Here is a 55,280-nt window from a genome sequence, read left to right as displayed (position 1 = left end):
CTGCACTACCAGTGGGTGACTGAATCCACCAATGGTGATGCTCTGGCGGTGAGCGGACCGGTGCGCAGACCGCAGGTATTTGTCACCGAATGTCAGACTGCTGGCCGTGGTCGGCGGGGAAGGCAGTGGCAGTCTCCCTTTGCAGCAAACCTGTATCTTTCCATTCGTTTTCCGGTCAGTGGCGGATTTGCCGCTCTCGGTGGGCTGAGTCTGGCGGTAGGTGTAGCTGTGGCCCAGGCGTTGCAAGAGCTGGATTCTGAGTTGCCGGTAACCTTGAAGTGGCCCAACGATCTTCTGGTCAATGGTGCCAAGGTGGGTGGTGTGCTGATTGAGCTTGCCGGCGAGATGGATGGCCAGGTGGATGTTGTCATCGGTGTGGGGGTGAATGGCCGCATGACGGGTCATCAGGCTCGGGATATTGATCAGGTCTGGACAGACCTGGCCAGCGAGCTTAGCCAGATGCCATCGCGGACAACGCTGGCTGCCTGTGTGTTATCTCATCTGCTGGATATGCTGCCGCGATTTTCTCAGCAGGGTTTTGCTGCTTTTCTGGATGCCTTTGACCGCTATGATGGGGTTCGAGGAAAGGCGGTGCAGGTTCAGTCCGGTGATCAGATGATTCTGGGCCAGGCTGCGGGTGTTCTGGCGGATGGAGCGCTGCGTGTGGAAACCCCGGACGGTGTGCGTGAAGTCTATGGCGGTGAAGTGAGTTTGAGAGTTCGATGAAACTGTTTGTTGATGTGGGTAATACCGCCCTGAAATGGCGGTTTCGCCAGGGTGAGAAGGTTGAGCAGGGAGGCTGTCGTCATGGCAGAGAGTGGTCTGTGGTCATCGACACCCTCCTCAAAGATGCCGGACACATCGAGTCAATCTGGATAGCGTCGGTGGCAGGGCCGTCGGCAGATGCCGAGATTGCTGGCCTGCTGGCTGACCGCACCGGGGTGTCTCCGTGTTTTTATTATTCATGCGAGGAAGATTTCGGGGTTCGTAGCTGTTACCCGGAGCCCCGCAAGCTGGGTGTAGACCGCTGGGTGGCGATGATAGAGGGATTTCAGCTTTGCGGGCCCTGTATCATTATCGACTGCGGCAGTGCGCTGACCATTGACGCGGTAGACGGCAAGGGCCAGTTCCTGGGGGGGTATATTGTGCCAGGGCTGGGGATGCTGCGGACGGCGTTGTTGCGTGATACCTCTGATGTTCATATTGAGCCGGCCGCTGCCCGGCCTGCCCTGGGCAGGTCAACCGGGGAGTGTGTACATAATGGTTTGTTGCGCATGTCTGTGGCCTTCGTCACGGAGGTGGTGGTTGAACTACGCCAAGTGCTTGAAGATACTTGTAAAGTGCTGGTGACTGGCGGTGATGCCCCGAAATTGACAGGTGCTTTCCAGTTCGAGTTTCTGCATATGCCCGACCTGGTCCTTGATGGCCTTGAGCGCGTGGCAGCCCGACAACAATAATGGTGGGGGAACACCGGTGCGGTGGATATTTTACAGCTTGCTGGTCGTGAATCTGGTCTACCTGGGGGTGCAGCTCACAAAGAGTCTCGCGCCCCGGGAGGCGGCGGTATCGCTGCGAGTGCCGGCTCAGTCAGTGGGAGGGGAGCAGCTGGTGCTGCTTTCAGAACGCTCTCAGCCAACCAGGGAAGGTGCTCGCAGGCCGGAAACGGGATCCCTGTGTGCAGTGGTAGGGCCGTGGGAGTCTCGTGATGCGGCCCATGCCGGTGCGGTGCAACTCAAGGCGGCCGGTCTGCCCGGCCGGGTGCGCGCGCTGACTATCCAGAAGGATCGCCTTAATTGGGTTTATCTGCCGCCCTATACCGACAGGGAGCGTGCGCTGAGGGTGTTGCACGAGCTGCAAGACCATGGCGTCGACAGCTTCGTCGTCAAGGACGGTGAAGATGCCAATGCCATCTCGTTGGGCTATTTCTCCAGCGCAGAATCGGCGGAAGGCTTGCGCGTAAAGATGCGCAACGCCGGTTATCCGGCCTTTGTTCGCGAAACATCGCGAGCTGTGACCGAATATTGGGTTTATCTGGCCGATCAGAAGCCGGAAGAGAAACCGGAGCTCAATATCTTTCTTCAGGCAAATCAGTCTCTTAAATTGGATTGGGTGGCCTGCTCCTGAATTGCTGGGTAATTATTAGGCGTTTGATCTCCAAGTGGATTGCGCCGCCATGGTCCTTTCTATAGAATTCGCAACCCTTGTGAGCTGGCGTAGCTCAGTTGGTAGAGCAGCTGATTTGTAATCAGCCGGTCGGGGGTTCGACTCCTCTCGCCAGCTCCAGCTTTTAAACGTGTCTAACTACTTGAAAACAGGTTGACAAGTGGTTGGGCCGTAAAGAGAATGTAGGCCCTTTTCTGGAGGGGTTCCCGAGTGGCCAAAGGGATCAGACTGTAAATCTGACGCGAAAGCTTCGGAGGTTCGAATCCTCCCCCCTCCACCAGATTAAAAGCAGGTCATTCATTGGATGGCCTGAGTGGCCGGAAGGCTGGCAGGCATCGGAAAGTGTGCGGGTATAGTTCAACGGTAGAACCTCAGCCTTCCAAGCTGATGATGCGGGTTCGATTCCCGCTACCCGCTCCAGCTCCGGTAGGGTTTGGTCACCGCAAGGTGGCATGAAGGTTATGCTCTTGTAGCTCAGTAGGTAGAGCACACCCTTGGTAAGGGTGAGGTCACCGGTTCAAATCCGGTCAAGAGCTCCAATTTCCGGGCCCAGGTATATCCTGGGTCCGGCTTCATGTGTCTTGATGGTGCCAAGGTGGTCTGTGTTTATCAATACAGTCCTTAAATGTGTCTTTATCGGGTGTATGCGCGCCATATGGCGAGGAAGCACAGCCAAGTTAAGAGGTGAAGAGTCGTGGCAAAGGAAAAGTTCGAACGTAATAAACCGCACGTAAACGTAGGCACCATTGGTCACGTTGACCATGGTAAAACCACTCTGACCGCCGCGCTGACCCGCGTGTGCGCAGAAGTTTGGGGCGGTAGCGCCATCGCTTTCGACGGCATTGATAATGCCCCGGAAGAGCGTGAGCGTGGTATCACCATTGCAACTTCTCACGTGGAATACGATTCCCCGACTCGTCACTACGCCCACGTAGACTGCCCCGGTCACGCTGATTATGTGAAAAACATGATCACCGGTGCCGCGCAGATGGACGGTGCGATCCTGGTATGTTCCGCAGCTGACGGCCCGATGCCGCAGACTCGCGAGCACATCCTGCTGTCCCGTCAGGTTGGCGTGCCCTACATCGTTGTGTTCCTGAACAAAGCGGACATGGTTGACGATGAAGAGCTGCTTGAGCTGGTGGAAATGGAAGTTCGCGAACTGCTGAGCGACTATGACTTCCCGGGCGACGACACACCGATCATCAAGGGTTCTGCCCTGAAAGCACTGGAAGGCGATACCAGCGACATCGGCATGCCTGCCGTGCAGAAACTGGTTGAGTGCCTGGACGAGTACATCCCGGAGCCGGAGCGTGCCGTTGATCAGCCGTTCCTGATGCCGATCGAAGACGTATTCTCCATCTCTGGTCGCGGTACCGTAGTAACCGGCCGTGTAGAGCGTGGCATCATCAAGGTGGGCGAGGAAATCGAGATCGTCGGTATCCACGACACCACCAAGACCACCTGTACCGGTGTGGAAATGTTCCGCAAGCTGCTCGACGAAGGTCGTGCAGGCGAGAACGTTGGTGTTCTGCTGCGTGGTACCAAGCGTGATGACGTTGAGCGTGGTCAGGTTCTGGCCAAGCCGGGCTCCATCAAGCCGCACACCAAGTTTATCGCTGAGGTGTACGTGCTGAGCAAGGACGAAGGTGGTCGTCATACTCCGTTCTTCAACGGCTACCGTCCGCAGTTCTACTTCCGTACCACCGACGTAACGGGTGCTTGTACCCTGCCGGAAGGTACCGAAATGGTAATGCCGGGCGACAACGTGCAAATGGACGTTGAGCTGATCGCTCCGATCGCCATGGAAGATGGCCTGCGCTTCGCGATTCGCGAAGGCGGCCGTACCGTTGGCGCCGGTGTGGTTGCCAAAATCACCGAGTAATTATCGCGGTGAGAAAGGGTGGCGGGCTAGCCTGCCACCCTGTTTTGTTTAAAGGTTTCAGAGTTACAGGCCAGTAGTTCAATTGGTAGAGCACCGGTCTCCAAAACCGGCTGTTGGGGGTTCGAGTCCCTCCTGGCCTGCCAATTTTCCCAAGGCTGCCGCTTGGGTGGTGGGGTGCATCGTAAGATGAGCGAGAAAACAGAAGCACGTTCCGGCTCTGCCGCCTTCGAGGCGGTAAAGTGGTTGCTGGTAGTTGGTCTGGTGGCCGCTGCTGTTGTCGGTAATGGCTACTTCTCCGAGCAGCCCACTCTTTACCGAGTGGTCGGTGTAGTTGCTGTTGCCCTGGTCGCAGTGTTTTTTGCTCTGCAGACCGAGCAGGGCAAGGCGTTCAATCAGCTGCGCAAGGATTCCATGGTTGAGCTGCGCAAAGTGGTGTGGCCGACGCGTCAGGAAACCCTGCAAACCACGCTGATTGTTCTTGTCTTTGTTGTGATTGTGGCCCTGTTGCTGTTTGTGCTCGACTGGATCCTCGGTGGGCTCATGTCCTGGGTTATTGGCTAAGGGGTAAACATGGCAAAGCGCTGGTATGTGGTACATGCCTATTCCGGTTTCGAGAAGCACGTAAAACGCGCCTTGGAAGAGCGCGTTAAACTGCGTTCTATGGAAGAGCTTTTCGGCGAGATTCTGGTTCCTACCGAAGAAGTGGTGGAAATCAAGGGCGGTCAAAAGCGCAAGTCCGAGCGTAAGTTCTTTCCAGGGTATGTGCTGGTGCAGATGGAGATGTGTGATGACTCCTGGCATCTGGTGAAAGAAACCCCGAAAGTGATGGGCTTTATTGGTGAAGACCCGAAGAATCCGGGTCGTGTTTCACCGATTACCCAGAAAGAGGCGGATGCCATTCTGCGTCGCATGGATGACGCAGTAGAGAAGCCGAAGCCGAAGACATTGTTTGAGGCTGGCGAAGTCGTGCGTGTCAACGACGGTCCCTTTGCTGACTTCAATGGCGTGATTGAAGAAGTGAATTACGAAAAGAGCCGCTTGCAGGTGGCTGTAATGATCTTCGGTCGCTCCACGCCGGTAGAGCTGGAGTTCGGTCAGGTCGAAAAAACCTGATCTTGTTCCGGCGGTATTAATTTAGGTGCCCTGGTCGCTGAAAAGTGGCCGGGGTGTTTTGACAACCTGAGGGGAGCCCGCATCTGGCGCGGCGTTTGCACCCAAGGAGTCTTACGATGGCGAAGAAAGTCCAAGCCTACATCAAGCTGCAGGTTGCAGCTGCTCAGGCTAACCCGTCCCCACCGGTTGGTCCCGCTCTGGGTCAGCACGGTGTGAACATCATGGAGTTCTGTAAGGCGTTTAACGCCCAGACCCAGCAGCTGGACGCCGGTGCACCGGTACCTGTTGTGATCACCGTTTATAGCGATCGCTCCTTTACCTTCACCATGAAGACGCCGCCGGCGTCTTACCTGCTGAAGAAAGCGGCCGGTATCAAGAGCGGCTCCGGTGAGCCGAACACCAAGAAAGTGGGCAAGGTAACCCGTGCGCAGCTGGAAGAGATCGCCAAGGCTAAAGAGCCTGATCTGACCGCTGCGGATCTGGATGCTGCCGTGCGCACTATCGCGGGCTCTGCCCGTTCCATGGGTCTGGATGTGGAGGGTTAACCAATGGCTAAGTTGTCCAAGCGTACCCGTGCCATCCGGGAAAAAGTAGAAGCTGGCAAGCTCTATCAAGTGGAAGAAGCGGTAGCCCTGTTGGCTGAGCTGTCCACGGTGAAATTCAAGGAATCGCTGGATGTGGCGGTCAACCTGGGTGTTGATCCGCGTAAATCTGACCAGAACGTTCGTGGCGCTTCTGTGCTGCCTCATGGTACTGGCAAAACCGTTCGTGTAGCGGTGTTTGCTCAGGGCGCCAAGGCAGAAGAAGCCAAAGAAGCCGGCGCTGATGTTGTCGGCTTTGACGACCTGGCCGAGCAGGTTCAGGGCGGCGAAATCAACTTCGACGTGGTGATCGCGTCCCCGGATGCCATGCGTGTTGTTGGCAAGCTGGGCACGATCCTGGGTCCCCGTGGTCTGATGCCTAACCCCAAGGTGGGTACTGTGACTCCTGATGTTGCCCAGGCAGTGAAAAACGCCAAGGGTGGCCAGGTTCGTTACCGCACCGACAAGGGTGGCATTGTGCACTGCACCGTGGGTCAGGTTGGTTTCGACTCCAATGCGATCAAGGAAAACGTGGAATCACTGCTGGCTGACCTCAAGAAAGCCAAGCCGTCTTCTGCCAAGGGCACTTACTTCAAGAAAGTAACCCTGTCCACCACCATGGGCCCCGGTCTGAATATCGATCCGGCGTCTCTGGCGATGTAAGTGATTTGAGCCTGGAGCAGTTGGCCAGGCTCGCAAGGGCTTTGATCCCGATGACTCGCTCTTTATGAGTGTCTTGTCGGGGCGTCAAAGACCGCAGGTTTCCGGTTCTGTTTGGAGTCTGCCTTTATGAGGCAAGTAACAAGCCGGGATTAAGGGGTAACCGCCTGCGCAGGCGCGGTAGTTGTTTCCTGATCTGTTCAGGTTGTGGCTCCGCGATAATGGTCGGGAAACCGACCCTGGCGACCGCCTCGAAATCAGATTGCAGTCGATTTTGACGGTTAATGTTTGTGAATCCAGGAGGTAAACATGCCTTTGAATCTGGAGGACAAACGGGCGATTGTTGCTTCGGTTAATGCTGTAGCTACTGAAGCGCTGTCTGCTGTGGTTGCTGACTATCGTGGTCTCACTGTTTCTCAGATGACTGAGTTGCGTAGTAAGGCCCGTGAAACCGGCGTGTACCTGAAAGTGGTACGTAATACGCTGGCGAAGTTCGCCGTGAAAGACACTGATTATGAGTGTCTAAACGACGTACTGGTTGGCCCCACTGTTTTAGCTTTTTCCCAGGATGATCCGGGCGCAGCTGCTCGTCTCATCAAGGATTTTGCTAAAGACAATGACGCGCTGGAAGTTAAGGCTCTGGCTGTGGGTGGTATAGCGTATGGTCCTCAGGACATTGATGTCCTGGCCAAGCTGCCGACTCGCGACGAAGCACTTTCTCAGCTCATGTCCGTTATGCAGGCCCCGGTGGCCAAATTTGTACGTACCCTCAACGAGGTGCCCGGCAAGTTTGTTCGTACGGTTGCTGCAGTCAAGGACCAGAAACAGAGTGCCGCCTGATTTGTCAGGCTGCGTAACTACCCGATCCAATCGGATCGCCCGTGTGGTGATTTAGGAGATTGAAAATGGCCGTTTCCAAAGAAGATATCCTCGGCGCTATCGCCGATATGAGCGTTATGGACCTCGTTGAACTGATCGAGGCCATGGAAGAGAAATTCGGCGTTACTGCCGCTGCTGCTGTTGCCGCTGCTCCTGCAGCTGCTGGTGGCGAAGCTGCTGCCGCTGAAGAACAAACCGAGTTTGACGTTGTTCTGACCGGTTTCGGTGACAAGAAAGTTGGCGTGATCAAGGCTGTCCGTGAAGTAACTGGCCTGGGTCTGAAAGAAGCCAAAGAGCTGGTAGAAGGTGCTCCTGCGCCGGTTAAAGAAGCCGCGTCCAAGGACGAAGCCGAAGAGATCAAGAAAAAGATCGAAGAGGCTGGCGGTACTGCCGAGCTCAAGTAAGCGCATTTGCGCAATGTCTTTCCACAATAATGCGGAAAGGCACCGGCTGGCAGCTTGAGGGCTGCCAGCCTTTTGTCGTTTCTGTGTGAGAGGTTTCATACAGGAATATCACCCAAGGGTGATAGATCAACAGCTGAGGAACGCAGATGGCATACTCATTCACTGAGAAAAAGCGGATCCGCAAAGATTTCGGCAAGCTTCCGAAGGTTATGGAGGTTCCGTACCTTCTGGCCATACAGCTCGATTCTTACCGTAAATTTCTGCAGCAAGATAAAAGTGCAGAAGAGCGTCTGGACCAGGGTCTGGAAGCCGCTTTCCGGTCAGTATTTCCGATTTCAAGTTATTCCGGGAATGCAGCGCTGGAGTATGCCGGCTATGAGTTCGGCAAGCCTGTTTTTGATGTAAAAGAATGTACTGTTCGTGGTACCACCTACGCTGCGCCGCTGCGCGTTCGGATTCGTCTGGTCATTTATGACAAGGAATCCAGTGGGGCCATCAAGGATATCCGTGAACAGCAGGTCTACATGGGCGAAATGCCCCTGATGACCGAAAACGGTACCTTTGTGATCAATGGTACTGAGCGTGTCATCGTGTCCCAGCTGCACCGTTCCCCTGGTGTGTTTTTCGACCACGATAAAGGCAAGACTCACTCTTCCGGCAAGCTGCTGTATTCCGCGCGGGTGATTCCTTACCGTGGTTCCTGGCTGGACTTTGAATTCGATCCCAAGGACCAGGTGTTCGTACGGATCGACCGTCGCCGCAAGTTGCCGGCGACGATCCTGCTGCGTGCGTTGGGCTATACCTCCGACGAAGTGTTGGAGATGTTCTTCGAGACCAACGAAATCGCAGTGGAAGACGGCATTTACCGTATGAAGCTGGTGCCGGAGCGTCTGCGTGGTGAAACCGCGACCTTCGATATCCTGGCTGACGGTGAAGTCGTGGTGGAGCGTGGCCGTCGTATTACTGCGCGTCATATCCGCCAGCTGGAAAAGGCCAATATCGAGTACCTGGAGATTCCTGCTGAATACCTGCAGGGCAAGTACCTGGCCAAATCCATCATCGACCAGGACACTGGTGAGATCCTGGTAGAGTGTAATACCGAGCTGACTGCGGAAACGCTGGACAAGCTCGAGCAGGGCGGAATCGACTATTTCGAAACCCTGTATACCAACGATCTGGACAACGGCCCGTTCATGGCCGACACCCTGCGTGCTGACCCGACCCGGACTCCGCTTGAGGCCCTGGTCGAGATCTATCGCATGATGCGTCCGGGTGAGCCGCCGACCAAGGAAGCGGCAGAGAACCTGTTCAAGAACCTGTTCTTTACCGATGAGCGTTACGACCTGTCTGGCGTTGGCCGGATGAAGTTCAACCGTCGTCTCGGTCGCGAAGATGAAACCGGTCCTGGCATCCTCTATGACGGTCGTTACTTCAGCGCCCGTAGCGACGAGGAAGGAAAGCAGTACTTTGCGCAGATGGGCGAAGAGACCTCTGACATCATCGAAGTGCTGCGCACCCTGGTGGATATCCGCAACGGTAACGGTGTGGTGGATGATATCGATCACCTGGGTAACCGTCGTGTGCGTTCCGTGGGTGAAATGGCTGAAAACCAGTTCCGTGTGGGTCTGGTGCGTGTTGAGCGCGCAGTCAAGGAGCGTCTGAGCCTGGCGGAATCCGAAGGCCTGATGCCGCAGGATCTGATCAACTCCAAGCCGGTGGCGGCTGCTGTTAAAGAGTTCTTTGGCTCTTCCCAGCTGTCCCAGTTCATGGATCAGAACAACCCGCTGTCCGAGATCACTCACAAGCGTCGTGTTTCCGCGTTGGGCCCAGGCGGTCTGACCCGTGAGCGTGCCGGCTTTGAGGTGCGCGACGTTCACCCGACTCACTATGGTCGTGTGTGTCCGATCGAGACCCCTGAAGGTCCCAACATCGGTCTGATCAACTCCCTGGCCACCTACGCTCGCGCTAACGAGTACGGTTTCCTGGAGTCGCCTTACCTGAAAGTGATTGATGGTAAGGTCAGCGAAGAAATTGAATACCTGTCAGCTATCGAAGAAGCCGAGTGTGTGATTGCACAGGTGGACGCGAAGATGACGGAAGAGGGCGGTTTCGAAGAAGACTTCGTGACTGTGCGTCACCGTTATGAATTTACCGTGATGGAGCGCGACACCATTACTCATATGGATGTCTCGCCTCGCCAGGTGGTGTCTGTGGCGGCGTCTCTGATTCCGTTCCTGGAACACGATGATGCTAACCGTGCCTTGATGGGTTCCAACATGCAGCGTCAGGCTGTGCCCACCCTGCGTGCCGACAAGCCGCTGGTAGGTACAGGCTTCGAGCGTCATGTGGCGCGCGATTCCGGTGTCTGCGTGGTTGCCGAGCGTGGCGGTGTCGTAGATAAGGTGGATGCCTCGCGGATCATCGTTCGTGTTAACGACGATGAAGTCACCGAAGGCGAAGCCGGCGTTGATATCTATAACCTGACCAAGTACACCCGCTCCAACCAGAACACCTGCATCAACCAGCGTCCGCTGGTGAAGGTGGGTGACAAGGTTGCAGCGCGTGACATCATGGCTGACGGCCCGTCCGTGGACATGGGTGAGCTGGCTCTGGGTCAGAACATGCGCGTCGCGTTCATGCCCTGGAATGGCTACAACTTCGAGGATTCCATCCTGATTTCCGAGCGGGTGGTGAAGGAAGATCGCTTCACCTCCATCCATATTCAGGAACTGACCGCGATTGCCCGTGATACCAAGTTGGGTCCGGAAGAGATTACTGCCGATATTCCCAATGTGGGCGAGGCTGCGCTGTCTAAACTGGACGAGTCCGGCATCGTTTACATCGGTGCGGAAGTGGGCGCCGGCGATATCCTGGTAGGCAAGGTAACACCGAAAGGTGAAACCCAGCTGACCCCGGAAGAGAAGCTGTTGCGTGCCATTTTCGGTGAGAAAGCCTCTGACGTGAAAGATACCTCCCTGCGAGTGTCTTCCGGCGTCAAGGGCACCGTGATTGACGTGCAGGTCTTCACCCGTGATGGCGTGGAAAAAGACGAGCGCGCCAAGCAGATCGAGCAGGACTCCCTGGACCAGTTCCGCAAGGACTTGAAAGACGAGTTCCGTATTGTTCAGCAAGATATCATGGAGCGTCTGCGCACCGTGCTGGTGGGCAAGAAGGTCAACGGTGGTGCCGGCTTCAAGCGCGGTACCGAACTGACCGCCGACGCCCTGAATAATCTGGACGCGGAAAAATGGTTCGAACTGCGCCCGGCCGACGATGACGTGGCCGAACAGCTTGAGCGTGCCCAGCAGTATCTGGAACTGCACAAGAAAGAGCAGGACGAGCGCTACCGCGACAAGCAGGCCAAGATCTCCGGTGGTGATGATCTGGCTCACGGCGTGCTGAAAGTGGTCAAGGTTTACCTGGCGATCAAGCGTCGCATCCAGCCTGGTGACAAGATGGCTGGCCGTCACGGTAACAAGGGTGTGATTTCCGTAATCATGCCGGAAGAAGATATGCCGTACGACGAGCACGGCGTGCCGGTAGATGTGGTGTTGAACCCGCTGGGTGTACCGTCCCGTATGAACGTGGGGCAGATCCTGGAAACCCATTTGGGTTGGGCTGCGAAGGGCCTGGGCGAGCGCATCGGTGAAATGCTGGCCGAAGAGAAGAAAGTGGCGGAAGTCCGCAGCTTCCTCGACAAGATCTACAACAAGGCAGGTGCCGGTGGTTCACCGGAAGATCTGGACAGCTTCAATGATGATGAAATCATCGAGCTGGCCCAGAACCTGGTTGGTGGCGTTCCCATGGCAACCGCGGTATTTGACGGTGCCAAGGAATTCGAGATCAAGGAACTGCTGGAGCTTGCCGGCTACGACCGTTCCGGTCAGATGCAACTCTGGGATGGCCGTACCGGTGAGAAGTTCGATCGCAAGGTCACCGTTGGCTACATGTACATGCTGAAGTTGAACCACCTGGTGGACGACAAGATGCATGCCCGTTCCACCGGTTCCTACAGCCTGGTAACCCAGCAACCGCTGGGTGGTAAGGCACAGTTCGGTGGTCAGCGTTTCGGTGAGATGGAAGTGTGGGCGCTGGAAGCCTATGGCGCCGCCTACACCTTGCAGGAAATGCTTACCGTGAAGTCCGATGATGTGAATGGCCGTACTCGTATGTACAAGAACATCGTGGATGGTGATCACCGTATGGACCCGGGTATGCCGGAATCCTTCAATGTGTTGCTGAAGGAAATCCGCTCTCTCGGTATCAATATCGAGCTGGAAAACGACTGAAGCAATGTGCGCCGCTCTCCCGTGAGGAGGGCGGCTCGTGTTGTTACCCGGGTTTAGGAAAGAATTGAGAGCGTAAAGCTCGCTACGGAGGACTGGCCTTGAAAGACCTGCTGAATCTGCTTAAAAGTCAGGGACAAGTCACGGAGTTTGATAAACTCAAGATCTCTCTGGCACCGCCGGATCTGATCCGCTCCTGGTCTTTCGGCGAAGTGAAAAAGCCGGAAACCATTAATTACCGTACCTTCAAGCCGGAACGGGATGGCCTGTTCTGTGCGCGTATCTTTGGTCCGATCAAGGACTATGAGTGTCTGTGCGGCAAGTACAAGCGTCTCAAGCATCGTGGTGTTATCTGTGAGAAGTGTGGCGTTGAAGTCACCCTCTCCAAGGTTCGCCGTGAGCGCATGGGTCACATTGAGCTGGCTAGCCCCACCGCGCACATCTGGTTTTTGAAGTCGCTGCCGTCCCGTATCGGCCTGATGCTGGACATGACCCTGCGCGATATCGAGCGGGTGTTGTACTTCGAATCCTTTGTGGTCACCGAGCCGGGCATGACGACGCTGGAGCGTGGCCAGCTGTTGACCGACGAAGAATACTTCGACTCCCTGGAAGAATTCGGCGACGAATTCGAAGCCAAAATGGGTGCCGAAGCGGTGCAACAGTTGCTCATGGAGCTGGACCTGGTCGAAGAGATCAAGATCCTCCGTGAGGAAGTGGAATCCACCAATTCCGATACCAAGCTGAAGAAGCTGTCCAAGCGTCTCAAGCTGATGGAAGCCTTCAAGGATTCCGGTAACAAGCCGGAGTGGATGATTCTTACCGTGCTGCCGGTTCTGCCGCCGGATCTGCGTCCGCTGGTACCGCTGGATGGTGGTCGTTTTGCCACCTCCGACCTGAACGATCTGTACCGTCGGGTGATCAACCGGAACAACCGTCTCAAGCGTCTGCTGGACCTGAGCGCCCCGGACATCATCGTGCGCAACGAAAAGCGTATGCTGCAGGAATCCGTGGATGCGCTGCTGGATAACGGTCGTCGTGGCCGCGCCATCACCGGCTCCAACAAGCGCCCGCTGAAATCCCTGGCTGACATGATCAAGGGTAAGCAGGGTCGTTTCCGTCAGAACCTGCTGGGTAAGCGGGTAGACTACTCCGGTCGTTCCGTGATCGTGGTAGGTCCGTCTCTCAAGCTGCACGAGACCGGTCTGCCCAAGAAAATGGCCCTGGAGCTGTTCAAGCCGTTTATCTTCGCCAAGCTGGAAGCGCGTGGCCTGGCCACGACGATCAAAGCTGCCAAGAAAATGGTCGAGCGCGAAACCGCCGAGGTGTGGGATATCCTCGCCGAAGTGATTCGCGAACACCCGGTGATGTTGAACCGGGCGCCGACCCTTCACCGTCTGGGTATCCAGGCGTTCGAGCCGGTGTTGATCGAAGGCAAGGCAATCCAGCTGCATCCGCTGGTGTGTGCCGCCTTTAACGCGGACTTCGATGGTGACCAGATGGCGGTGCATTTGCCGCTGACCCTGGAAGCCCAGCTGGAAGCCCGTGCGCTGATGATGTCTACCAACAACATCCTCTCCCCGGCCAACGGCGAGCCGATTATCGGCCCGACCCAGGACGTGGTGCTGGGTCTGTACTACATCAGCCGTGACAAGGTGAATGCCAAGGGTGAAGGGCAGATTTTTGCCGACACCAAAGAAGTAATGCGCGCCCTGGCCAACAAGCAGGTCGATCTGCATGCCCGGGTGAAAGTGCGTGTTCACGAAGTGGTAAGAGATCTGGAAGGCGGCGTGGAAGAGCGCACCTTTATTGCCGATACCACCCCCGGCCGCTGTAAGCTGTGGGATATCGTGCCGACAGGTCTTGGCTTTGCCATGGTCAACCAGAACATGACCAAGAAAGCCATTTCCAAGCTGCTGAACACTTGCTATCGGATTCTCGGCACCAAAGAGACCTGTATCTTTGCTGACCAGCTCATGTATTTGGGCTTCCGCGAAGCTACCCTGTCCGGTTCCTCCATTGGTGTGGAAGACATGGTGATTCCGGATGCCAAGTACACCATGATTGATGCTGCCGAAGACGAAGTGCGCGAGATCGAGGAGCAGTTTGCTTCCGGTCTGGTAACTCGCGGCGAGCGTTATAACAAGGTGGTGGATATCTGGGCGCGTACCAATGACCACATCGCCAAGGCAATGATGGAAAACCTGCGCGTTGAAGTGGTGAAAAACCGCGACGGCGAGGATGAAGAGCAGGGCTCCTTCAACTCCATCTTCATGATGGCCGATTCCGGTGCGCGGGGTTCCCCGGCACAGATTCGTCAGCTGGCCGGTATGCGTGGTCTGATGGCCAAGCCGGATGGCTCCATTATTGAAACGCCGATTACCAGCAACTTCCGTGAAGGTCTGAACGTACTCCAGTACTTCATCTCTACTCACGGTGCCCGTAAGGGTCTGGCCGATACCGCCTTGAAGACGGCGAACTCCGGTTACCTGACTCGTCGACTGGTTGACGTGGCACAGGATCTGGTGGTTACCGCTGAGGATTGCGGTACTGAAGAAGGCCTGCTGATGACGCCGCTGATCGAAGGCGGTGACGTGGTTGAGGCATTGGGTGAGCGCGTACTGGGTCGTGTTGTGGCCCGTGATGTGATGAACCCGCTCAGTCAGGATGAAGTGCTGGCCGAAGTTGGCACCCTGCTGGACGAAGTGTGGGTCAACAAGCTGGAGTCCATGGGTGTGGATGAAGTGCTGGTGCGCTCGCCGATCACTTGTGCCACTCGCTGGGGTGTCTGCTCCACCTGTTACGGCCGTGACCTGGCCCGTGGCCATCAGGTCAACGTCGGTGAAGCGGTTGGTGTTATCGCTGCCCAGTCTATTGGTGAGCCGGGTACCCAGCTGACCATGCGGACCTTCCACATCGGTGGTGCGGCGAGCCGGGCGTCTGCGGTATCCAGCATTCAGATCAAGCATGGCGGCAAGGTACGTTTCCATAACGCCAAGCATGTACAGCACAAGGACGGTCTGGTGATCGTTTCCCGTTCCGCCGATCTGGCGGTAGCGGATGAGCTGGGCCGTGAGCGTGAGCGTTACAAGCTGCCTTACGGTGCCACTGTGACTGTAGGTGAAGGTGATCAGGTTGATGGTGGTCAGGTTGTTGCTACCTGGGATCCGCATACCCACCCGATCATTGCGGAAGTGGAAGGCAAGGTGCAGTTTGGTGATATGGAAGAAGGTATCACCGTAAACCACCAGACCGACGAGCTGACCGGCCTGACCAACATCGAAGTGCTGGGCACGCAGAACCGTCCTGCCGCTGGTAAGGACATGCGCCCCGTAGTGCGTGTGGTTGATGGCAAGGGCAAGGCGGTATTGATGCCCAATACTGATATGCCGGCCCAGTACCTGTTGCCGGGTGGTGCACTGTGTGGTCTGAAAGATGGTGCAAACATCTCGGTGGGTGACGTGATTGCGCGGATTCCGCAGGAATCTTCCAAGACTCGTGACATCACCGGTGGTCTGCCCCGTGTTGCCGACCTGTTCGAAGCACGGAACCCCAAAGAAGCGGCAATCCTGGCTGAAAAGTCCGGTACCGTCTCCTTCGGCAAGGAAACCAAAGGCAAGGTTCGCCTGGTAATTACCCCGGATGACGGTGGTGATGTCTACGAAGAGCTGATTCACAAGTGGCGTCAGCTGAACGTCTTCGAGGGTGAGAAGGTCGAGAAGGGTGAGGTGGTCTCTGATGGTCCGCTCAACCCGCACGATATTCTGCGCTTGATGGGTGAATCCGAGCTGGCTCGTTACATCGTTAACGAGGTGCAGGAGGTTTACCGTCTGCAGGGTGTGAAGATCAATGACAAGCACATTGAAACGATCATCCGCCAGATGCTGCGTAAAGTAGAGATCCTGGAAGTGGGCGAGTCCCGTTTCATCAAGGGCGAGCAAGCGGAATATGCCCGTGTGATGGAAGAGATCGAGCACCTCAAGGCCGAGGACAAGATGCTGCCGCAGTACGAGCGTCAGTTGCTGGGTATCACCAAGGCATCCCTGGCGACCGAGTCCTTTATCTCTGCGGCGTCTTTCCAGGAGACCACCCGGGTTCTTACCGAGGCAGCGGTCACCGGGAAGGAAGACGATTTGCGCGGCCTGAAAGAGAACGTGGTGGTGGGGCGTCTGGTGCCGGCTGGTACTGGCTATGCTCATCACCTGGAGCGCCGCCGTCAGCGTGCCGAGGCACGCGGGCCGGAAGCGCCCACCATGGACGAGGTGGAAGCCGCCTTGTCCGAGGCTCTCAGCTCCTCAGACGAGTGATTGCTGGCGAGTAACGGAATCCCCGGCATCTTGACGTGATGCCGGGGGGTCCCTACAATCGCTGCCCCCCTGTTCAATGGGCAGTAAATGGGTGTCAGAGCTGTCAGATGACGGTTTCTGTCACAGAACTGTAAGCGTGAGGCAGTAGTTTCATGGCAACTGTAAACCAGCTGGTGCGCAAACCGCGCAGAAGCAAGGTAGAAAAGAGCGACTCCGTAGCCCTGCAGGGCTGCCCCCAGCGTCGCGGCGTTTGCACTCGGGTGTATACCACTACTCCGAAGAAGCCGAACTCCGCACTGCGTAAAGTGTGTCGTGTGCGTCTGACCAATGGTTATGAAGTCTCTTCCTACATTGGTGGTGAAGGTCATAACCTGCAGGAGCACTCCGTAGTACTGATCCGTGGCGGTCGAGTAAAAGACCTTCCCGGTGTGCGCTACCACACTGTTCGTGGAACTCTGGATACGGCAGGTGTGCAGGATCGCAAGCAGCGTCGCTCCAAGTATGGCGCCAAGCGTCCGAAGAAGTAATTGAAGTAATCGAGCCCCTTTTCTGAATGCCGCAGCTGCATGGCTGCGGAGGGATGAGTAAGGTCCGGACGGTATGCCGTTCCGGAATTACCTGAAGATTTCCCCGCCCTAAGCGGGAATGTTAGAGGAACACATCCGATGCCAAGACGTCGCGTTGTCGCCAAACGTGAGATCCTCCCGGATCCGAAGTTTGGAAGCCAGATTCTGGCCAAGTTCATGAACCACGTAATGGTTAGTGGTAAGAAATCCGTGTCTGAGCGTATTGTTTACGGCGCCCTGGACATCATTGCCGAACGCAAAGGGGCTGATTCCCTGGAGATGTTCGAGAAAGCGCTGGACAATATTCGTCCTGCCGTTGAGGTAAAGAGCCGTCGTGTTGGCGGTGCCACTTACCAGGTTCCTGTTGAAGTTCGTCCCAGCCGTCGTACTGCTCTGGCAATGCGTTGGTTGGTAGATGCTGCCCGTAAGCGTGGCGAGAAGAGCATGCCTGCCCGTCTGGCCGGCGAAGTGATGGATGCCGCCGAAGGCAAAGGCTCCGCGATGAAGAAGCGTGAAGACGTGCATCGTATGGCCGAGGCTAATAAGGCCTTCTCTCACTTCCGCTTCTAAGGCAGAAGGCAGTCGAGTGAAACCGGTCTGTGCTCAGGCCGGTTTCTATATTTGAATCAGTGAATCGAGGTTAGCCGCGTGGCACGTAAGACTCCTCTCAATCGCTATCGTAACATCGGTATTTGTGCGCACGTTGATGCGGGCAAAACCACGACTACCGAGCGTATTCTTTTCTACACCGGTATTTCCCACAAGATTGGTGAAGTGCACGACGGTGCTGCCACCATGGACTGGATGGAGCAGGAGCAGGAGCGTGGTATTACCATTACCTCCGCTGCGACCACCACCTTCTGGCAGGGCATGGATAAGCAGTACGATCAACACCGTATCAACATTATCGATACTCCCGGGCACGTTGACTTCACCATTGAAGTAGAGCGTTCCCTGCGTGTGCTGGATGGTGCTGTAGTGGTGTTCTGTGGCTCCTCCGGTGTTGAGCCTCAGTCCGAGACTGTATGGCGCCAGGCCAACAAGTACGAAGTGCCGCGCATCGTGTTCGTTAACAAAATGGACCGCGCTGGCGCGAACTTTGACGCAGTGTGTGACCAGATTCGTAAGCGTCTGGGTGCCAAGGTTGTGCCGATCCAGTACAACATCGGTGCGGAAGACGAGTTCAAGGGTGTTGTCGATCTGATCCGGATGAAAGCGATCTTCTGGAATGAAGACGACATGGGGGCGACCTACGAAGAGAAGGACATCCCTGACGACATCAAAGGCCGTTGCGACGAGCTGCGCGAACAGATGGCTGAAGCGGCCGCCGAAGGCTCTGAAGAGCTGATGGAAAAGTATCTGGATAACGGCGAGCTCACCAATGACGAAATCAAGGCGGGTCTGCGTCAGCAGGTTCTGGCCAATGAGATCGTTCTGGGCCTTTGTGGCTCTGCGTTCAAGAACAAGGGCGTACAGGCCCTGCTGGATGCGGTTATCGAGTTCCTGCCGGCTCCCGATGAAGTAAAAGCGATTCAGGGCGTTTTGGCAGATGGCGAAACCGTCGAGTCCCGCAAGTCTGCTGACGACGAACCGTTCTCTGCGCTGGCATTCAAGATTGCCACGGATCCGTTTGTGGGTTCTCTGACCTTCATCCGTGTCTATTCTGGCATCTTGAACTCCGGTGATAGCGTGCTGAACTCTGTGCGCGAAAAGAAAGAGCGTGTAGGTCGTCTGCTGCAGATGCATGCCAACAGCCGTGAAGAGATCAAGCAAGTTCTGGCGGGCGATATCGCTGCCTGTGTTGGTCTGAAAGATATTACTACCGGTGACACCCTGTGCGATCTGAATAAGCCGATCGTGCTGGAGCGTATGGAGTTCCCGGATCCGGTGATTTCCGTGGCTGTTGAGCCGAAATCCAAAGCCGACCAGGAAAAAATGGGTCTGGCGTTGGGTCGTCTGGCCCAGGAAGATCCGTCTTTCCGTGTGAAAACCGACGAAGAGACTGGTCAGACGATCATCTCTGGCATGGGTGAGCTGCACCTGGATATCCTCGTGGATCGCATGAAGCGGGAATTCAAGGTAGAGGCCAATATCGGTGCGCCGCAGGTTGCCTATCGTGAAACCTTTACCCGTGCTGCTGACGTGGAAGGTAAGTTCGTCAAGCAGTCCGGCGGTCGTGGTCAGTATGGTCACGTGAAGGTGAAGTTCGAGCCTATCGATCGTGACGAAGAGTTCCAGTTTGAGGAGCAGATCCATGGCGGCTCTGTACCCAAGGAATACTTCGGTGCGGTCCAGAAAGGTATCGATGAGCAACTGCAGTCTGGTGTGTTGGCCGGTTACCCGATCCTTGGTGTGAAGGCGGTTCTCTACGATGGTTCCTACCATGAGGTGGATTCCAACGAAAACGCTTTCCGTATGGCGGGTGCTCTGGCTGTTAAGAACGCAGCGAAAGAGGCCGGCGCGGTACTGCTCGAGCCGATGATGAAGGTGGAAGCGGTAACCCCGGAAGACTACATGGGTGACGTGATGGGCGACCTTAACCGTCGTCGCGGTATCGTTCAGGGCATGGAAGACACCATGGCCGGCAAGATTATTCGTGCCGAGGTGCCGTTGTCTGAAATGTTCGGTTACGCTACTGATCTGCGTTCCATGTCTCAGGGTCGTGCCAGTTACTCCATGGAGTTCCTGAAGTACGCCGAGGCACCGAAGAATATCGCTGATGAAGTGATCAGCGGCAAGAAATCTTAAATTTACGGTTAATTTGTTAAAGGTATTGAGCCGTGGCAAAGGAAAAGTTCGAACGTAATAAACCGCACGTAAACGTAGGCACCATTGGTCACGTTGACCATGGTAAAACCACTCTGACCGCCGCGCTGACCCGCGTGTGTGCAGAGGTTTGGGGCGGTAGCGCCATCGCTTTCGACGGCATTGATAATGCCCCGGAAGAGCGTGAGCGTGGTATCACCATTGCAACTTCTCACGTGGAATACGATTCCCCGACTCGTCACTACGCCCACGTAGACTGCCCCGGTCACGCTGATTATGTGAAAAACATGATCACCGGTGCCGCGCAGATGGACGGTGCGATCCTGGTATGTTCCGCAGCTGACGGCCCGATGCCGCAGACTCGCGAGCACATCCTGCTGTCCCGTCAGGTTGGCGTACCCTACATCGTTGTGTTCCTGAACAAAGCGGACATGGTTGACGATGAAGAGCTGCTTGAGCTGGTGGAAATGGAAGTTCGCGAACTGCTGAGCGACTATGACTTCCCGGGCGACGACACACCGATCATCAAGGGTTCTGCCCTGAAAGCACTGGAAGGCGATACCAGCGACATCGGTATGCCTGCCGTGCAGAAACTGGTTGAGTGCCTGGACGAGTACATCCCGGAGCCGGAGCGTGCCGTTGATCAGCCGTTCCTGATGCCGATCGAAGACGTATTCTCCATCTCTGGTCGCGGTACAGTAGTAACCGGCCGTGTAGAACGTGGCATCATCAAGGTGGGCGAGGAAATCGAGATCGTCGGTATCCACGACACCACCAAGACCACCTGTACCGGTGTGGAAATGTTCCGCAAGCTGCTCGACGAAGGTCGTGCAGGCGAGAACGTTGGTGTTCTGCTGCGTGGTACCAAGCGTGATGACGTTGAGCGTGGTCAGGTTCTGGCCAAGCCGGGCTCCATCAAGCCGCACACCAAGTTTATCGCTGAGGTGTACGTGCTGAGCAAGGACGAAGGTGGTCGTCATACTCCGTTCTTCAACGGCTACCGTCCGCAGTTCTACTTCCGTACCACCGACGTAACGGGTGCTTGTACCCTGCCGGAAGGTACCGAAATGGTAATGCCGGGCGACAACGTGCAAATGGACGTTGAGCTGATCGCTCCGATCGCCATGGAAGACGGCCTGCGCTTCGCGATTCGCGAAGGCGGCCGTACCGTTGGCGCCGGTGTGGTTGCCAAAATCACCGAGTAAGTTCTTTCTTGGTGCAAAAAGGGGCCGCCTGGCGGCCCCTTTTTGATGCTGGTGTCAGGCCTTTGGGCGTGTGCCGGCGTGCTCTCGGAATGCCGGGAGCGGGTAGAGGAGTGGGTATAAGGCCGAAGGGTGCTTTATTTTCACTTTTTTGCTGGATTTCCCGGATTTGGGGCAAAAGGCCCTTGCAATGCCCGGGGGGAATGGCTACTATCTGCGCCCTGCTTACGAGCAGTACCAACCGGGGCATTGTTCCCGGGCTTGTTTTGACACCACTAACCTATCCATAGGCGATCAGGTAAGTGGGCTTTTTGCCATATAAATATGGTTCGAAACAGTCTGGAGTTTGTTAGCTATGGCTAACCAAAGAATCCGCATCCGGCTCAAGGCCTTTGATCATCGTCTGATTGATCAGTCCGCCCAAGAGATCGTGGATACGGCTAAACGGACAGGCGCGCAAGTGACGGGTCCTATCCCGCTGCCGACGCGTAAAGAACGCTTTACAGTGCTGATCTCTCCGCACGTAAATAAAGACGCGCGAGATCAGTATGAGATCCGCACCCACAAGCGGCTGGTGGACATCGTCGAGCCTACGGATAAAACCGTGGATGCGCTGATGAAGCTGGATCTGGCTGCTGGTGTGGATGTGCAGATCAGCCTGGGTTAACAACGGGCGGGTATTACCGCGACAGGTTGTGAAGAGGTAAACAATGGCGATTGGTGTGATCGGTCGGAAATGTGGGATGACTCGGGTCTTCACTGAGGAAGGTATCAGTGTTCCCGTGACTGTCATCGAAGTGACCCCGAATCGGGTCTCCCAGCTCAAGGCCGAAGAATCAGATGGCTACCAGGCCGTGCAAGTAACGGTAGGTGAGCGCCGTGCCAGCCGCGTGACCAAGGCGCAAGCCGGTCATTTTGCGAAAGCTGGCGTAGAGGCGGGTCGTGGCGTTTGGGAATTCCGTGCTGAAGCTGGTGAGCTGCAGCCGGGTTCTGAAGTGACCGTCGAAGGGTTTGAAGCAGGTCAGATGATTGATGTGACCGGCACTTCCAAAGGTAAGGGTTTTGCTGGTGGCGTGAAGCGCTGGAACTTCAGCACCCAGGACATGACCCACGGTAACTCCTTGTCTCATCGTGCTCCGGGTTCCATTGGTCAAAACCAGACTCCGGGCCGCGTATTCAAAGGCAAGAAGATGGCTGGCCATATGGGTGCTGAGCGCGTCACTGTCCAGAATCTGGAAGTGGTTCGCGTAGATGCTGATAAGAATCTGTTGCTGGTTAAAGGTGCGGTCCCCGGTGCTACCGGTGGTGATGTGATCGTGCGTCTGGCAGTGAAGGCGAAGGCCTGAAAGAGGAATAGAGGATGAATCTCAATACTGCCTCTGGAGGTACCGTTACCGTTTCCGAAGTCGCCTTCGGCAAGGACTTTAACGAGCCTCTGGTTCATCAGGTTGTGACTGCGTTTCTGGCTGGTGCTCGTCAGGGTACCAAGGCTCAGAAAAATCGCTCTGATGTGAGCGGTGGTGGCCGTAAGCCGTGGCGTCAAAAAGGGACTGGTCGTGCCCGTGCTGGTACGATCCGTAGCCCGATCTGGCGTGGCGGCGGCAAGACGTTTGCAGCGGTGCCGCGTGATCACTCTCAGAAAGTGAACCGCAAGATGTACCGTGGTGCGCTGCAGTGCATCATGTCTGAGCTGGTTCGCCAGGAGCGTCTGATTGTGGTGGATGAATTCACCGTAGACGAGCCGAAAACCAAGGCTGTAGCAGCCAAGCTGAAAGAGCTGGATCTGACTAACGTCCTGATCGTGACTGACAGCGTTGACGAGAACCTGTATCTGGGTTCGCGCAATCTGCCTAAAGTCGACGTGCGTGATGCTGACGGCGTTGATCCGGTGAGCCTGATTGCTTTCGAGAAGGTGCTTGTTACTGTGCCGGCTCTTAAGAAGCTTGAGGAGGCGCTGGCATGAACCAGGAACGTATTTTGAAAGTGCTGCGTGCTGCGCACGTTTCTGAGAAGGCAACAGTGCTTGCCGATCAGAATGGCACCTTCGTGTTTAAAGTGGCTAAAGATGCGAACAAGCTGGAAATCAAAAAGGCAGTTGAAGCCCTTTTTGAAGTGAAAGTGAAGGCTGTTCGTACCGCCAACATGAAAGGCAAGTCCAAATTCTTTGGTCGCGTAGCTGGTAAGCGCGCTGACTGGAAGAAGGCCTATGTTTCCCTTGAGGAAGGCCAGGACATTGACTTCCTGGGCGCAGAGTAAGGAAGGGAGTAAGGAATAATGGCGATTGTAAAGTGCAAGCCGACTTCTCCGGGCCGCCGCTTTGTAGTCAAGGTGGTCAACGAAGATCTGCATAAAGGTGCTCCCTACGCGCCGCTGTTGGAAGCCAAGAGCAAAAACGGTGGTCGTAACAACAACGGTCGTATCACCACTCGTCACAAAGGTGGTGGTCACAAGCAGAAGTATCGCTTGGTCGACTTCCGTCGCAACAAGGACGGTGTTGTAGGCATTGTTGAGCGCCTGGAATACGATCCGAACCGTTCCGCGCACATTGCGCTGGTCAAGTACCTGGACGGTGAGCGTCGCTACATTCTGGCCCCCAAGGGCCTGCAAGCGGAAGACCGCATCCAGTCCGGCGAAGATGCGCCGATCAAGCTGGGTAACGCCTTGCCGCTGCGTAATATTCCGCTGGGTTCCACTGTCCACAATGTGGAGATGAAGCCTGGTAAAGGTGGTCAAATCGCTCGCTCTGCAGGGACATCCGTGCAGGTTCTGGCGAAAGACGGCCAGTACGTAACTCTGCGTCTTCGCTCCGGCGAAATGCGCAAGGTGCATGCTGACTGCAAGGCTACCATCGGTGCAGTATCCAACAGTGAGCATAGTTTGCGCTCGCTGGGTAAAGCGGGTGCAACGCGCTGGCGGGGTGTTCGACCCACTGTTCGCGGTGCGGCGATGAACCCGGTCGACCACCCACATGGTGGTGGTGAAGGGCGCTCTTCTGGTGGCCGTCATCCGGTAACCCCTTGGGGTGTGCCGACTAAGGGCTACAAGACCCGTACAAACAAGCGCACGACCAAAATGATTGTGCGTGACCGTCGTAAGTAAGGGATAAAGAGAGGTTCAGGCTGTGCCACGTTCACTGAAAAAAGGTCCTTTTGTGGATCACCACCTGCTCAGCAAGGTGGAAGATGCGGTGGAAGCCGGCTCCCGTAAGCCGATTAAAACCTGGTCCCGTCGCTCCATGATCGTTCCGGAGATGGTGGGTCTGACAATTGCTGTGCATAACGGCAAACAGCATGTACCGGTAATGGTTACCGAGCACATGGTGGGCCACAAGTTGGGCGAATTCGCCCTGACCCGCACCTACCGCGGGCATATCGTGGACAAAAAGGCTAAGCGATAAGGTGACAGCCATGGCTACTGAAGTTGCAGCCCGTCTGCGCGGCGCAAGAATTTCGGCTCAGAAAGCCCGCCTCGTAGCGGACCAGGTCCGAGGCCTGGAAGTCGAGAAGGCGCTGAATCTTCTGGAATTCAGCCCGAAGAAGGCGGCAAAAATCGTTAAGAAAGTGCTGGAGTCCGCGATTGCAAATGCGGAAAACAACGACGGCGCTGACGTTGATGAGCTGAAGGTGTCCACGATTTGCGTGGATGAAGGCATGACCATGAAGCGTATTCGTCCGCGCGCCAAAGGCCGCGCTGACCGAATCCTCAAGCGTACTTGCCACATTACTGTGAAAGTCTCAGAAGGTCAGGAGTAACCAGATGGGTCAGAAAGTTCATCCGGTCGGTATTCGCCTTGGCATTGTCAAAGAGCACAACTCGCTTTGGTATGCCGGACCGAAGTCTTACGCAGACTGCCTGGTTACCGACCTGCAGGTACGAGAGTTCCTGTTTAAGCGTTTGAAGAATGCGTCGGTGAGCCGTATCAAGATTGAGCGTCCGTCAGAAAACGTGCGCATCACTATTGCTACCGCTCGACCGGGCATCGTGATTGGTAAGAAAGGCGAAGATGTCGAACGCCTGCGCCGCGATGTGGCCGCCCAGATGGGTGTGCCAGTTCACATCAACATCGAGGAAGTGCGCAAGCCCGACCTGGATGCGCGCCTGGTAGGTGACAATGTCGCTGGTCAGCTGGAGCGCCGAGTGATGTTTCGTCGCGCCATGAAGCGTGCGGTTCAGAACGCCATGAAGTCCGGTGCTGAAGGTATCAGAATTCAGCTGTCCGGTCGTCTGGGTGGTGCAGAAATTGCGCGTACCGAATGGTACCGCGAAGGCCGAGTGCCTCTGCATACTTTGCGTGCCGACATCGATTACGCAAGCGTACGTGCTGAAACTACGTACGGCACTATCGGTATCAAGGTGTGGATCTTCCGTGGCGAAGTGCTTGGTGGCATGGAGCAGGTTCAGAAGGAAGAGCAGCAGAAGCAGTCCAAGGGCGCGAAGAAGCGCGGCCGCGGTTAAAGGGTAACGAACGATGTTGCAGCCGAAGCGTACCAAATTCCGGAAAGTGATGAAGGGCCGTAACCGCGGCCTGGCACAGCGGGGCAGCAAAGTGTCTTTTGGCACTATTGGACTGCAAGCTACCGGTCGTGGCCGTATTACTGCGCGCCAGATCGAAGCGGCCCGTCGTGCAATGACCCGCCACATCAAACGTGGTGGTAAAATTTGGATCCGGGTTTTCCCGGACAAGCCGATTACCAAGAAGCCTCTTGAAGTGCGGATGGGTAAAGGTAAGGGTTCTGTAGAGTATTGGGTAGCCCAGATTCAACCGGGCAAGATGCTTTACGAAATGGAAGGTGTGTCAGAAGACGTTGCGCGTGAAGCGTTCCGTCTGGCCGCGGCCAAGCTGCCGGTAAGCACCCGTGTCGTTACTCGGACGGTGATGTAAGCCATGAAAGCGAGCGAGCTGAAAGAAAAGAGTGTCGAAGAGCTGCAGCAGACGCAAATCGAGCTGCTTGAAGAACAATTCAAGCTGCGTATGAAGAGCGCGTCCGGTCAGATTTCTAAAACCCATGAGCTTGGGACGGTTCGCCGCAATATTGCGCGCGTTAAGACCATTCTGAGAGAGAAGCAGGGTAACTAGTCATGGCAGAGGCGAATACAATGCGCCGGACCGCTACCGGCAAAGTCATCTCTAATAAAGGTGACAAAACTATCACTGTGTTGGTAGAGCGCCGGGTCCAGCACCCGATTTACGGCAAGATCATCAAGCGTTCCACGAAACTGATGGCGCACGATGAAGAGAATGCATGTCGTGAAGGTGACCTGGTCACCATTGAGGAGTGCCGGCCGCTGTCCAAACGCAAGACCTGGATGCTGGTAAACGTAGTTGAACAGGCGAACGAAGCCTGACGGACCGTTGCTGTGGCTGCCTGTAAAGGCAGAGTTGGAGAGATTTAGCGATGATTCAGACCGAAAGCATGCTCGAAGTCGCCGATAACAGCGGCGCCCGTCGGGTACAGTGCATCAAAGTGCTGGGTGGTTCTCACCGCCGCTATGCAGGCATTGGTGACATCATCAAGGTCACAGTGAAGGAAGCAATTCCGCGCGGCCGTGTAAAGAAAGGTGATGTAATGACCGCTGTGGTCGTGCGTACCCGTAAGGGTGTGCGTCGTCCAGACGGTTCACTGATTCGTTTCGACGAAAACGCCGCGGTGCTTTTGAACAACAATAAAGCACCGATCGGTACCCGGATCTTCGGCCCGGTAACGCGGGAGCTGCGTACCGAGCAGTTTATGAAGATCATCTCCCTGGCACCTGAAGTTCTGTAAAGGCGGGTGAAGGTAATGCTCAAGATTAAGCGTGATGACGAAGTCATTGTAATTGCGGGAAAGGACAAAGGTAAGCGTGGCTCTGTTCAGCAGGTTCTGGACAATGGTCGCCTCATCGTTGCTGGCGTCAACATGGTTAAGAAACATGTTAAGGCCAATCCTAACCGTGGTACTCAAGGCGGCATCGTAGAACAGGAAGCATCGCTAAACGCTTCCAACGTTGCCATCTGGAACCCCAAGACGCAGAAAGCGGATCGTGTGGGCTTCCGTTTTGAAGACGGCAACAAAGTGCGTTTCTTCAAGTCCAACGGCGAAACGCTGTAGGTTAGGTGACCCATGAGTGATCTGAAAAAGATTTATCAAAACGACATCGTGCCCAAGCTGAAAGAAGAGCTTGGCCTCGGTAATATCATGGAAGTGCCAAAGATCACCAAGATCACCCTGAACATGGGTGTTGGTGAAGCTTCCGCGGATCGTAAGGCGATGGATGGTGCCCTGGCGGACATGACTGCAATTTCCGGTCAGAAGCCCCTGGTAACCAACGCGCGCAAGTCTGTAGCAGGCTTCAAGATCCGTGAAGGTTGGCCGATTGGCTGTAAGGTAACCCTGCGTGGCGAGAGAATGTATGAATTCCTCGAGCGTCTGGTTTCCATCGCCATTCCGCGTATTCGCGACTTCCGTGGTCTGAATCCGAAATCCTTTGACGGCCGTGGTAATTATTCCATGGGGCTGCGCGAGCAGATCGTGTTCCCGGAAATTGATTTCGATAAAGTCGACAAGCTGCGTGGTATGGATATCACCATTACCACCACAGCGAAAAGCGACGACCAAGCACGGGCGCTGCTGCGCGCCTTCAACTTCCCGCTGAAGGGCTAAGAGGATTTATCATGGCTAAAGAATCCATGAAAAACCGGGAAGCAAAACGCGCTAAGCTGGTTAAGCGTTTTGCCGCCAAGCGTGCAGCGCTTAAGGCGATTATCCAGGATCCCAATGCAGAACCTGAAGCGAAGTGGGATGCTCAGCTTCAGCTGCAAAAATTGCCGCGCGATTCTTCCCCGGTTCGTCAGCGTAACCGCTGTCGTATCACCGGTCGTCCGCACGGCTACTACCGCAAGTTCGGCCTGAGCCGGATCAAGCTGCGTGAAGCAGCGATGCGCGGTGATGTTCCCGGTCTGGTTAAAGCCAGCTGGTAAGCAAAGTTAAGCGGAGCGATTGCGGCATGAGCATGCAAGATACCATGGCGGATATGTTAACTCGTATCCGTAACGCCCAGATGGCCGAGAAAGTACAGGTCGAGATTCCTGCCTCCAAGGCAAAGGAAGCTGTAGCCAAAGTACTGAAGGAAGAGGGCTTCATTGCTGATTACAAGATCAGCGATGACAAGAAACCGGTAATGACGGTTGAGCTTAAGTATTTCGAAGGCAGCCCGGTGATTGACACTATCAAACGGGTAAGTCGTCCTGGTCTGCGGGTCTACAAGGCCGCGGGTGAGATTCCCAAGGTCAAAGGTGGCCTGGGTATCATGATCGTATCCACCAATCAGGGCATTATTTCTGACCGCGCAGCGCGCAAAGCCAATGTTGGTGGCGAGCTGATCTGCGAAGTGTCCTAACAGAAGTGGCGTAGACGGGTTAGGTGCAGCAATGTCTAGAGTAGCTAAAAGTCCGGTAAATCTGCCGAAGGGCGTCGAAGTTAAAGTCGACGGCCAGAAAGTCACCGTTAAAGGTGGCAAAGGCAGCCTGGAGCACGAAGTACACGAGCTGGTAGCCGTGTCCCTGGATGACGGTGTGGTATCAGTTAAGCCGCACGATGATTCCCAGAAGGCATGGGCGTTGGCGGGAACTTCTCGTGCTCTGCTGAATAACATGGTGACTGGCGTTGCCGAAGGGTTCGAGCGTAAGCTTCAGCTCCTCGGTGTGGGTTATCGCGCGCAGGCTCAGGGCAAGGTACTGAACCTGACCCTCGGTTTCTCCCATCCGGTAGCTTTCGAGTTGCCCGAAGGGATTACCGTTGAAACCCCGAGCCAGACCGAAATTGTCATTAAAGGCATTGATAAGCAGCTGGTTGGTCAGGTTGCTGCCAATGTTCGGGCCTTCCGTCCGCCTGAGCCCTACAAGGGTAAAGGGGTGCGCTATGCTGATGAGCAAGTGCGCCGTAAGGAAGCCAAGAAGAAATAATTGTCGAGATTGATGCCATGAAAGACAAAAAAGTTTCACGTCTACGCAGGGCCAAGCGCACTCGCCTGAAGATTCGCGAGCTGGGCGAAGTTCGCCTTTGCGTACATCGTACCCCGCGTCATATTTATGCGCAGGTGATCTCTGTCGCTGGTGACCAGGTACTGGCATCTGCAAGCACGGTCGAAAAAGATCTGCGTGCAGACGCGACAGGCAATGCTGACGCAGCGGTTAAAGTTGGCCAGCTGATCGCTCAGCGTGCCAAGGAAGCGGGCATTGAGCGCGTAGCCTTTGACCGTTCTGGTTTCAAATATCACGGCCGTGTTAAAGCGCTGGCGGATGCCGCGCGTGAAAACGGTCTTGAATTCTAAGGGTGCTTGGTTATGGCGAAGGTTGATCCCAACGAAGGTCTGCAGGAAAAGCTGGTTCAGGTAAACCGGGTTGCTAAAGTTGTTAAAGGCGGCCGTATTTTCGGTTTTACCGCGTTGACCGTAGTGGGTGACGGCAAGGGTAAGGTCGGCTTTGGTCGTGGTAAGGCCCGTGAAGTGCCTGCTGCTATCCAGAAAGCCCTGGAAGCTGCCCGCCGCAACATGATTCAGGTGGAGCTGAATGGCACCACCATCCAGCACCCCATGAAGGCCCGTCACGGTGCCTCCAAGGTGTATATGCAGCCGGCCGATGACGGTACCGGTGTAATTGCCGGCGGTGCCATGCGCGCCGTGCTGGAAGTCGCAGGCGTTCAGAATGTACTGGCCAAGTGCTATGGCTCCACCAACCCGGTAAACGTGGTTCGGGCTACTTTTAATGGCCTGAAGTCCATGGCTTCTCCGGAGTCTGTGGCAGCCAAGCGTGGCAAGTCTGTCGAAGACATTCTGAACTAAGCGCAGATAACGGAATCGTTACGATGGCTGATAAGATCAAGGTAAAGCTGGTTAAGAGCATCAACGGCCGGCTGGAAAAGCATAGGGCCTCTGTGCGCGGTCTCGGTCTGCGCCGCATTGGCCACACTGTGGAAGTTGAAGATACCCCGGCAGTACGCGGCATGATCAACAAGGTCGCGTATCTGGTGCAGGTAGAGGGAGAATAAGTGATGCGTCTGAATGATCTGCATCCCGCTGAAGGTTCCCGTCCGGACGCCAAGCGCGTTGGTCGTGGTATCGGCTCCGGCCTGGGCAAGACCGGTGGTCGCGGCCACAAGGGTCAGAAGTCCCGTTCCGGCGGTACTGTGAAGCCCGGTTTCGAGGGTGGCCAAATGCCGCTGCAGCGTCGTGTGCCGAAGTTCGGTTTCACGTCCAAGCTGGCTATGGGCACTGCGGAAGTTCGCCTGGCTGAACTTGCCAAAGTAGACGGCGACGTGATTGACCTGGCCGCCCTCAAAGCAGCCAATGTTGTGCGTCGTGACATGAAGCGCGCCAAGATTGTTCTGCAGGGCGAAATCGACCGTGCAGTGACCATTCGCGGCGTAGCGATCAGCAAAGGCGCCCGCGAAGCGGTCGAAAAAGCTGGCGGTAAAGTCGAAGAATAAGGCAGCGCTTTATGGCGAAGAATCGCGCTCAGACACTGAATGGTGGTCCGCCGAAAGCTGACAGCAGCGCAATGCGTGAGCTGTGGCGGCGAATCGGTTTTCTGTTGGGCGCCCTGGTGGTGTTCCGGATCGGGGCACACATCCCGGTCCCGGGCATGAACCCGGAAGCGTTGCAACAGATGTTCAACAACAACCGGGACACCATTCTTGGCCTGTTCAACATGTTTTCCGGGGGTTCCCTGGAACGCATGAGTATTTTTGCGTTGGGCATCATGCCCTATATTACTGCCAGCATCGTGATTCAGCTGATGACGGCAGTAGTGCCCACCCTGGAGCAGCTCCGCAAGGAAGGCGAACAGGGTCGGCGCAAGATAACTCAGTACACCCGTTATTTGACGGTAGTACTGGGTGGCATCCAGTCCTTCGGCATGGTGGCCGGACTGAACAGCCAGGGCATTACGCTGCTGCCGGAAACGGCCAGCACCATGCAGGTTGCCAGCTTCTACTTTGTCGCTGTCACCACCTTGCTGACCGGTACCGTATTCCTGATGTGGTTGGGTGAGCAGATTACCGAGCGTGGAATTGGCAATGGTATTTCCATGCTGATCTTCGCTTCCATCGTGTCAGGCCTGCCTGGCGCCATTGCACAGACCTTCGAGTCTGCGCGTACTGGTGACCTGAGCCTGATCATGATGTTGTTTGTGTTCCTGGTAGCCCTCGCCGTTATTTTCGGGGTGGTCTTCATGGAGCGTGGACAGCGCCGTATTACGGTGAATTATGCCCGTCGTCAGCAGGGACGTCGTGTGTATGCAGCGCAGCAGAGTCATCTGCCGCTGAAGGTGAACATGGCAGGTGTTATTCCGGCTATCTTTGCCAGCTCCATACTGCTGTTTCCGGCATCTCTGACCCAGTGGTTCAGTGATTCCAATCCGGATTCCTGGTGGGGTCAGGCACTGAGAAACGTGAGTGATGCTCTGCTGCCGGGTACGCCGCTCTATATCTTGCTGTTTACCCTGGCAATCGTGTTCTTCTGCTACTTTTATACTGCGCTGGTGTTCAATCCGAAGGATGTCGCAGACAACCTGAAGAAATCCGGCGCTTATATTCCGGGCATTCGCCCGGGCGAGCAATCTGCTCGCTATATCGACACAGTGATGGGCCGTTTGACCCTGATCGGTTCGGTATACATGACGCTGGTGTGCTTGCTGCCGCTGGGTCTGCAGGCAGTTGCCAACGTGCCTTTCTATCTGGGCGGCACCTCCCTGCTGATTGTAGTGGTGGTAGTGATGGACTTCTGGTCGCAGGTTAATTCGCACCTGACGTCCACCCAGTATGAGAAGTTGATGAAGAAATCCAACCTGAAAGGGTATGGTGGCACCGGTCTGGTGCGTTAACGAACGAGGCGAGTGCGATGAAAGTTCAGGCTTCTGTGAAGAAGATCTGCCGAAACTGCAAAGTGATCCGTCGTAAGGGTCGCGTCATGGTTATCTGCAGTGCCGAACCCCGGCACAAGCAGCGCCAGGGTTAAGGTTACGTCTTCTTTTAAGTGTTTGGTTGAAATTCAGTCGGCGTAGCGCTAGACTCTGCCGCCTTTCGGCGCCCTTGAGTCTGGCGCCACCCGTTTTGTGAATCGGAGATATTCGGATGGCCCGTATTGCAGGCGTTAACATCCCGGAAAATAAGCACACGGTGATCTCTCTCACCTACATCTTCGGGATCGGTCGTACCCGTGCAGCTGAGATCTGTACAGCGGCCGGTATTGATCAGACCGCGAAAGTGCGTGATCTGAGCGGTGAACAACTTGACGTCATTCGTGGCGAAGTAGCCAAGTTGTCTACTGAAGGTGACCTGCGCCGGGAAATCACCATGAACATCAAGCGTCTGATGGACCTCGGTTGCTACCGTGGTATCCGTCATCGTCGCGGCTTGCCACTGCGTGGCCAGCGTACCAAGACCAATGCTCGGACTCGTAAAGGTCCGCGTAAACCGATTCGCAAATAAGCTGAAACGTCAGCGGCTGGATTTGGATAGGCATTATGGCTAAGTCAAAGAAAGATAGTGGCGCACGTCGTAAGAAGGTAACGCGTACCGTTGCAGACGGTATCGCCCACGTGCACGCATCCTTCAACAATACCATCATCACCATCACTGATCGTCAGGGCAATGCGTTGTCCTGGGCGACCTCCGGTGGCGCTGGTTTCCGTGGTTCCCGTAAGAGCACCCCGTTTGCTGCCCAGGTGGCTGCTGAAAACGCGGGTAATGCTGCCAAGGACTACGGTCTCAAAAATTTGGAAGTACGGGTAAAAGGCCCTGGCCCAGGTCGCGAATCTTCCATTCGTGCTCTGAATGGCTGTGGCTACAAGATTACCCATATTGAGGACGTTACGCCGATTCCGCATAACGGCTGTCGTCCGCCCAAAAAGCGTCGCGTGTAACGGGAGTTAAAGCAAGATGGCAAGATACATCGGTCCCAAGTGCAAGCTTTCCCGTCGTGAAGGCACCGATCTGTTCCTGAAGAGCGGTATCCGCCCTCTGGAATCCAAGTGTAAAGCCGAGCAGGCACCCGGTCAGGCAGCTGGCGCTAGCGGTCGTCGTCCGGCTCGTTTGTCAGATTACGGTGTGCAGCTCCGCGAGAAGCAGAAAGTTCGTCGTACCTATGGTGTGCTGGAAAAGCAGTTCCGTAGCTACTACAAGAAAGCGGCTTCCTCCAAGGGTGCAACTGGCGAAGTCCTGCTGCAGCTGCTTGAAGGTCGTCTGGATAACGTGGTTTACCGCATGGGCTTCGGCTCTACCCGCGCTGAAGCGCGTCAGCTGGTAAGTCATCGTGCGATTCTGGTCAACGGTCAGTCTGTCAACGTGGCTTCCTACCAGGTTAAGCCGGGTGACATCATCACCGTTCGCGAGAAGTCCAAAGCTCAGTTGCGCGTGAAAAACGCCATGGAGCTGGCTCAGCAGCGTGGCTTTATGCCTTGGCTCGAAGTTGACGAGAAAAAGCTGGAAGGTACCTACAAGGCTAAGCCTGAGCGTATCGACCTGCCTGCCGAGATCAACGAAAATCTGATCGTCGAGCTGTACTCCAAGTAAGGACTGCCTGAGGGATCTCTATGACCGCCGTGAACGACTTTCTCACGCCCCGCTCGATCGCGGTCAACGCGATCAATCAGAACCATGCAAAGGTGGTTCTGGAACCGCTGGAGCGTGGCTTTGGCCACACCCTGGGGACTGCGCTGCGTCGCATCCTGATCTCCAGTATGCCCGGCTGTGCGATCACCGAAGTGGAGATCGACGGGGTACAGCACGAATACTCTTCCATCGAAGGGGTTCAGGAAGATGTGATCAACATCATGCTGAACCTGAAGGGCGTTGCCCTGAAGATGGAAGATCGCGAAGAAGCAACGCTGGAACTGGTCAAGAAAGGCCCGGGTGTTGTCACCGCGAGCGATATCCAGCGTGATCACAGTGTTGAGATCGTCAACCCGGATCATCTGATTTGCACCATCACTGGCGACACCGAACTGCGTGTGAAGCTGAAGGTGCAGAAGGGTCGCGGTTATGTGGCCGCTGATGCCCGTCAGTCAGATGATGACGAAACCCGCGGTATTGGCCGACTGCAGCTGGATGCCAGCTACAGCCCGGTTCGTCGTGTGGCTTACGTGGTCGAAGCCGCTCGTGTAGAGCAGCGTACTGACCTGGATAAACTGGTTATCGATCTGGAAACAGACGGTACCATCGATCCGGAAGAAGCGATTCGTCGTGCAGCAACAATTCTGCAGCAGCAGATCGCGGTGTTTGTAGACCTGGAACAGGATGCCAAGCCTGAGCCGAAGCAGGAGCGTGAGGAAATTGATCCTATCCTGCTGCGTCCGGTGGATGATCTTGAGCTGACGGTTCGCTCCGCTAACTGTTTGAAAGCGGAAAACATCTACTACATCGGTGATCTGGTACAGCGTACCGAGGTGGAGCTGCTGAAAACCCCGAACCTGGGTAAGAAGTCGCTGACCGAGATCAAAGATGTGTTGGCCTCCAAGGGCTTGTCACTGGGCATGCGTCTCGAGAACTGGCCGCCGGTCAGTCTCCGTGATGATGACCGGTTGAACACCAAATTGCGCTAATTAGTTGTTGTGGACGCTGTGAAGCGCCCCTGAACATAGGAACAGAATCATGCGTCATCGCAAAAGCGGCAGAAAACTGAATCGGAACAGCTCTCATCGTCAGGCTATGTTCCGTAACATGGCTGTGTCTCTGCTGGAGCACGAAGTGATCAAGACCACTCTGCCGAAAGCTAAAGAGCTGCGTCGTGTGGCTGAGCCGCTGATCACTCTTGCGAAGGAAGACTCGGTAGCGAACCGTCGTCTGGCTTTCGACCGCACCCGCTCCAAGGAAGTGGTCGGCAAGCTGTTCAATGACCTGGGTCCGCGTTACCAGAGCCGTCCTGGCGGTTACATCCGTATCCTCAAGATGGGTTTCCGTGCTGGTGACAATGCACCGATGGCCTATGTTGAGCTGGTTGATCGTCCTGAGCTGGCGGACGCTGACGAAGAATAAGCGTCGAAGCTTCAAAAAAACCGGGCATATTGCCCGGTTTTTTTATGTCTGTCGTAAGCCGGCGGACTTGTACTATGCTGTCAGGAGAGGCCGACTAGATCTCAGAGGCAGGGCATATGGCAATCAACGGCTTTCATGCACACGTCTATTTCGATGAATCCACGTTTTCCCAAGCGGCAGCGCTGTGCCAGGCCGCCCACCAGCATTTCGACATACCCATGGGGCACATGCATCGCAAGCCGGTGGGCCCGCACCCCTGCTGGAGCTGCCAGCTATCCATTCCGCGCCGCCTGGCCGGGGATGTGATCCCCTGGTTGATGGCCAGCCGTAACGGGCTGACGGTTTTTGTTCACGGTCTTAGTGGTGATGATCTGCGCGATCACACCGAGTTGGTGATGTGGCTGGGTGAAAGCCTGCCGCTGGACCTGAGTATCTTCCAGTTCTCCGCCTGATTGCCTGACTCAACCCGCTAACTACCCCTGCGCTACTTTGTGTCCCCGATACATCAAGCCCTTGCGCTGTCGCTGTACCGAGCCGGTCTCATCCTTTGTGTTTTGAGTGTTGCGGGTTTCTACCGGTTGCCCTCGATAGAGGCGAACTGCGCCGTTGGCGGATGGAGTCAATGGCGGGTCTTTGCCTTCCAGCTCCAGTAGCGCCAGGCGAATTTCCCCGTAAAGTCGTTGCATGCCCTGAGAGCGGGTCAGGCCGGCATAATGGGCCAGTTTATGGCGCAGTGCCGGATCGGTCAGTGACAGGCTTTCGTCGAATTCAGCCCGAATCAACCGTCGACACTGATTAACCAGGTTGACGATGTTGTACTGCATCAACCAGCGGTGGTCGGTGGTGGCGTCCATTTCACAGACTCCTTTGAATGGTTGCCCTGGGAAGCTGACGTTGGCTGAAGCAAGGCCTCAGTTCAGATCTATCAAAGCAGAAAGCGTGCCATTGTCATGGCCCGCTTTGTGGGTGCCTGCGCCCCGCGGTGGAACGAGGCACGGCCCTTGTGGTGCACGTGCGCTAAGGTAGTGCGGGGCGCTTGGCATGCAGGAATTTCTGGCAGCTCGCGTAGAAGGAGGTGGTGGCTGGCCAGTCGGAAAAGACACCAATAACACCCACGTCCCGCGCCAGCACATCCAGCAGGGTAAAAGTGTCGCCGTCATTATTGATAGCTGGTTGAACACTCTGGTAATACCAGCCGCCGCCGTTGGCCAATGGGCCGGAACGCTCCAGGGACCAGGCGATGATATCCAGGCCGGCAGCGCGGGCGGCCCGGGCATAGGGGCTGGGGACAATGCGGTTGCGCTCATCGACGGTGACCAGCATCCACAGGGGCGGGGCGATGATGTTCACGCCATAACCGGCTAGGGTGTCCATATCGGGTTGCCAGGTGCCGGGGTTCTGTGGATCCAGCCCTTCGCTATCACGACCATCGAGATATACCGCCTGTTGGCCATAGCGGGGGTGGTGGCCGATCCAGTAGCGCACGTCTTCCAGATTGAAGGATTGGGGGAAGACATCCCTCGGTGGTACACCGGCTTGTCGATATTCCTCAATCAGTTGCTTGGCATAGTCTTGCTGACGGTACTCGCCCTGATAGGGGATGGATACCTGTGGCGCTTTCAGCTCGGGCGTCATCTTTACCCCGAGCTCCTGAAACAGGGCGATGCTCTCCCTGTGACTGAGCAGGGTGCCGCTTTGGCTGTAGAGGTCCGTTCGCCAACCAGCCGTGCCCTTCAGGTATTCCTCCACGGTAGTGGCGCGGGGGTTGGCGCCATCCATCTTGCCGGTGAGTGTCTTGAACTGGGCCAGGGTGATATCGCTGGTACAGCAGCGGGCGCTGGCCGGGTTGCTGCCATCAAAAGGGGAGAAAGGCTCGCTGCACTGGTCGGCCAGGTCGGTGTCGAGAATGTTGGTGGTGGTGTGCAGATCGCACTGGGAATGGCGACAGACCAACTCGCGATCCTTGGTGAAGGCCACATCGCATTCCACGATGCCGGCGCCCATGCGGGCGGCGGCCCGGTAGGACTCTTCGGTATGTTCGGGGAATTGCAGCGGCGCGCCACGATGGCCAATGGAAAAGTCACTGGCCTGTTGCGGACGCGGTCGGCTGGCACAGTCCTGGAGGGCTTGCTTCAGCGGCCCCTCGTCCATGTCTGCAACCAGGTAATAGGGGCGCGGCCCCAGCTCCACGCTGCTTTTGCCGTCGGAGCCGTGCCCGGCACAGGCTGCAGTGCCAATACTGATGGCCAGGGTGGCGATGCATGCTTTCCATGCCCATATCGATTTCATAATCAGCCTCCAGGGTTGCCGTGGAGGTTGAGTCTGTGAGCGGGTTGTGACGCTGATATTTGGTTCCGGTGGCGGCGGTATTACAAGGGTCGACGTTATGGAGTAGAGCACAGTCTGAAGGTCATTTATCGCTCGACTCCAGGCGAAGATTGGCGACAGCAGAATAATACGGGGTGATCCCTCTTTGCATGGCAAGGCCACTGACCGGGCCGGTCGTTTGAGAGCTCCAGATGAGCTTGCCGTCCTGGAGCCGAATGACTGCCATGTCCACAACTACTTCTCCTGCATAAGAGGCGGCGCCACTACTGCCAGCTAAAGAACTGAAGATGATGGCACTGGTCACGGAAGCGTTATAGCTTTCGCGACTTTCATGCCATCCTCTCACTCTGGTGAGAACGATGCAGCATGCCTCGTCCGCTTCCAACTGCTCCGTGGCGCGGTTTCCATCAAGTATAATGGAGTCTGTCTTCGCGGGGTTTACTCGTTCAGGTCCTGTGGCCATTTCCAGTAGAAAGCCTTTCACGCTAGGAGTGGGGCGGCCGATAGGGGCAAAATCAATAAAAGTATCAGCGTATAGGTTCTTAAACTCGTCTAAGTGATTGGAGAGATCGAAAGAAGGCGTGGAGAGAGAAATTTCGTAGGCGTCGGCATGCTTCTGATAATGCTGAATCGTATCAGGCGGAATTCGTTCGAGCATCGTAGGGTAAGGGTGGTAAGCGCCATCCTGGTCGCGTATTTCGAGCTCGAAATACGGTGGTGCGACAACAATTTTGTCAGGGTTTCTTGTTCCAGACAGAGATTCCTGAGGGTAGGCCTCTGTGCATATTGCTCCGGAGCCACAAGCCACACCATTATAAAGCGTTTTAGCGCTCTTGCATCCTGTGAACATGACACAGGTTAAGGTGCAAAGTAGCCAAGGTGGGATGATGGTCTTCATTCTTATTGTCCAAGCATGGGTTTAAGGAAGCGCCCAGTGTGGCTAACTTTCACCCTGGCCACTTCCTCCGGCGTGCCTTCAGCAATGATCTCGCCGCCGCCGTCGCCCCCTTCCGGTCCCAGATCCACGATCCAGTCGGCGGTCTTGATTACATCCAGATTGTGCTCGATCACCACTACTGAGTTGCCGTGGTCAGCCAGTCGGTTGAGCACGTCCAGCAGCAGCTGGATATCATGGAAATGCAGCCCGGTGGTGGGTTCGTCGAGGATGTAGAGGGTGTTGCCGGTATCCCGGCGGGATAGCTCCTTGGCGAGTTTGACCCGCTGGGCTTCGCCGCCGGACAGGGTGGTGGCGGCCTGGCCCAGTTTTACGTAACTCAGACCCACATCCATCAGGGTCTGCAGTTTACGGGCCAGGGAAGGCACCGCATCGAAGAATTCCCGGGCATCTTCGATGGTCAGATCCAGCACCTCGAAGATGTTCTTGCCCTTATAGGTAATCTCCAGGGTTTCCCGGTTATAGCGTTTGCCTTCGCAAACTTCGCAGGGCACATAAATATCCGGCAGGAAGTGCATTTCCACCTTGATGACGCCATCGCCCTGACAGGCTTCGCAGCGCCCGCCTTTCACGTTGAAGCTGAAACGGCCGGGTTTGTAGCCGCGGGCGCGGGCTTCCTGGGTGCCGGCGAACAGTTCGCGCACCGGGGTGAAGATGCCGGTGTAGGTGGCCGGGTTTGAGCGGGGGGTGCGGCCAATGGGGCTCTGGTCGATATCCACCACCTTGTCGAAGTGCTCCAGCCCTTCAATGGACTCATGGACGGCGGGGGTCAGCGTGGTGGCCTTGTTCAGTTTGGTGGCCGCCAGCGGGTATAAGGTGTTGTTGATCAGGGTGGACTTGCCGGACCCGGAGACACCGGTAATGCAGGTGAACAGGCCTACCGGGATATTCAATGGGTGGCCCTTGAGGTTGTTGCCGGTGGCGCCGTGCACGGTCAGCCATTTGTCGCCCTGGTTTTCTCGCCGTTGTGCGGGGATGGCGATCTGTTTGCGACCGGACAGGTAGTCGCCGGTGAGCGAGTCCGGGTTGTCGGCCACGTCCTGGGCGCTGCCCTGGGCGACGACCCTGCCGCCATGAACGCCGGCACCGGGGCCGATATCAATCACGTGGTCGGCCAGGCGGATGGCTTCCTCGTCGTGCTCCACCACCAGCACGGTATTACCCAGGTCACGCAGGCGGGTGAGGGTGCTGAGCAGGCGCTCGTTATCACGTTGGTGCAGGCCGATGGAGGGCTCGTCCAGCACGTACATGACGCCCACCAGGCCGGCACCAATCTGACTGGCCAGACGAATACGCTGGGCCTCGCCGCCGGACAGGGTTTCCGCGCTGCGCTCCAGGGTCAGGTATTCCAGCCCCACGTTGACCAGAAACTGCAGGCGGTCGCGGATTTCCTTGAGAATCTTGTCGGCGATTTCGCCCTTGCTGCCGGGCAGGTTCAGGTCGCTGAAGTAGCCGTGGGCCTTGCCCACCGCCAACCGTACCACTTCCGGCAGGGTGGTTTCTTCGATGAACACATGACGGGCCGCCTCGCGCAGTCGCGAGCCATTGCAGCTGGGGCAGCTGGAGGTGGACATGTAGCCGAGCAGGTCCTCGCGTACCGCATCAGATTCGGTTTCCCGGTAGCGTCGCTCCATATTGGGGATGATGCCCTCGAACGGGTGGTTGCGCTTGATGATGTCGCCGCGGTCGTTGAGGTAACGGAATTCGATGCTTTCCTTGCCGGTGCCGTGGAGCACTTTCTTGCGGATATCCTTGGGTAGCTCCTGAAATGCCACGTCCATGTCGAAACCCAGGCTCTGAGACAGGGAATTGAGCATCTGGAAATAGTAGACGTTGCGGCGGTCCCAGCCGCGGATGGCGCCTTCCGACAGGGATAGCTCGTCGGAATTGATCACCTTGTCCTCGTCGAAGAACTGCTTCATGCCCAGCCCGTCGCAGCTGGGGCAGGCGCCGGCCGGATTGTTGAAAGAGAACAGTCGCGGTTCCAGTTCGGGGATGGAGTAGCCGCAGTGCGGGCAGGCAAACTTGGCGGAGAAGGTCACTTCCTCGCCGTCGCCGTCCATGGGCGCAATGATGGCGATGTCGTCCGCCAGGTTAAGGGCGGTTTCGAAGGATTCCGCCAGCCGGTTCTGCAGGTCGTCACGGACCTTGAAGCGATCCACCACCACTTCAATGGTGTGCTTCTTGTTCTTGTCCAGATCCGGGGTGTCATCCATGTCATAGATGCGCCCGTCAATGCGTGCACGGATAAAGCCCTGGGCGCGCAGCTCCTCGAACAGGTGCAGATGCTCGCCTTTCTTTTCGCGAATTACTGGCGCCAGCAGCATCAGTTTGCTGCCGTCTTCCATGGCCAGCACCTGATCCACCATCTGACTGATGGTCTGGGCGGCCAGCGGCGCTTCATGCTCCGGGCAGCGGGGCTCGCCCACCCGGGCGAACAGCAGGCGCAGATAGTCGTAAATTTCGGTGATGGTGCCGACGGTGGATCGCGGGTTATGACTGGTGGATTTCTGCTCGATGGAGATCGCCGGGCTGAGCCCTTCGATGTGGTCCACATCGGGCTTTTCCATCATCGACAGGAACTGGCGGGCATAGGTGGAGAGGGACTCCACATAGCGGCGCTGGCCTTCTGCGTAAAGCGTGTCAAAGGCCAGTGAGGATTTCCCTGAACCGGACAGACCGGTGATTACCACCAGCTTGTCCCGGGGAATATCCAGGTCCACGTTCTTCAGGTTATGAGTCCGTGCACCGCGAACCAGTATGGTATCCATCAACTACCCCTGACTACTGTCAAAATGAACAGGGCAGTATAGGCGAATTCGTGTGAAGGGCAAAAGAATGTGGTCGCTGCCCGCAACACGCCTCATGTTGCACGCAAGGCGTGCAGCACGGTGCGTGTTGTATGAAGCGTTGCTAGAGGTTTTCCTGTGCCCAGTTCACCGCTTGCAGGCGGTTGGACGCATTGATTTTCTTGAAGATGTTGTAGATATGCGTCTTGATGGTGTGCGGGCTCAGATTCAGGCTGGTGGCGATTTCCGAGTTCTTGGCGCCGGTGGCCATCACTTTCAGCACTTCCACTTCCCGGTCGGTGAGGTTCACCTCGCTGCGGGAGAAGGTCTTGTTGAAGGTGCGGCTTTTCATCAGATAGGCCTGCAGCACGGCGCGTGGGAACCACAGCTCGCCGTCGAAAATGGCCTTGATGCCTTTGCTCAGCAGTGCCTGGGGGCAGTCATGCTGGAAACCGCCGTTGACCATGGGCAGGCCTGCCAGTCGGGATAGGGAGTCGTCGCTGTCCACATTGAACAGGGCGATCAGAACGTCGTTGTCCACTTCCTGATCGGCTTCCAGAAGGTGAGCGATTACCTCGTTCACATCGACACTGTGGTAATCCACCAGAAACAGGTTCTGGTCAAATTCCCGCAGGGTCTCCACTGAGATCGTCTCCACCGAGGGAATGCTCTTGGTAGCCACTTCTTCCTTGACGAGAAATTCGGTGAGCAGGGCGTTTTGCAGTTGCTGGCTGCCTACTACGTAAACTTGTTGAGTTTGTTGTGGGCTGTTCATCGATGCCGTCCATGATGTCTCAGGCGGAGCCTAAGAAAAAAAACTGATCAGCATGTGAATTTATCACCGCTTTGACCGGGGTTCAATTTACCATTGCCCGGTTTTACGGATTTCACGATTCCTGGACTCCAAAGTGGGGCACTGTGTCCTGGTCCGGCCCCGTGGGGAATCTGATACACTGCCCGCCTTTTTGTAGCGGCCGTGACTTGCGGCCACCCGTTTTGGAGCAACAAGCGTTCATGTCGGCATCTTCCTCCAGTGTCCTGCAGCGGACAGAGCTGAAAACCACCGGCTACCTGGCGACCATCTTTGCGCTGCGGATGTTCGGCCTGTTCATGATTCTGCCGATTTTCGCGGTCTACGGGCAATCCCTGGAAGGCGCGACACCGCTGCTGATCGGTACCGCTATCGGTGCCTACGGGCTGATGCAGGCCCTGCTGCAGATTCCGTTTGGCATGCTTTCCGACCGCTTCGGACGGCGACCGTTGTTGTTGATCGGTCTGCTTCTGTTTGTGGCGGGGGGCGTGGTGGCGGCCATGAGTGACCATATTCATGGTGTCATTGCCGGGCGCGCCTTGCAGGGCTCGGGGGCCATCGCCAGTGTGATCATGGCGTTGATCGGTGATGTGGTCAGCGAAAAGCATCGTACCCGGGCCATGGCCCTGATCGGCATGTCCGTGGGTGGCTCCTTTGTACTGGCCCTGATTCTCGGCCCGTTACTGGCCAGCTGGCTGGGCCTGTCCGGCCTGTTCTGGATGACCTCGGTGATGGGCGTCTTTGCCCTGCTGGTGGCCCTGGTGGTGCCGGCGCCACGGGCATTGCAGGGGGAGGCCTTGCCCGTGGGCGTGCGCTTCCGTCGGGTACTGGCCAGCAAGACATTGCTGCGATTTGATCTGGGCATTTTTACCCTGCACCTGATCATGACTGCCTCTTTCGTGGTGGTGCCGGCCCTGCTCAGCGAACGGCTCGGGCTGGGACTGCGCAGCCACAGCCTGATCTACCTGGGCGTGCTGGTGGCCGGGTTCGTGGCCATGGTGCCGCTGATTATCCGCGCCGAACGGCGTGGCGCGGTGCCGGTGAAGCGACTGGCGGTGGTGTTGCTGGCGGTGTCACAGATTCTGTTGGCCCTGGCCGGTGCCGAGCTGTGGCACTTTGTGCTGGCGCTGCTGGTGTTCTTTGCCGCGTTTAACCTGCTCGAGGCCCTGCTGCCTTCGCTGGTGGGCCGGGCGGCACCGGCGGGCACCCGGGGCACGGCCATGGGGGTATACTCCACCAGTCAGTTCCTGGGTGTCTTTGTCGGCGGGCAGCTGGGTGGGGCCTTGTACCAGTGGGTAGGAGCCGAGGCGGTGTTCTACGGTTGTGCGCTGTTGGCGGCGGTCTGGCTGGTGGTGCTGACCGGGCTGCAGGAGCTGCCGAAACTGGATAACCGGGTGCTGATCCTGGCCCCGGGCCAGGATTGGCAGAAACTGGCCCGTGAGCTGCAGACGGTGCCCGGTGTGGTGGAAACCGTCATCGTCGAGGAGCAGGCCCTGGCCTTGCTCAAGGTCGATGCCGGGGAACTGGATGAGGCCCGGCTTGCGGGGCTCGCCGGAGCCTCGCAAAGCTGACACAATGTTTGGCTTGATCTGACATGCATTTGAGAAACCGGTGATTTACCTGACAGGGCATTGCCGACTACAACAGTACTGACCTAGAGAGTCACGGAGAGAAACATGGCGCGCGGCGTTAACAAGGTAATTCTGATTGGTAACCTGGGGGCAGACCCGGAAACCCGTTTCATGCCCAGCGGTGGCGCGGTCACCAATGTTCGTCTGGCTACCAGTGAAACCTGGAAGGACAAGCAGAGCGGGCAGATGCAGGAACGCACTGAATGGCACCGGGTGGTATTTTTCAACAAGCTGGGCGAGATTGCCGGTGAGTACCTGAAGAAGGGCTCCAAGGTCTATATCGAAGGCTCCATTCGTACCCGCAAGTGGCAGGGGCAGGATGGTCAGGATCGCTACACCACCGAAATCGTGGCCAACGAAATGCAGATGCTGGATGGCCGTGGTGATGGGGGTGGTCAAGGTGGTGGCTATGCGCCTCAGGGTAACCAGGGTGGCTACCAGAACCAGAACGAAAATTACGGTGGCGGCAATGCCGCGCCACAGCAAAGCCAGAATCCCGGTCAGGGTCAAAATCAGGGCGGCTTCAGCGGCCCGGCTGATGATTTCGACGACGATATCCCGTTCTGAGAACCGCCATGCCTCGTACCTTGACGCTGGCACTGGTCTTTATTGCCAGTCTGCTGGTTTTTTTGATCGTCAGCATGCCCGCCGCCGTTGTGGTGGAGCGGGTGCCTGCCGTGCGGTTGGGTGGCGCCGTGCTGACTCTGTCCGAGCCCCGTGGCCGCTGGTGGCAGGGGCAGGCCCGTTGGCGCTGGAAGCAACTGCAGGGCTCGCTGAACTGGACAATGGACTGGCACGGCCTGGTGCCGGGCGCGCAACTGGCCCTGCGCAGTGATCAGGGCCAGCAGGCAAACCTGTCCGGTTGGGTCGGCGCAGACTGGGGTGACTGGCAGGTGGAACAGGCGCGCTTGTCCCTGCCGGTGGCACTGGTAGCGGAACATGTCCCCCAGGGCGGTGCCGACGGCCGGGTCGATGCGGTGCTGATGGCGTTACAGATTGCCGACGATACTATTCAGCAACTTCAGGGCACCCTGGATTACAGTGGTGGCAGGGTGACCTGGGGGAACAATGGCTCAGCCACGGTGCCGGAATTACAGGGCCGCTTGAGCATGGATGGGCCGGTGCCCACCTTGCGGGTGGCAGATCCTGACGGGGAGCGCCTGCTGCAGGCACGAATCAGTGACGGTCGTTTCCATCTGGAAGTCATGCGTGCCTGGCCCTTGTTGCTGGGTGTCAGCCAGGGTGGCAGCCCGGATGATGTGGTATTCCAGATGTCCCAGCCATTCTCGCTCAAGCAGGGGTAGCGGCTGTCAGCTACCGGTTTGCCTGGCTGACAGGGCCGAGAACAGGAAATAACGGTTCCGGTAACACTATATTGCAATAATTTGCCTTAAAATCCGGTATCTTCAGTCCGGTAATAACGATAAAGGAAGAGCGGACAGTTATGTCGCAGTGGGCAGCGTGGGGTCAGTATCAGCAGTGGGGCAAGCCGGTGCGCTGGTTGGTTGCCATTTTGCTGGTGATTGCATTGGCCTTTGTGCTGGCCCAGACCTTCTGGCTGCTGTGGTACGGACCCAACGAGCCGATCCCCTCCAACAGCAAGACCCGTCTGCAGGTGGCTTCCTCCGGGCAGGCTGTGATCCTGAGCCAGTCCCAGGTGGACAGCTGGCAATTGTTCGGAAGTTTCGAGCAGGAAGCTGCCCCCCAGTCTGACAAACCCACGGACGCTCCGGAAACCCGCCTGCGTCTGGAGCTGCTTGGTGTGTTCCAGACCGCTGATACCGACAAAGCGTCCGCCATCATTGCCGAAAAGGGCAAGGAAGGTGAGTTGTACCGTATCGGCGACAGTATCCCCGGTAATGCCAGCCTGGAAGAGGTGTACCCGGACCGGGTGATCCTGCGCCGGGCCGGGCGCCTGGAAACCCTGCGCTGGTCGGACAGTTCTCTGGGTGGGGTCAGTCAGGTGTCTCGCCAGCCAGCGGTTGAACGTGAGCCCCAGCAATCGCAGATTGCGGAAGGCAGCGAGGAAGACATGCAGCGTCAACGCAAGGCCATTATTGGCCAGTTGGGGCTGCAGCCGGTGGCCCAGGGGGATAATCAGGGCTATCAGTTGGGCAAGCGGGCCCCCAAGCAGTTGATCAGTCAGGTCGGCTTGCAAAGCAATGATGTCATCCTCTCGGTCAACGGCCATTCGCTGGGGACGGAGGAAGGTGATATGGCTGCGTTGCGCTCATTCCAGGAAACCCGGCAGGCCAGTATCGTGGTGCAGCGGGGTGATCAGCAATTCACCGTGAATTATCCGCCATAGTGAGTGGTTTTATGATGTCCTTTTTCAAAGCCTCGGCACTTCGAACACTGATTGTGGTGCTGTTGTCGGTAACGGCTTTTTCCTCCCATGCCCAGGTTGCGGCCAGTGAAGATGGCAAGAGCTGGACGGTGAATATCCGTAATGCGGATATCCAGGCGTTTATCAGCCAGATTGCCGACATGACCGGCAAGAACTTCGTGGTTGACCCCCGCGTTCGTGCCCGGGACGTTACTGTCGTGTCCACCAAGGCGCTGTCTGCCGCAGAGGTTTACGAGCTGTTTCTGTCCGTGCTGCAGGTGCATGGCTATGCGGCGGTGCCATCCGGCGACATTATCAAGATTGTTCCCAACACCACCGCCAAGCAAAGCAACCTGCCGCTGGTGGGCAAAAATGCGGCCGGTGGCGAAGCACTAGTGACCCGGGTGATTCCGGTGGAAAACTCTCCGGTGGAAGAGCTGGTACCGGTGCTGCGGCCGCTGGTGCCCCAGTACGGCCATCTGGCCGCCGTGGGCTCGGCCAATGCCCTGATCATCAGTGATCACATTGACAATATCCGCCGCATGGAAGCGATCATCGCCAGCCTGGACAATGCCGAGTCCGAGGATGTACAGGTGATCAAGCTGGAGCATGCTTTCGCCGGCGACATGGTGAAAATGCTGGAAAGCCTGACCCCGCAGACCGGTGGCCGTCGCGGCAAGACCAAGGACGGTGGTGTGACGGTGGTAGCGGATGAACGCACCAACCGGCTGATCATCAAGGGTGACCAGATTACCCGCCAACGCATGGCCCAAATGATTGGCAACCTGGATACACCTGCCAGTGCCACGGGCGGTGTGCAAGTGGTACGCCTCAGCCATGGTGATGCCGAGGCCCTGGCCGAGTTGCTGAAGAATTTTGCCGAGGGCGCCTCCGCGGCCAAGCCCGGTGCCGACGGCAAGGCCGCAGCGGCATCCATTACCGGTGACAAGGTCTCCATCCAGGCCGACAAATCTCTCAACGCCCTGGTGATCCGCGCAGAGCCGGCGATGATGAAGGAAATCATGTCGGTGATCAGCCAGCTGGATGTGCGCCGTGCGCAGATTCTTATCGAGGCAGCCATCGTGGAAGTCTCCGGTGATACCGGCAAGGCCCTGGGTTTTCAATATGTGGCTGGCAGTGATGAAACCGGCGTCGGTGCCATTAACTTTGGCAACGCCGGGCTGACGATCAATTCCATTGTTCAGGCTCTGGCTACCGATGACCCGTCAGGCCTGTCCCTGGGCGACGGTATTACCATGGGCTTCGGGGAGCAGGACTCCAACGGTGATTTGAAGTGGGGGGCGCTTATCCAGGCTCTGTCCACCTCCACCGACGTAAACCTGCTCTCTACCCCCAGCATTCTTACCCTGGATAATCAGGAAGCGTCCATCGTGGTGGGGGAGAATGTGCCCTTCATCACCGGCACCAGCACCAGTACCGGTTCCGGCGTGTCCAATCCGTTCCAGACGATCCAGCGTGAAGATGTGGGGTTGAGCCTGAGGGTGACGCCGCATGTGGCAGGGCTGTCTACCATCCGCCTGGAGCTGGAGCAGGAAAACTCCCAGGTGAAGGACTCCGTCGGCGAAGCGGCGGATATCGTGACCACCACCCGTAAGCTGGAAAGTACGGTGCTGGCGGACGATGGCGAGACCATTGCTCTGGGCGGGTTGATTCGCGATAACATTACCAAGACGGTACGCAAGGTGCCGATCCTGGGGGATATCCCTCTGCTAGGCATTCTGTTTCGCTCCACCAGTAATTCGCGAGAAAAAAGCAACCTGATGGTGTTTTTACGGCCCACCATCCTGCCGGATAATGAGCGGCTGCTGAGCATGACCCGGCAGAAGTACATGGGGATTACTGCCTTGCAGTTCGAGCTGAATCGCAAGGGTGAACTGGAGCAGGTCGTGCGCAATCCGCTGCCGGTGAGTCTTGAGCAGGTGTTCCAGGGCCGCAGTAACGTATCACCGGAATACCGTGATGCCTACGAAGCCGGGCAAAACGATTCGGCAAAGAACGTTGAGGTTGAGGATGCTGATAGCGAGGAGGAATAATCCCCTCATCGCTAAACAAGCCATAAAAAAACGCGCCCATCGTGGCGCGTTTTTTTATGGGGGTTTATCGCCAGCCAGTCGTTGGCGCGACTGCCGTCTTCTGGGGGAACTCCCGTCTAGTCGTCTTGCAGGTTGCGCAAGTTGGCCAGCACTCGCCGGCTACGTTCGAGTTTCTTGTTCAGCTCTTCATCGTCCGGGTACAGGGGGGCTACTTGCTTCCAGATCCGATAGGCCTCGCGGTACTGACCACGGGCGTACAGTGCCTCACCGGTATTCATCTCTTCGCTAAAGCGGCGTCGCGCCCATTGCTCCAGGCGTTCTCGATGGTCGGCCAGAACCGGATTGTCCTGATGCTGTTTGAGGAAGTGGCGGGCGGCCAGCAAGGATTCCAGCTGGCCATTTCTCTGGTAACGGGCCATCAGTTGTTCCGCTTCAGTCAGCAGGGCACGATTGTGGCGGGCCCGGGCACGCTGGCTGGCGTCATTGAGAATCTGTTGTGCTTTGGCCAGTTGCGCAGACGGAGGCTGATCCGGTGCCAGTCGGTGAGCGGCGCTCAGCAGGTCGCGGGCCAGTAGCCATTGCTGGCGCTGGGCGAAATACTCTCCCAGCCGGGTCAGATCCTCGACCACCACAAACCGCTCTTCCGCCAGTTGCTGGCGTTCCTGTTTGGCGCGGGGCAGGTGAAAGCCGCTCAATTTGTCTGTCAGGCCGGTACTTTCCTGCAGTGCCAGAGCCTGGGCCCGGCGCCGTTCAGCCAGTAGCTGGTTGAACTGATATTCTTCCAGGCTGGTCAGGGCGGTAAGCAGTTCGTCCAGGGCAGAGGGGTCCACTACCTTGTCGCGATGGGCCTCAATCAGGGTATGGGCCTGCTGCCAACGCTGTTTACGGCTCATCGCCTCGGCTTCAAGAATCAGGCGCTGGCGGTACTGGTCGCTGGCCAGAATGATGCCCGGGTACTGCTCCTGCAGCAGGGCATACTGGTCGTGATCCGGGTGCGTGTCTTCAATAATGGCCGCTGCGCCGGCGTAATCATCTTCCGCCAGTGCCTCGCTGACCCGCCGCTCCGGGTCGCCGAGGGTAGCGCAGCCGCCGAGCAGCGCTGCCATTACCAGGCCGGCCTTACGCACGTTGCGACTCCGTATTCAGTTTTGCCAGGAATTGGGCGATGCGCTGTTCCATCAGGGTTTCTGACAGGGCGTGCACGCCATCAATGCGGAAAGTGCTCACCGGCTCGGCCTTGCCGCGGATGCGCATGGCGCCGTACTCGGTAGCGCGTACCCGGGAGGCAATGTTGGGGTTGGCCAGTAGCGACGAGGCAGCAATGATTTCATTGCCGCCGGCCATGTTGGACAGGCGTGACGCCAGGTTGACGGTATCTCCGACCACGGTGTACTGCATTCGCTCCCGGGAGCCCAGGTTACCGGCCAGCATGGCACCGGAATTGATACCGATACGGAATTCCACCGTGGTATGGCCTTGGGCGCGACGTTGCTCGTTCAGTCTTTCTACCATTCTCTGGATCATGACCGCGCAGCACAGCCCGTGGAACAGGTGCTCGTCATCCTTCTCCGGCACCCCGAAGACAATCATGGCGCAGTCGCCCATGTACTTGTCGATGGTGCCGCGGTAGAAGGTGGTGGCGGTGGTGATGGCATCGAAATAGACATTGAGTATGTCGGCAATGGCATCCGGGGGCAGGGTCTCTGACAGCCGGGTGAAGCCGACAATATCGGCAAACACCACGGTGGCATGAACATCGCGGCCACCCAGCTGCACCTGGTCCAGGTCTGCCATCATGTTGTGTGCCACGGACGGGCTGACAACACGCTTCAGCACCTGCTCCACCTGATCTTTTTCCAGCATGCCGTGGGCCATGGTGTTGTAGGCCTCGATGAGGCCGCCGATTTCGTCATTGCGGCGATCCTGGATCCGGTAGTTCAGGTCCCCCCGGCGCATGGCGCTGGTGGCCGCCAGCAGATCATGAATAGGACGAGCCAGCCGCCGGCTGATCAGGAACGAGGCGATAATGGCGATCACACTCATGATCAGCGTGGCATTGATCATGGTGCCCTGTACGGACTCGCGGGCGGCCATGATTGGGCGGTCGGACAGGGAAATGGCGGTGTAACCGGCGACGGTATCGCTTACATCCACGGCAGCGTAGTAAGTGGTGATTGGTTCGTCCTGCAGCTCCCAGCGCTTGATCTGTTCCTGAAGCGGGTTGGCAGCCAGAGGTAAAATGCCGGCCTTGTCGACCAGGTTGCCACTGCGGTCGAACAGGGCGGCGCCGCGCACGCTGTCGCTGCGGGTCAGGTTGTTGAGCTGGACCTTGAGCAGGAAGGTGTCATCGGCCAGTAGGGGTTCGCGGATGGTATTGGCCAGTTGCAGCGCAATAGCTTCACCAAAGGTGTCTGCTTGGTCGCGCATTCGGTCCAGTTGATTGTTGAGCAGCAGGGAACCGAGAATGGTCATGCCGCACAGAATCAGCAGTGAGATAGACAGGCCCAGCTTCCAGGCCACCGGGAAGTATTCCGGCACATAGGGAGCCAGCCACTCGCCAATGCGGCTGGGCTTCGTGGGGCGGGCTTGTCCTTGCGGCTCGGTCACGATGCTTCCCTGTTTGAGTCGTAACGGTCACTTTGCACGCTTGTCAGCGGCGGGTCATGCTGTCAGATTCACAGGTCGATCCGGGCAATCTGCTGGGCCCGGAGTGACTCTGCGTCGGCTAGGACCGCCGAAACGGCGCAGAGTTCTTGTTGGTTTCGCACCTGCGCCGACATCACAACAATGAGCAGACGAATATGCTAACAATAGCACTTTCGTCGTGCCGGGTAAGTAGTTGTCTACGGAGACCGGCTGAATCGGAAATCGGGAAGAGTGAGTATGGCATTTATGCGTGAGCGGCAGCTTGCCGCCAATGGGCTGGATTTTTTCGTGGCCGAGGCTGGGGAACCGGAAAACCCTCTGGTGCTGTGTCTGCATGGCTTTCCGGAATGTTGGGCCTCCTGGCGCTACCAGTTGCCGGTACTGGCGCAATCCGGTTATCACGCGGTGGCACCGGATCTGCGCGGTTACGGCTATACCGGTGCCCCGGAAGAGGTGGATGCCTACCGGCAAAGCGTGCTGGCGGAGGACGTGGTGGCTCTGATCAAGGCGCTGGGCCATGAATCGGCAATTCTGATCGGGCACGACTGGGGGTGTGCGCTGACCTGGCAGGTGGCGCGTCGCTATCCAGAGATGATTCGTGCAGTGGTGGGAATGTCGGTCCCCTATGGCGGGCCAGCCCCGGAGGCGCCCACTGTGTCCATGCAGCGGCTGTTCGAGGACCGCTTCTTCTACATGCTCTACTTCCAGCAACCGCAATTGCCGGAGCAGGAGCTGGAAGCAGATGTGCCCACCAGTCTGCGCAAGATCTTCCACAGCCTGTCTGCGGATGGCATTGCTGATTTCCGGGCGCGCCCGGATGACACCGGTTTCCTGCAATCCATGTCTGCTCCTGACGAGCAGCCGCGCTGGATGCGTGAGGAGGATCTTGCCTATTACGTGGAACGTTTCCAGCACAGCGGCTTTACCGGGCCCATCAACTGGTATCGGGCCATGGATGCTTCCTGGGAAGAAAGCCGTGACGACGATAACTGGCAGCTTCCCATGCCCACGCTGTTTATCGGTGGCATGCAGGACCCGGTGATCGTGTTTGGTCAAAAAGCCCTGCAGCGGATGCCCGACTATATTCCGGATCTGCGCACGGTGATGCTGGACCAGTGTGGGCACTGGATCCAGATGGAGCAGGCCGCCGAGGTTAACCGTGAAATGATCGCATTCCTGGAGGAAGTGGATGGCAAAGGCTGAGCAACCCAGCAACTTTCACCGGGTGGCTGAATTTCACCGCGCCTTTTCCCTGCCGGTGGCATCCCGGCCGGTGGTGCCGGACGATGCCACCATCCGTTTGCGCCTGGCCCTGCTGCTGGAAGAGTTTCACGAACTGGCCGAGGCCACCTGCCAGCAGCCCGATGCGGATCAACAGGCCTTTCTGGATACCCTTGCGAAGGCCAGGGAGCAACTGGGTTCGCTCAAGGCCTTTCACGTGGACCTGGTAGAGGTGGCCGATGCGCTGACCGATATCAATTATGTGACCTATGGTGCCGGACATACCTTTGGCATAGACCTGAATGCCACCTGCGAAGAAGTGCATCGCAGCAATATGAGCAAGCTGGGGGTTGACGGCAAGCCGGTGAAGGATGCACGCGGCAAGGTTCTCAAGGGGCCAGCCTACTCGCCGCCGGCTCTGGCTCCGGTGTTGGCCCGTCAGAGCGGTAGTGCCCCGGAATAATGAGGGGTGCCCGTTTTGCCCTGCCAGTGAGTGGGGCGGCGAGTCGTTGTAGGCTTCACAAGGCGAACGGCTCAGCCTAGATCTGCAGAGCCATCCCACCCGGTAACCGGTCTGTGAGGATTTCAAACGCCCCGCCGTGGGCGCTGTGCAGTATCCGTTCTGGTTGTCCGCGTCGGGACAGGCTGACGGTGACGCTGGCCAGTTTGCTGTTCAGACAGATCTTGTTGCCGCCGGGCGGGTTGTAATAGGTCAGTGCGGCCACTCTGTCTACCACCGTGGTCATGTTGATGCTTAACCGAGCATCGCCGTTACCGGTCTGCAGGGCCCACTGGAAAGGACGGTAGTCCGCGTTGGCGCGCAGGGCACGGGACAGGCTGTTGAACAGCAGGGTTTCCCCGTCCAGTCGCAGGGCGGCAATGGACAATTGCGGGCTGTATAGCGGACCCACTTTCACCTGGGCCGTGGCGCATTCCAGAAAGGCCCCCGGTGCATTGTCGAAGCCCACCACCTGGCCCCAGGCATAGCGGTCGGTATGCTGGCTCCCCCAGTTATGGTTTTCGCTGCCGGGCCACTGGTCCAGCACGATGGTTTCCCCGTTCAGGGTCAGGGTGCCGCTGAGGCGAATATGAGGACGGCTGACCAGGGACTTGGCCTTGGGCAGGGGGCGTTTATAGAAGCTCTCCGGCAGAAACAGCAACGGCGCCTCGCCGTCATCGTAGTGCAGATTCCAGCTCAGTTGATCGTTGCCCCGGTGTAGCTGTCCCTGCAGGGCGCCGGGCTGCAAGTGGTTGTTGCCGGCGTCCACCTGCATCTGTGTGGTGCTGAAGTGGCACTGTGCCAGGGGGAACGCTTCTTTGAACGCATGAGTCTGCTGCCGGGCACCGTCACTCCACACTGCCCACACTTCACCCAGTGCCGGGCGCTGATCCCGGGCGCGGAACAAGGTGTAGCGAATCCAGATGGCCTGGGGTTTGTGCGGGTGATTGGCGCGCACAAACCAGGATTCGTAGTGGCCGCCTTTGGGCGGTGCCTGCAGGCCGTAGTAGGGAATCATGCGGGGCTCCTGGGTATTCCGATCAGCGGGACGAACCGACGCCCTGATCTTGCTGGTAAGCCTGCTGTTCGTCCACCAGGCGCAGGGCGGTGAAGGGAAAGGCCAGCATGCTTTCCCGGTAGGCCACTTCCGCCTGGCCAATGGTCTGCTGGTTCCGGCAGACCGTCATCGGGCAGGTGATCAGGGATGCCAGCAGGCCGTTAAGACCGTACTGCTTCTTGCCCTCCACGCGCAGCTGGCCCAGTTCCGGGTGGTTGAAGGTCAGCCAGTAATGGGGGCCGTTCAGGTGGATGGTCAGCTCCCCTTCGCAGGGGAAGTCCTGTCCGTCCAGGCTGACAGTGCCGCGAAAGTAACGCGGGGCGCTGACGCTGAAGATGCGGGTGGTAAAGGCGCGAATCTGGAAGGCGAAGGGTTGCTGGCGGTCCTGGCTGTTAAGTTGCAGCCAACCGCTCATACGCTCCTTGAGTAACAGGCCCAAAGTCATGCGCATTCTCCTTGTGGTGGTGTGTGGGTGGAATCCATATCGTCGAGCAGCTCCCGGGCGAGGATGTCGGCGGCCCGGCTGGCCATGGCCATGATGGTGACCTGGGGATTGGCGCCCAGGCTGGTAGGCACGCTGGCGCCATCCATCACATACAGGCCCGGGTTATCGAATACCCGGTGATCGCTGTCGCAGACGCCCTGTCGGGGAGAGGCGGCAATGCGGGCAGTGCCCAATGGGTGATAGGCGCTGATCAGGAAGTCAGTGGGTTTCAGTGGCGAGCCCAGAAAGCGTTCCAGCTCGGTGCGGTTGTGGATACGCACGATGCGGTTGAGACCGGGGATCAGTACCTGCTCGGCGCCGGCGTCCAGATACCAGCAGGCCAGGGCATGGATGCCGCGCTTGAACAGGGCAAAGTCCTGCCGGTTCATATGGTAGCGGATCAGCGGCAGGCCCCGATGGGGCCCCCGGCGCACCCGTCCTTCGCTGGTATCGCGGATCATGAAGCCGAAGTAGGCGGTGTGTGGGTAGTCTTCGGTAAAGCGCACCCAATCCTGTCCGAACAGGGGGTTGAGAAGGCTGTGCCCAGCCAGGGGGATGGTGCCGCCTTCGAACATCAGGCCCTGTTCGTCCCAGTCCGATACCCCGTAGCCCTGGGGAATGCTGCGACCGTTGGCCATATCCTGTTGTGGAAAGAGGGCATTGACCACCCCCGCCGGGTGCAGGGTCAGGTGGCGGCCCAGGTGCGGATTGCGCACGCCCTGCTGTTGCAGGAACAGGGGGGTGAACAGGCTGCCCATGGCAACAATAGTGCGCTGGCTGGTCAGCTTCAGGGTCACCGTATTGCCGGCGGCATTGGTGCCGCGGGCGGTGACGCCGGTAATGCGATTGCCCTGGCGCTGCAGCCGCTCGGCCCGGAAGCCGCTGAACAGGAAGGCGCCCCGTTCCAGAGCCCGGGGGATATAGCTGACGTTGGTGGATTGCTTGGCATCCGTGGGGCAGCCGAACTGGCACAGCCCCTGGCCGTCACAGCCCTGAGCATTGCGCATCAGCGGCTGGCGTTTCAGAAACCCGTTGGCGGCGGCGCCCTGATCGATGATGTCGCCAATGGGGCCGACTGTCTCTGCCGTCGCCTGCTGCACACAGAGCATGCGCTCCACGCCCTCGAACCAGGGGGCCAGACTTTGTTCGGTGAAATCATGCAGCCCCTGCTCCCGCCAGCGGGCCAGTACCGATGGCGGGGTGCGCATACAGGTGCCGGAATTGATGGTGGTGGTGCCGCCCACATTGCACCCTACCGGTACCGGAATGATGGCGTTGCCGGTGGCCACGGTGGCCCCCCAGCTACGGTAGAGCTTGGGAATCACCTCGGTGAGTTTGCCATTGAAGTGGCTGCGGTCGTAATACTGGCCTTCCTCGATGATCACCACTGCCAGGCCGCGGCAGGCCAGCTCGTAGGCCGCTGCAGCACCACCGGCGCCGCTGCCCAGGATGACTACATCCGCTTCCAGGGTCAGGTCTTCCTCGCAGTCCCGGGCGGCAGTGATCTGCTGTTGCCAGCGAAAGGTTTCGATCTGGGCGGGCAGTTGTACCGGTTCCCGGCAGCCAGCGGCCTGCGCCACCTGGTCATCCAGTACATAGGCGGCCTTGAAGGGCAGGGCCAGCAGGCGTAGCAGTTTTCCGGACACCGTAGTGGCGGCCAG

62 protein-coding genes and 5 tRNA genes (2 of these 67 cut by a window edge) are annotated in these 55,280 nt (G+C 57.4%); 57 read left to right on the top strand and 10 right to left on the bottom strand.

The features are described from left to right. The 50 genes from birA to ACMG4N_RS16300 all read left to right on the top strand — a co-directional run. Positions 1-726, top strand: partial view of a bifunctional biotin--[acetyl-CoA-carboxylase] ligase/biotin operon repressor BirA gene (birA, locus tag ACMG4N_RS16545; protein ID WP_414432457.1) — the 3' portion only. 246 nt of this gene lie to the left of the window's left edge; 726 of the gene's 972 nt are visible here — the last part of the coding sequence; its start codon lies off the left edge, out of view; its stop codon occupies positions 724-726. Continuing rightward, entirely contained in the window at positions 723-1,457 is a 735-nt protein-coding gene (locus ACMG4N_RS16540) for a type III pantothenate kinase (RefSeq protein WP_414432456.1), read from the top strand. The genes birA and ACMG4N_RS16540 overlap by 4 nt, the downstream gene beginning before the upstream one ends. A 46-nt stretch (positions 1,458-1,503) precedes the next feature. Beyond that, positions 1,504-2,124, top strand: a complete 621-nt coding sequence (locus ACMG4N_RS16535; protein ID WP_414433319.1) for an SPOR domain-containing protein — start codon at positions 1,504-1,506, stop codon at positions 2,122-2,124. Positions 2,125-2,207: 83 nt separating this feature from the next. Continuing rightward, positions 2,208-2,283 (top strand) — tRNA-Thr (locus ACMG4N_RS16530). A gap of 76 nt (positions 2,284-2,359) precedes the next feature. Beyond that, positions 2,360-2,443, top strand: a tRNA-Tyr gene (locus ACMG4N_RS16525). Between the two features lie 66 nt (positions 2,444-2,509). Beyond that, a tRNA-Gly gene (locus tag ACMG4N_RS16520) sits at positions 2,510-2,583 on the top strand. Between the two features lie 43 nt (positions 2,584-2,626). After that, positions 2,627-2,702: transfer RNA gene (locus ACMG4N_RS16515), tRNA-Thr, on the top strand. 155 nt (positions 2,703-2,857) lie between these two features. After that, the gene (gene tuf / locus ACMG4N_RS16510; RefSeq protein ID WP_414432446.1) at positions 2,858-4,048 is read left to right on the top strand and encodes an elongation factor Tu; all 1,191 of its coding nucleotides are present in this window, start codon (positions 2,858-2,860) and stop codon (positions 4,046-4,048) included. 67 nt (positions 4,049-4,115) lie between these two features. Beyond that, positions 4,116-4,191 (top strand) — tRNA-Trp (locus ACMG4N_RS16505). A 43-nt stretch (positions 4,192-4,234) separates the two neighbouring features. After that, positions 4,235-4,609 carry a preprotein translocase subunit SecE gene (secE, locus tag ACMG4N_RS16500; protein WP_414432455.1) on the top strand — a complete coding sequence of 125 codons (375 nt, stop codon included), beginning with the start codon at positions 4,235-4,237 and terminating at the stop codon, positions 4,607-4,609. Between the two features lie 9 nt (positions 4,610-4,618). Beyond that, positions 4,619-5,161 carry a transcription termination/antitermination protein NusG gene (gene nusG, locus ACMG4N_RS16495; protein ID WP_062817990.1) on the top strand — a complete coding sequence of 181 codons (543 nt, stop codon included), beginning with the start codon at positions 4,619-4,621 and terminating at the stop codon, positions 5,159-5,161. Positions 5,162-5,277: 116 nt separating this feature from the next. Then, a complete protein-coding gene (gene rplK / locus ACMG4N_RS16490; RefSeq protein WP_035250655.1) occupies positions 5,278-5,706 on the top strand; it encodes a 50S ribosomal protein L11 in 429 nt (142 codons plus the stop codon). A gap of 3 nt (positions 5,707-5,709) precedes the next feature. Further along, the gene (gene rplA / locus ACMG4N_RS16485) at positions 5,710-6,405 is read left to right on the top strand and encodes a 50S ribosomal protein L1 (protein ID WP_035250658.1); all 696 of its coding nucleotides are present in this window, start codon (positions 5,710-5,712) and stop codon (positions 6,403-6,405) included. A gap of 306 nt (positions 6,406-6,711) precedes the next feature. Continuing rightward, on the top strand, positions 6,712-7,242 hold the full coding sequence (gene rplJ, locus ACMG4N_RS16480; RefSeq protein WP_414432453.1) for a 50S ribosomal protein L10: 531 nt from the start codon (positions 6,712-6,714) through the stop codon (positions 7,240-7,242). Between the two features lie 65 nt (positions 7,243-7,307). Beyond that, complete coding sequence (rplL, locus tag ACMG4N_RS16475; RefSeq protein WP_035250664.1) at positions 7,308-7,685, top strand: 50S ribosomal protein L7/L12; 378 nt, start codon at positions 7,308-7,310, stop codon at positions 7,683-7,685. 146 nt (positions 7,686-7,831) lie between these two features. Continuing rightward, entirely contained in the window at positions 7,832-11,974 is a 4,143-nt protein-coding gene (gene rpoB / locus ACMG4N_RS16470; RefSeq protein WP_414432451.1) for a DNA-directed RNA polymerase subunit beta, read from the top strand. 98 nt (positions 11,975-12,072) lie between these two features. Further along, positions 12,073-16,275, top strand: a complete 4,203-nt coding sequence (gene rpoC, locus ACMG4N_RS16465) for a DNA-directed RNA polymerase subunit beta' (protein WP_414432449.1) — start codon at positions 12,073-12,075, stop codon at positions 16,273-16,275. Positions 16,276-16,427: 152 nt separating this feature from the next. After that, positions 16,428-16,802 (top strand): 30S ribosomal protein S12, encoded by a 375-nt coding sequence (gene rpsL, locus ACMG4N_RS16460; protein ID WP_035250673.1) that lies wholly within the window; start codon positions 16,428-16,430, stop codon positions 16,800-16,802. 138 nt (positions 16,803-16,940) lie between these two features. Next, positions 16,941-17,411 (top strand): 30S ribosomal protein S7, encoded by a 471-nt coding sequence (gene rpsG, locus ACMG4N_RS16455; RefSeq protein ID WP_035250676.1) that lies wholly within the window; start codon positions 16,941-16,943, stop codon positions 17,409-17,411. Positions 17,412-17,489: 78 nt separating this feature from the next. Continuing rightward, entirely contained in the window at positions 17,490-19,589 is a 2,100-nt protein-coding gene (gene fusA, locus ACMG4N_RS16450; protein ID WP_414432448.1) for an elongation factor G, read from the top strand. A 32-nt stretch (positions 19,590-19,621) separates the two neighbouring features. Further along, entirely contained in the window at positions 19,622-20,812 is a 1,191-nt protein-coding gene (tuf, locus tag ACMG4N_RS16445; protein ID WP_414432446.1) for an elongation factor Tu, read from the top strand. 352 nt (positions 20,813-21,164) lie between these two features. Beyond that, on the top strand, positions 21,165-21,476 hold the full coding sequence (gene rpsJ / locus ACMG4N_RS16440) for a 30S ribosomal protein S10 (protein ID WP_022986497.1): 312 nt from the start codon (positions 21,165-21,167) through the stop codon (positions 21,474-21,476). A gap of 43 nt (positions 21,477-21,519) precedes the next feature. After that, complete coding sequence (gene rplC / locus ACMG4N_RS16435) at positions 21,520-22,155, top strand: 50S ribosomal protein L3 (protein ID WP_297766842.1); 636 nt, start codon at positions 21,520-21,522, stop codon at positions 22,153-22,155. Between the two features lie 14 nt (positions 22,156-22,169). Further along, positions 22,170-22,772 carry a 50S ribosomal protein L4 gene (gene rplD / locus ACMG4N_RS16430; RefSeq protein WP_035249925.1) on the top strand — a complete coding sequence of 201 codons (603 nt, stop codon included), beginning with the start codon at positions 22,170-22,172 and terminating at the stop codon, positions 22,770-22,772. Next, a complete protein-coding gene (gene rplW / locus ACMG4N_RS16425) occupies positions 22,769-23,065 on the top strand; it encodes a 50S ribosomal protein L23 (RefSeq protein ID WP_035249926.1) in 297 nt (98 codons plus the stop codon). The genes rplD and rplW overlap by 4 nt, the downstream gene beginning before the upstream one ends. Positions 23,066-23,083: 18 nt before the next feature. Next, positions 23,084-23,908 (top strand): 50S ribosomal protein L2, encoded by an 825-nt coding sequence (gene rplB / locus ACMG4N_RS16420; RefSeq protein WP_035249927.1) that lies wholly within the window; start codon positions 23,084-23,086, stop codon positions 23,906-23,908. Between the two features lie 22 nt (positions 23,909-23,930). Continuing rightward, entirely contained in the window at positions 23,931-24,206 is a 276-nt protein-coding gene (gene rpsS, locus ACMG4N_RS16415; RefSeq protein ID WP_035249928.1) for a 30S ribosomal protein S19, read from the top strand. A gap of 10 nt (positions 24,207-24,216) precedes the next feature. Further along, a complete protein-coding gene (gene rplV / locus ACMG4N_RS16410) occupies positions 24,217-24,561 on the top strand; it encodes a 50S ribosomal protein L22 (RefSeq protein WP_035249929.1) in 345 nt (114 codons plus the stop codon). A gap of 4 nt (positions 24,562-24,565) precedes the next feature. Next, positions 24,566-25,264 carry a 30S ribosomal protein S3 gene (rpsC, locus tag ACMG4N_RS16405; RefSeq protein WP_035249930.1) on the top strand — a complete coding sequence of 233 codons (699 nt, stop codon included), beginning with the start codon at positions 24,566-24,568 and terminating at the stop codon, positions 25,262-25,264. A 13-nt stretch (positions 25,265-25,277) separates the two neighbouring features. Beyond that, on the top strand, positions 25,278-25,691 hold the full coding sequence (gene rplP / locus ACMG4N_RS16400) for a 50S ribosomal protein L16 (RefSeq protein WP_035249931.1): 414 nt from the start codon (positions 25,278-25,280) through the stop codon (positions 25,689-25,691). Positions 25,692-25,694: 3 nt separating this feature from the next. After that, complete coding sequence (gene rpmC, locus ACMG4N_RS16395; RefSeq protein WP_011587694.1) at positions 25,695-25,886, top strand: 50S ribosomal protein L29; 192 nt, start codon at positions 25,695-25,697, stop codon at positions 25,884-25,886. Between the two features lie 2 nt (positions 25,887-25,888). After that, positions 25,889-26,155 carry a 30S ribosomal protein S17 gene (rpsQ, locus tag ACMG4N_RS16390; RefSeq protein WP_290508861.1) on the top strand — a complete coding sequence of 89 codons (267 nt, stop codon included), beginning with the start codon at positions 25,889-25,891 and terminating at the stop codon, positions 26,153-26,155. 50 nt (positions 26,156-26,205) lie between these two features. Then, the gene (gene rplN / locus ACMG4N_RS16385) at positions 26,206-26,574 is read left to right on the top strand and encodes a 50S ribosomal protein L14 (protein ID WP_022986486.1); all 369 of its coding nucleotides are present in this window, start codon (positions 26,206-26,208) and stop codon (positions 26,572-26,574) included. Positions 26,575-26,589: 15 nt separating this feature from the next. Further along, the gene (gene rplX / locus ACMG4N_RS16380) at positions 26,590-26,898 is read left to right on the top strand and encodes a 50S ribosomal protein L24 (protein WP_035249933.1); all 309 of its coding nucleotides are present in this window, start codon (positions 26,590-26,592) and stop codon (positions 26,896-26,898) included. A 12-nt stretch (positions 26,899-26,910) separates the two neighbouring features. Next, positions 26,911-27,450 carry a 50S ribosomal protein L5 gene (gene rplE, locus ACMG4N_RS16375; RefSeq protein ID WP_035249934.1) on the top strand — a complete coding sequence of 180 codons (540 nt, stop codon included), beginning with the start codon at positions 26,911-26,913 and terminating at the stop codon, positions 27,448-27,450. Positions 27,451-27,461: 11 nt separating this feature from the next. Further along, positions 27,462-27,767, top strand: coding sequence for a 30S ribosomal protein S14 (gene rpsN, locus ACMG4N_RS16370; protein ID WP_035249935.1), 306 nt, complete (start codon positions 27,462-27,464; stop codon positions 27,765-27,767). A gap of 26 nt (positions 27,768-27,793) precedes the next feature. Further along, positions 27,794-28,186, top strand: a complete 393-nt coding sequence (gene rpsH, locus ACMG4N_RS16365; RefSeq protein WP_035249936.1) for a 30S ribosomal protein S8 — start codon at positions 27,794-27,796, stop codon at positions 28,184-28,186. 31 nt (positions 28,187-28,217) lie between these two features. Further along, a complete protein-coding gene (rplF, locus tag ACMG4N_RS16360; RefSeq protein ID WP_035249937.1) occupies positions 28,218-28,751 on the top strand; it encodes a 50S ribosomal protein L6 in 534 nt (177 codons plus the stop codon). 17 nt (positions 28,752-28,768) lie between these two features. After that, positions 28,769-29,119: a 50S ribosomal protein L18 gene (gene rplR, locus ACMG4N_RS16355; RefSeq protein ID WP_035249939.1), complete on the top strand. Its 351-nt coding sequence runs from the start codon at positions 28,769-28,771 to the stop codon at positions 29,117-29,119. Between the two features lie 12 nt (positions 29,120-29,131). Then, complete coding sequence (rpsE, locus tag ACMG4N_RS16350) at positions 29,132-29,629, top strand: 30S ribosomal protein S5 (RefSeq protein ID WP_035249941.1); 498 nt, start codon at positions 29,132-29,134, stop codon at positions 29,627-29,629. 23 nt (positions 29,630-29,652) lie between these two features. Beyond that, on the top strand, positions 29,653-29,835 hold the full coding sequence (rpmD, locus tag ACMG4N_RS16345; protein WP_035249943.1) for a 50S ribosomal protein L30: 183 nt from the start codon (positions 29,653-29,655) through the stop codon (positions 29,833-29,835). A 3-nt stretch (positions 29,836-29,838) separates the two neighbouring features. Then, positions 29,839-30,273: a 50S ribosomal protein L15 gene (gene rplO, locus ACMG4N_RS16340; RefSeq protein ID WP_035249946.1), complete on the top strand. Its 435-nt coding sequence runs from the start codon at positions 29,839-29,841 to the stop codon at positions 30,271-30,273. An 11-nt stretch (positions 30,274-30,284) separates the two neighbouring features. Continuing rightward, positions 30,285-31,667 carry a preprotein translocase subunit SecY gene (gene secY, locus ACMG4N_RS16335; RefSeq protein ID WP_035249948.1) on the top strand — a complete coding sequence of 461 codons (1,383 nt, stop codon included), beginning with the start codon at positions 30,285-30,287 and terminating at the stop codon, positions 31,665-31,667. A gap of 17 nt (positions 31,668-31,684) precedes the next feature. Then, positions 31,685-31,801 (top strand): 50S ribosomal protein L36, encoded by a 117-nt coding sequence (gene rpmJ / locus ACMG4N_RS16330; RefSeq protein ID WP_008928865.1) that lies wholly within the window; start codon positions 31,685-31,687, stop codon positions 31,799-31,801. Between the two features lie 116 nt (positions 31,802-31,917). Further along, the gene (gene rpsM, locus ACMG4N_RS16325) at positions 31,918-32,274 is read left to right on the top strand and encodes a 30S ribosomal protein S13 (protein WP_297766835.1); all 357 of its coding nucleotides are present in this window, start codon (positions 31,918-31,920) and stop codon (positions 32,272-32,274) included. A 35-nt stretch (positions 32,275-32,309) separates the two neighbouring features. Next, positions 32,310-32,708 carry a 30S ribosomal protein S11 gene (gene rpsK, locus ACMG4N_RS16320; protein ID WP_011587706.1) on the top strand — a complete coding sequence of 133 codons (399 nt, stop codon included), beginning with the start codon at positions 32,310-32,312 and terminating at the stop codon, positions 32,706-32,708. 16 nt (positions 32,709-32,724) lie between these two features. Continuing rightward, positions 32,725-33,357: a 30S ribosomal protein S4 gene (rpsD, locus tag ACMG4N_RS16315; RefSeq protein WP_035249952.1), complete on the top strand. Its 633-nt coding sequence runs from the start codon at positions 32,725-32,727 to the stop codon at positions 33,355-33,357. A gap of 20 nt (positions 33,358-33,377) precedes the next feature. After that, positions 33,378-34,385 (top strand): DNA-directed RNA polymerase subunit alpha, encoded by a 1,008-nt coding sequence (locus ACMG4N_RS16310; protein ID WP_035249954.1) that lies wholly within the window; start codon positions 33,378-33,380, stop codon positions 34,383-34,385. 49 nt (positions 34,386-34,434) lie between these two features. Then, positions 34,435-34,818 (top strand): 50S ribosomal protein L17, encoded by a 384-nt coding sequence (gene rplQ, locus ACMG4N_RS16305; RefSeq protein WP_035249956.1) that lies wholly within the window; start codon positions 34,435-34,437, stop codon positions 34,816-34,818. A gap of 116 nt (positions 34,819-34,934) precedes the next feature. Further along, a complete protein-coding gene (locus ACMG4N_RS16300) occupies positions 34,935-35,270 on the top strand; it encodes a DOPA 4,5-dioxygenase family protein (RefSeq protein ID WP_035249958.1) in 336 nt (111 codons plus the stop codon). Between the two features lie 21 nt (positions 35,271-35,291). Here ACMG4N_RS16300 and ACMG4N_RS16295 read toward each other — a convergent pair whose 3' ends face one another. From ACMG4N_RS16295 to ACMG4N_RS16275, 5 genes are all read right to left on the bottom strand, one after another. Further along, positions 35,292-35,672: a hypothetical protein gene (locus ACMG4N_RS16295; RefSeq protein WP_297766834.1), complete on the bottom strand. Its 381-nt coding sequence runs from the start codon at positions 35,670-35,672 to the stop codon at positions 35,292-35,294. 163 nt (positions 35,673-35,835) lie between these two features. Next, a complete protein-coding gene (locus ACMG4N_RS16290) occupies positions 35,836-37,107 on the bottom strand; it encodes a glycerophosphodiester phosphodiesterase family protein (RefSeq protein WP_414432442.1) in 1,272 nt (423 codons plus the stop codon). Between the two features lie 121 nt (positions 37,108-37,228). After that, on the bottom strand, positions 37,229-38,044 hold the full coding sequence (locus ACMG4N_RS16285) for a hypothetical protein (RefSeq protein ID WP_297766832.1): 816 nt from the start codon (positions 38,042-38,044) through the stop codon (positions 37,229-37,231). A gap of 2 nt (positions 38,045-38,046) precedes the next feature. Further along, a complete protein-coding gene (gene uvrA, locus ACMG4N_RS16280) occupies positions 38,047-40,872 on the bottom strand; it encodes an excinuclease ABC subunit UvrA (protein ID WP_297766830.1) in 2,826 nt (941 codons plus the stop codon). 142 nt (positions 40,873-41,014) lie between these two features. Beyond that, a complete protein-coding gene (locus tag ACMG4N_RS16275) occupies positions 41,015-41,665 on the bottom strand; it encodes a response regulator transcription factor (protein WP_297766828.1) in 651 nt (216 codons plus the stop codon). 239 nt (positions 41,666-41,904) lie between these two features. Here ACMG4N_RS16275 and ACMG4N_RS16270 point away from each other — a divergent pair, with 239 nt between their 5' ends. The 5 genes from ACMG4N_RS16270 to gspD all read left to right on the top strand — a co-directional run bounded on the left by ACMG4N_RS16270 (position 41,905) and on the right by gspD (position 47,712). Beyond that, positions 41,905-43,272 carry an MFS transporter gene (locus ACMG4N_RS16270; RefSeq protein ID WP_297766825.1) on the top strand — a complete coding sequence of 456 codons (1,368 nt, stop codon included), beginning with the start codon at positions 41,905-41,907 and terminating at the stop codon, positions 43,270-43,272. Positions 43,273-43,377: 105 nt separating this feature from the next. Beyond that, positions 43,378-43,899, top strand: a complete 522-nt coding sequence (gene ssb / locus ACMG4N_RS16265; protein ID WP_297766823.1) for a single-stranded DNA-binding protein — start codon at positions 43,378-43,380, stop codon at positions 43,897-43,899. An 8-nt stretch (positions 43,900-43,907) separates the two neighbouring features. Then, positions 43,908-44,636, top strand: coding sequence for a type II secretion system protein N (gene gspN / locus ACMG4N_RS16260; RefSeq protein WP_297766821.1), 729 nt, complete (start codon positions 43,908-43,910; stop codon positions 44,634-44,636). A 140-nt stretch (positions 44,637-44,776) separates the two neighbouring features. Then, positions 44,777-45,640 carry a type II secretion system protein GspC gene (gspC, locus tag ACMG4N_RS16255; RefSeq protein WP_297766819.1) on the top strand — a complete coding sequence of 288 codons (864 nt, stop codon included), beginning with the start codon at positions 44,777-44,779 and terminating at the stop codon, positions 45,638-45,640. A gap of 11 nt (positions 45,641-45,651) precedes the next feature. Then, positions 45,652-47,712, top strand: coding sequence for a type II secretion system secretin GspD (gene gspD, locus ACMG4N_RS16250; protein ID WP_414432439.1), 2,061 nt, complete (start codon positions 45,652-45,654; stop codon positions 47,710-47,712). Between the two features lie 116 nt (positions 47,713-47,828). Here the strand turns inward: gspD and ACMG4N_RS16245 are convergent, their stop codons facing one another. Further along, the gene (locus ACMG4N_RS16245; RefSeq protein WP_297766815.1) at positions 47,829-48,839 is read right to left on the bottom strand and encodes a hypothetical protein; all 1,011 of its coding nucleotides are present in this window, start codon (positions 48,837-48,839) and stop codon (positions 47,829-47,831) included. Next, the gene (locus ACMG4N_RS16240) at positions 48,832-50,319 is read right to left on the bottom strand and encodes an adenylate/guanylate cyclase domain-containing protein (RefSeq protein ID WP_414432437.1); all 1,488 of its coding nucleotides are present in this window, start codon (positions 50,317-50,319) and stop codon (positions 48,832-48,834) included. Before ACMG4N_RS16240 ends, ACMG4N_RS16245 begins: the two co-directional genes overlap by 8 nt. A gap of 276 nt (positions 50,320-50,595) precedes the next feature. Between ACMG4N_RS16240 and ACMG4N_RS16235 the strand changes: the two genes are divergently transcribed. Both ACMG4N_RS16235 and ACMG4N_RS16230 read left to right on the top strand, forming a co-directional pair. Continuing rightward, the gene (locus ACMG4N_RS16235; RefSeq protein ID WP_297766811.1) at positions 50,596-51,561 is read left to right on the top strand and encodes an alpha/beta fold hydrolase; all 966 of its coding nucleotides are present in this window, start codon (positions 50,596-50,598) and stop codon (positions 51,559-51,561) included. Continuing rightward, positions 51,548-52,042, top strand: a complete 495-nt coding sequence (locus tag ACMG4N_RS16230; RefSeq protein ID WP_297766809.1) for a nucleoside triphosphate pyrophosphohydrolase family protein — start codon at positions 51,548-51,550, stop codon at positions 52,040-52,042. Before ACMG4N_RS16235 ends, ACMG4N_RS16230 begins: the two co-directional genes overlap by 14 nt. Before the next feature lie 76 nt (positions 52,043-52,118). On the opposite strand, the gene ACMG4N_RS16225 is transcribed toward ACMG4N_RS16230, so the two are convergent. The 3 genes in view from ACMG4N_RS16225 to ACMG4N_RS16215 are tightly spaced (at most 22 nt apart) and all read right to left on the bottom strand, a layout consistent with a single transcriptional unit that may run on beyond the window. Next, positions 52,119-53,096 (bottom strand): hypothetical protein, encoded by a 978-nt coding sequence (locus ACMG4N_RS16225; RefSeq protein WP_297766807.1) that lies wholly within the window; start codon positions 53,094-53,096, stop codon positions 52,119-52,121. A gap of 22 nt (positions 53,097-53,118) precedes the next feature. Further along, entirely contained in the window at positions 53,119-53,580 is a 462-nt protein-coding gene (locus tag ACMG4N_RS16220) for a hypothetical protein (RefSeq protein WP_297766806.1), read from the bottom strand. Further along, positions 53,577-55,280: the 3' portion of a GMC family oxidoreductase gene (locus tag ACMG4N_RS16215; RefSeq protein ID WP_297766804.1), read on the bottom strand. Its footprint extends 255 nt past the window's final position; only the last 1,704 of its 1,959 coding nucleotides appear in the window; the start codon falls outside the window, past its right edge; its stop codon occupies positions 53,577-53,579. Before ACMG4N_RS16215 ends, ACMG4N_RS16220 begins: the two co-directional genes overlap by 4 nt.

This window comes from Alcanivorax sp. IL2 (assembly GCF_047495475.1).
Classification (GTDB): Bacteria; Pseudomonadota; Gammaproteobacteria; order Pseudomonadales; family Alcanivoracaceae; genus Alcanivorax.
This window is presented reverse-complemented; position numbering and strand designations above follow the sequence as displayed.

Coding starts and splice junctions, on each gene's coding strand:
- ACMG4N_RS16540 (WP_414432456.1), top strand. CDS start 723: ATGAAACTGTTTGTTGATGTGGGTAATACCGCCCTGAAATGGCGGTTT.
- secE (WP_414432455.1), top strand. CDS start 4,235: ATGAGCGAGAAAACAGAAGCACGTTCCGGCTCTGCCGCCTTCGAGGCG.
- nusG (WP_062817990.1), top strand. CDS start 4,619: ATGGCAAAGCGCTGGTATGTGGTACATGCCTATTCCGGTTTCGAGAAG.
- rplK (WP_035250655.1), top strand. CDS start 5,278: ATGGCGAAGAAAGTCCAAGCCTACATCAAGCTGCAGGTTGCAGCTGCT.
- rplA (WP_035250658.1), top strand. CDS start 5,710: ATGGCTAAGTTGTCCAAGCGTACCCGTGCCATCCGGGAAAAAGTAGAA.
- rplJ (WP_414432453.1), top strand. CDS start 6,712: ATGCCTTTGAATCTGGAGGACAAACGGGCGATTGTTGCTTCGGTTAAT.
- rplL (WP_035250664.1), top strand. CDS start 7,308: ATGGCCGTTTCCAAAGAAGATATCCTCGGCGCTATCGCCGATATGAGC.
- rpoB (WP_414432451.1), top strand. CDS start 7,832: ATGGCATACTCATTCACTGAGAAAAAGCGGATCCGCAAAGATTTCGGC.
- rpsL (WP_035250673.1), top strand. CDS start 16,428: ATGGCAACTGTAAACCAGCTGGTGCGCAAACCGCGCAGAAGCAAGGTA.
- rpsG (WP_035250676.1), top strand. CDS start 16,941: ATGCCAAGACGTCGCGTTGTCGCCAAACGTGAGATCCTCCCGGATCCG.
- rpsJ (WP_022986497.1), top strand. CDS start 21,165: ATGGCTAACCAAAGAATCCGCATCCGGCTCAAGGCCTTTGATCATCGT.
- rplC (WP_297766842.1), top strand. CDS start 21,520: ATGGCGATTGGTGTGATCGGTCGGAAATGTGGGATGACTCGGGTCTTC.
- rplD (WP_035249925.1), top strand. CDS start 22,170: ATGAATCTCAATACTGCCTCTGGAGGTACCGTTACCGTTTCCGAAGTC.
- rplW (WP_035249926.1), top strand. CDS start 22,769: ATGAACCAGGAACGTATTTTGAAAGTGCTGCGTGCTGCGCACGTTTCT.
- rplB (WP_035249927.1), top strand. CDS start 23,084: ATGGCGATTGTAAAGTGCAAGCCGACTTCTCCGGGCCGCCGCTTTGTA.
- rplV (WP_035249929.1), top strand. CDS start 24,217: ATGGCTACTGAAGTTGCAGCCCGTCTGCGCGGCGCAAGAATTTCGGCT.
- rpsC (WP_035249930.1), top strand. CDS start 24,566: ATGGGTCAGAAAGTTCATCCGGTCGGTATTCGCCTTGGCATTGTCAAA.
- rplP (WP_035249931.1), top strand. CDS start 25,278: ATGTTGCAGCCGAAGCGTACCAAATTCCGGAAAGTGATGAAGGGCCGT.
- rpmC (WP_011587694.1), top strand. CDS start 25,695: ATGAAAGCGAGCGAGCTGAAAGAAAAGAGTGTCGAAGAGCTGCAGCAG.
- rpsQ (WP_290508861.1), top strand. CDS start 25,889: ATGGCAGAGGCGAATACAATGCGCCGGACCGCTACCGGCAAAGTCATC.
- rplN (WP_022986486.1), top strand. CDS start 26,206: ATGATTCAGACCGAAAGCATGCTCGAAGTCGCCGATAACAGCGGCGCC.
- rplX (WP_035249933.1), top strand. CDS start 26,590: ATGCTCAAGATTAAGCGTGATGACGAAGTCATTGTAATTGCGGGAAAG.
- rplE (WP_035249934.1), top strand. CDS start 26,911: ATGAGTGATCTGAAAAAGATTTATCAAAACGACATCGTGCCCAAGCTG.
- rpsN (WP_035249935.1), top strand. CDS start 27,462: ATGGCTAAAGAATCCATGAAAAACCGGGAAGCAAAACGCGCTAAGCTG.
- rpsH (WP_035249936.1), top strand. CDS start 27,794: ATGAGCATGCAAGATACCATGGCGGATATGTTAACTCGTATCCGTAAC.
- rplF (WP_035249937.1), top strand. CDS start 28,218: ATGTCTAGAGTAGCTAAAAGTCCGGTAAATCTGCCGAAGGGCGTCGAA.
- rplR (WP_035249939.1), top strand. CDS start 28,769: ATGAAAGACAAAAAAGTTTCACGTCTACGCAGGGCCAAGCGCACTCGC.
- rpsE (WP_035249941.1), top strand. CDS start 29,132: ATGGCGAAGGTTGATCCCAACGAAGGTCTGCAGGAAAAGCTGGTTCAG.
- rpmD (WP_035249943.1), top strand. CDS start 29,653: ATGGCTGATAAGATCAAGGTAAAGCTGGTTAAGAGCATCAACGGCCGG.
- rplO (WP_035249946.1), top strand. CDS start 29,839: ATGCGTCTGAATGATCTGCATCCCGCTGAAGGTTCCCGTCCGGACGCC.
- secY (WP_035249948.1), top strand. CDS start 30,285: ATGGCGAAGAATCGCGCTCAGACACTGAATGGTGGTCCGCCGAAAGCT.
- rpmJ (WP_008928865.1), top strand. CDS start 31,685: ATGAAAGTTCAGGCTTCTGTGAAGAAGATCTGCCGAAACTGCAAAGTG.
- rpsM (WP_297766835.1), top strand. CDS start 31,918: ATGGCCCGTATTGCAGGCGTTAACATCCCGGAAAATAAGCACACGGTG.
- rpsK (WP_011587706.1), top strand. CDS start 32,310: ATGGCTAAGTCAAAGAAAGATAGTGGCGCACGTCGTAAGAAGGTAACG.
- rpsD (WP_035249952.1), top strand. CDS start 32,725: ATGGCAAGATACATCGGTCCCAAGTGCAAGCTTTCCCGTCGTGAAGGC.
- ACMG4N_RS16310 (WP_035249954.1), top strand. CDS start 33,378: ATGACCGCCGTGAACGACTTTCTCACGCCCCGCTCGATCGCGGTCAAC.
- rplQ (WP_035249956.1), top strand. CDS start 34,435: ATGCGTCATCGCAAAAGCGGCAGAAAACTGAATCGGAACAGCTCTCAT.
- ACMG4N_RS16300 (WP_035249958.1), top strand. CDS start 34,935: ATGGCAATCAACGGCTTTCATGCACACGTCTATTTCGATGAATCCACG.
- ACMG4N_RS16295 (WP_297766834.1), bottom strand. CDS start 35,672: ATGGACGCCACCACCGACCACCGCTGGTTGATGCAGTACAACATCGTC.
- ACMG4N_RS16290 (WP_414432442.1), bottom strand. CDS start 37,107: ATGAAATCGATATGGGCATGGAAAGCATGCATCGCCACCCTGGCCATC.
- ACMG4N_RS16285 (WP_297766832.1), bottom strand. CDS start 38,044: ATGAAGACCATCATCCCACCTTGGCTACTTTGCACCTTAACCTGTGTC.
- uvrA (WP_297766830.1), bottom strand. CDS start 40,872: ATGGATACCATACTGGTTCGCGGTGCACGGACTCATAACCTGAAGAAC.
- ACMG4N_RS16275 (WP_297766828.1), bottom strand. CDS start 41,665: ATGAACAGCCCACAACAAACTCAACAAGTTTACGTAGTAGGCAGCCAG.
- ACMG4N_RS16270 (WP_297766825.1), top strand. CDS start 41,905: ATGTCGGCATCTTCCTCCAGTGTCCTGCAGCGGACAGAGCTGAAAACC.
- ssb (WP_297766823.1), top strand. CDS start 43,378: ATGGCGCGCGGCGTTAACAAGGTAATTCTGATTGGTAACCTGGGGGCA.
- gspN (WP_297766821.1), top strand. CDS start 43,908: ATGCCTCGTACCTTGACGCTGGCACTGGTCTTTATTGCCAGTCTGCTG.
- gspC (WP_297766819.1), top strand. CDS start 44,777: ATGTCGCAGTGGGCAGCGTGGGGTCAGTATCAGCAGTGGGGCAAGCCG.
- gspD (WP_414432439.1), top strand. CDS start 45,652: ATGATGTCCTTTTTCAAAGCCTCGGCACTTCGAACACTGATTGTGGTG.
- ACMG4N_RS16235 (WP_297766811.1), top strand. CDS start 50,596: ATGGCATTTATGCGTGAGCGGCAGCTTGCCGCCAATGGGCTGGATTTT.
- ACMG4N_RS16230 (WP_297766809.1), top strand. CDS start 51,548: ATGGCAAAGGCTGAGCAACCCAGCAACTTTCACCGGGTGGCTGAATTT.
- ACMG4N_RS16225 (WP_297766807.1), bottom strand. CDS start 53,096: ATGATTCCCTACTACGGCCTGCAGGCACCGCCCAAAGGCGGCCACTAC.
- ACMG4N_RS16220 (WP_297766806.1), bottom strand. CDS start 53,580: ATGACTTTGGGCCTGTTACTCAAGGAGCGTATGAGCGGTTGGCTGCAA.